55 protein-coding genes, 1 pseudogene and 1 riboswitch are annotated in these 54,371 nt (G+C 74.9%); of the genes and pseudogenes, 29 read left to right on the plus strand and 27 right to left on the minus strand.

From position 1 onward, the window contains the following. Positions 1–116 precede the first annotated feature (116 nt). Positions 117–812, minus strand: a complete 696-nt coding sequence (locus ABT093_RS19080) for an MSMEG_1061 family FMN-dependent PPOX-type flavoprotein (protein WP_350565672.1) — start codon at positions 810–812, stop codon at positions 117–119. Positions 813–908: 96 nt separating this feature from the next. Further along, positions 909–1,157: an SCO4226 family nickel-binding protein gene (locus ABT093_RS19085; RefSeq protein ID WP_350565674.1), complete on the minus strand. Its 249-nt coding sequence runs from the start codon at positions 1,155–1,157 to the stop codon at positions 909–911. Positions 1,158–1,337: 180 nt separating this feature from the next. Next, a riboswitch (FMN riboswitch) is annotated at positions 1,338–1,465 on the plus strand. A 211-nt stretch (positions 1,466–1,676) separates the two neighbouring features. On the opposite strand from ABT093_RS19085, the gene ABT093_RS19090 reads away from it, so the two are divergent. From ABT093_RS19090 to ABT093_RS19135, 10 genes are all read left to right on the plus strand, one after another. Then, complete coding sequence (locus tag ABT093_RS19090) at positions 1,677–2,357, plus strand: riboflavin synthase (RefSeq protein WP_350565676.1); 681 nt, start codon at positions 1,677–1,679, stop codon at positions 2,355–2,357. After that, positions 2,354–3,004 (plus strand): nicotinamide mononucleotide transporter family protein, encoded by a 651-nt coding sequence (locus ABT093_RS19095; RefSeq protein ID WP_502884259.1) that lies wholly within the window; start codon positions 2,354–2,356, stop codon positions 3,002–3,004. Before ABT093_RS19090 ends, ABT093_RS19095 begins: the two co-directional genes overlap by 4 nt. Beyond that, entirely contained in the window at positions 3,001–4,254 is a 1,254-nt protein-coding gene (locus ABT093_RS19100; protein WP_350565678.1) for a bifunctional 3,4-dihydroxy-2-butanone-4-phosphate synthase/GTP cyclohydrolase II, read from the plus strand. Before ABT093_RS19095 ends, ABT093_RS19100 begins: the two co-directional genes overlap by 4 nt. Positions 4,255–4,328: 74 nt before the next feature. Continuing rightward, a complete protein-coding gene (ribH, locus tag ABT093_RS19105; protein ID WP_350565680.1) occupies positions 4,329–4,799 on the plus strand; it encodes a 6,7-dimethyl-8-ribityllumazine synthase in 471 nt (156 codons plus the stop codon). A gap of 108 nt (positions 4,800–4,907) precedes the next feature. Next, entirely contained in the window at positions 4,908–5,180 is a 273-nt protein-coding gene (locus ABT093_RS19110; RefSeq protein ID WP_030306151.1) for a phosphoribosyl-ATP diphosphatase, read from the plus strand. Positions 5,181–5,234: 54 nt separating this feature from the next. Continuing rightward, a complete protein-coding gene (gene hisG, locus ABT093_RS19115; RefSeq protein WP_350565682.1) occupies positions 5,235–6,083 on the plus strand; it encodes an ATP phosphoribosyltransferase in 849 nt (282 codons plus the stop codon). Positions 6,084–6,182: 99 nt separating this feature from the next. Continuing rightward, entirely contained in the window at positions 6,183–6,617 is a 435-nt protein-coding gene (locus ABT093_RS19120) for a PH domain-containing protein (protein ID WP_350565684.1), read from the plus strand. Between the two features lie 195 nt (positions 6,618–6,812). Further along, on the plus strand, positions 6,813–8,159 hold the full coding sequence (locus tag ABT093_RS19125) for a hemolysin family protein (RefSeq protein WP_350565686.1): 1,347 nt from the start codon (positions 6,813–6,815) through the stop codon (positions 8,157–8,159). Further along, a complete protein-coding gene (locus ABT093_RS19130; protein WP_350565688.1) occupies positions 8,156–9,202 on the plus strand; it encodes a hemolysin family protein in 1,047 nt (348 codons plus the stop codon). The genes ABT093_RS19125 and ABT093_RS19130 overlap by 4 nt, the downstream gene beginning before the upstream one ends. A gap of 86 nt (positions 9,203–9,288) precedes the next feature. Further along, positions 9,289–10,272 (plus strand): NAD-dependent epimerase/dehydratase family protein, encoded by a 984-nt coding sequence (locus ABT093_RS19135; RefSeq protein WP_350565690.1) that lies wholly within the window; start codon positions 9,289–9,291, stop codon positions 10,270–10,272. 33 nt (positions 10,273–10,305) lie between these two features. Here ABT093_RS19135 and ABT093_RS19140 read toward each other — a convergent pair whose 3' ends face one another. Both ABT093_RS19140 and ABT093_RS19145 read right to left on the minus strand, forming a co-directional pair. Further along, entirely contained in the window at positions 10,306–12,360 is a 2,055-nt protein-coding gene (locus ABT093_RS19140) for an AAA family ATPase (protein WP_350565840.1), read from the minus strand. A 368-nt stretch (positions 12,361–12,728) separates the two neighbouring features. Further along, positions 12,729–13,373 carry a uridine kinase family protein gene (locus tag ABT093_RS19145; RefSeq protein WP_350565842.1) on the minus strand — a complete coding sequence of 215 codons (645 nt, stop codon included), beginning with the start codon at positions 13,371–13,373 and terminating at the stop codon, positions 12,729–12,731. Between the two features lie 243 nt (positions 13,374–13,616). Here ABT093_RS19145 and ABT093_RS19150 point away from each other — a divergent pair, with 243 nt between their 5' ends. Further along, on the plus strand, positions 13,617–14,780 hold the full coding sequence (locus ABT093_RS19150; RefSeq protein WP_350565692.1) for an acyl-CoA dehydrogenase family protein: 1,164 nt from the start codon (positions 13,617–13,619) through the stop codon (positions 14,778–14,780). A 165-nt stretch (positions 14,781–14,945) separates the two neighbouring features. Here the strand turns inward: ABT093_RS19150 and ABT093_RS19155 are convergent, their stop codons facing one another. Next, positions 14,946–15,398: a hypothetical protein gene (locus tag ABT093_RS19155; protein ID WP_350565694.1), complete on the minus strand. Its 453-nt coding sequence runs from the start codon at positions 15,396–15,398 to the stop codon at positions 14,946–14,948. 278 nt (positions 15,399–15,676) lie between these two features. Between ABT093_RS19155 and ABT093_RS19160 the strand changes: the two genes are divergently transcribed. The 5 genes from ABT093_RS19160 to fxsA all read left to right on the plus strand — a co-directional run bounded on the left by ABT093_RS19160 (position 15,677) and on the right by fxsA (position 20,708). Further along, complete coding sequence (locus ABT093_RS19160) at positions 15,677–16,117, plus strand: Lrp/AsnC family transcriptional regulator (protein ID WP_350541033.1); 441 nt, start codon at positions 15,677–15,679, stop codon at positions 16,115–16,117. A gap of 31 nt (positions 16,118–16,148) precedes the next feature. Continuing rightward, complete coding sequence (locus ABT093_RS19165) at positions 16,149–17,771, plus strand: amidohydrolase (protein ID WP_350565696.1); 1,623 nt, start codon at positions 16,149–16,151, stop codon at positions 17,769–17,771. A 55-nt stretch (positions 17,772–17,826) separates the two neighbouring features. After that, a complete protein-coding gene (locus tag ABT093_RS19170) occupies positions 17,827–18,285 on the plus strand; it encodes a GNAT family N-acetyltransferase (RefSeq protein ID WP_350565698.1) in 459 nt (152 codons plus the stop codon). A gap of 124 nt (positions 18,286–18,409) precedes the next feature. Beyond that, the gene (gene lnt / locus ABT093_RS19175) at positions 18,410–20,047 is read left to right on the plus strand and encodes an apolipoprotein N-acyltransferase (protein ID WP_350565700.1); all 1,638 of its coding nucleotides are present in this window, start codon (positions 18,410–18,412) and stop codon (positions 20,045–20,047) included. 79 nt (positions 20,048–20,126) lie between these two features. Beyond that, positions 20,127–20,708 (plus strand): FxsA family membrane protein, encoded by a 582-nt coding sequence (fxsA, locus tag ABT093_RS19180; protein ID WP_350565702.1) that lies wholly within the window; start codon positions 20,127–20,129, stop codon positions 20,706–20,708. A 136-nt stretch (positions 20,709–20,844) separates the two neighbouring features. On the opposite strand, the gene ABT093_RS19185 is transcribed toward fxsA, so the two are convergent. The 3 genes from ABT093_RS19185 to ABT093_RS19195 all read right to left on the minus strand — a co-directional run bounded on the left by ABT093_RS19185 (position 20,845) and on the right by ABT093_RS19195 (position 23,444). Further along, positions 20,845–21,219 carry an RNA polymerase-binding protein RbpA gene (locus ABT093_RS19185; protein ID WP_030243354.1) on the minus strand — a complete coding sequence of 125 codons (375 nt, stop codon included), beginning with the start codon at positions 21,217–21,219 and terminating at the stop codon, positions 20,845–20,847. A 289-nt stretch (positions 21,220–21,508) separates the two neighbouring features. Further along, complete coding sequence (locus ABT093_RS19190; RefSeq protein WP_350565704.1) at positions 21,509–23,146, minus strand: hypothetical protein; 1,638 nt, start codon at positions 23,144–23,146, stop codon at positions 21,509–21,511. Positions 23,147–23,249: 103 nt separating this feature from the next. Then, on the minus strand, positions 23,250–23,444 hold the full coding sequence (locus tag ABT093_RS19195; RefSeq protein ID WP_148646425.1) for a hypothetical protein: 195 nt from the start codon (positions 23,442–23,444) through the stop codon (positions 23,250–23,252). Positions 23,445–23,694: 250 nt separating this feature from the next. On the opposite strand from ABT093_RS19195, the gene ABT093_RS19200 reads away from it, so the two are divergent. From ABT093_RS19200 to ABT093_RS19210, 3 genes are all read left to right on the plus strand, one after another. Then, the gene (locus ABT093_RS19200) at positions 23,695–24,099 is read left to right on the plus strand and encodes an ankyrin repeat domain-containing protein (protein WP_350565706.1); all 405 of its coding nucleotides are present in this window, start codon (positions 23,695–23,697) and stop codon (positions 24,097–24,099) included. 24 nt (positions 24,100–24,123) lie between these two features. Next, the gene (locus ABT093_RS19205) at positions 24,124–24,666 is read left to right on the plus strand and encodes a GNAT family N-acetyltransferase (RefSeq protein WP_350565708.1); all 543 of its coding nucleotides are present in this window, start codon (positions 24,124–24,126) and stop codon (positions 24,664–24,666) included. An 81-nt stretch (positions 24,667–24,747) separates the two neighbouring features. Then, positions 24,748–25,824, plus strand: coding sequence for a serine hydrolase domain-containing protein (locus ABT093_RS19210; protein WP_350565709.1), 1,077 nt, complete (start codon positions 24,748–24,750; stop codon positions 25,822–25,824). Between the two features lie 70 nt (positions 25,825–25,894). Here the strand turns inward: ABT093_RS19210 and ABT093_RS19215 are convergent, their stop codons facing one another. The 4 genes from ABT093_RS19215 to ABT093_RS19230 form a co-directional block, all read right to left on the minus strand. Continuing rightward, entirely contained in the window at positions 25,895–26,566 is a 672-nt protein-coding gene (locus ABT093_RS19215; RefSeq protein ID WP_350565711.1) for a vitamin K epoxide reductase family protein, read from the minus strand. A 64-nt stretch (positions 26,567–26,630) separates the two neighbouring features. Further along, complete coding sequence (locus tag ABT093_RS19220; RefSeq protein WP_350565713.1) at positions 26,631–27,449, minus strand: DsbA family protein; 819 nt, start codon at positions 27,447–27,449, stop codon at positions 26,631–26,633. A 164-nt stretch (positions 27,450–27,613) separates the two neighbouring features. Then, the gene (locus tag ABT093_RS19225) at positions 27,614–28,291 is read right to left on the minus strand and encodes a hypothetical protein (protein ID WP_350565715.1); all 678 of its coding nucleotides are present in this window, start codon (positions 28,289–28,291) and stop codon (positions 27,614–27,616) included. Positions 28,292–28,506: 215 nt separating this feature from the next. Next, positions 28,507–28,848 carry a hypothetical protein gene (locus tag ABT093_RS19230; protein WP_350565717.1) on the minus strand — a complete coding sequence of 114 codons (342 nt, stop codon included), beginning with the start codon at positions 28,846–28,848 and terminating at the stop codon, positions 28,507–28,509. Positions 28,849–28,876: 28 nt separating this feature from the next. On the opposite strand from ABT093_RS19230, the gene ABT093_RS19235 reads away from it, so the two are divergent. Further along, complete coding sequence (locus ABT093_RS19235; protein ID WP_350565719.1) at positions 28,877–29,287, plus strand: hypothetical protein; 411 nt, start codon at positions 28,877–28,879, stop codon at positions 29,285–29,287. Continuing rightward, positions 29,284–29,670: a hypothetical protein gene (locus ABT093_RS19240; protein WP_350565721.1), complete on the plus strand. Its 387-nt coding sequence runs from the start codon at positions 29,284–29,286 to the stop codon at positions 29,668–29,670. The genes ABT093_RS19235 and ABT093_RS19240 overlap by 4 nt, the downstream gene beginning before the upstream one ends. Positions 29,671–29,692: 22 nt before the next feature. On the opposite strand, the gene ABT093_RS19245 is transcribed toward ABT093_RS19240, so the two are convergent. Next, positions 29,693–30,043: a sensor histidine kinase gene (locus tag ABT093_RS19245; protein WP_502884260.1), complete on the minus strand. Its 351-nt coding sequence runs from the start codon at positions 30,041–30,043 to the stop codon at positions 29,693–29,695. Positions 30,044–30,202: 159 nt separating this feature from the next. Between ABT093_RS19245 and ABT093_RS19250 the strand changes: the two genes are divergently transcribed. Further along, the gene (locus ABT093_RS19250; protein ID WP_350565722.1) at positions 30,203–31,078 is read left to right on the plus strand and encodes a CHAD domain-containing protein; all 876 of its coding nucleotides are present in this window, start codon (positions 30,203–30,205) and stop codon (positions 31,076–31,078) included. Positions 31,079–31,432: 354 nt separating this feature from the next. On the opposite strand, the gene ABT093_RS19255 is transcribed toward ABT093_RS19250, so the two are convergent. Next, positions 31,433–32,230, minus strand: a complete 798-nt coding sequence (locus ABT093_RS19255; protein ID WP_350565724.1) for a uracil-DNA glycosylase — start codon at positions 32,228–32,230, stop codon at positions 31,433–31,435. Positions 32,231–32,375: 145 nt separating this feature from the next. On the opposite strand from ABT093_RS19255, the gene ABT093_RS19260 reads away from it, so the two are divergent. After that, a complete protein-coding gene (locus ABT093_RS19260) occupies positions 32,376–33,341 on the plus strand; it encodes a slipin family protein (protein WP_350565726.1) in 966 nt (321 codons plus the stop codon). 98 nt (positions 33,342–33,439) lie between these two features. Beyond that, on the plus strand, positions 33,440–33,907 hold the full coding sequence (locus ABT093_RS19265; protein ID WP_350565728.1) for a CBS domain-containing protein: 468 nt from the start codon (positions 33,440–33,442) through the stop codon (positions 33,905–33,907). Between the two features lie 34 nt (positions 33,908–33,941). On the opposite strand, the gene ABT093_RS19270 is transcribed toward ABT093_RS19265, so the two are convergent. Together ABT093_RS19270 and ABT093_RS19275 are read right to left on the minus strand one after the other, a co-directional pair. Continuing rightward, entirely contained in the window at positions 33,942–34,295 is a 354-nt protein-coding gene (locus tag ABT093_RS19270) for a PaaI family thioesterase (protein WP_350565730.1), read from the minus strand. A 129-nt stretch (positions 34,296–34,424) separates the two neighbouring features. Then, the gene (locus tag ABT093_RS19275) at positions 34,425–37,406 is read right to left on the minus strand and encodes an FAD-binding and (Fe-S)-binding domain-containing protein (RefSeq protein WP_502884261.1); all 2,982 of its coding nucleotides are present in this window, start codon (positions 37,404–37,406) and stop codon (positions 34,425–34,427) included. 74 nt (positions 37,407–37,480) lie between these two features. Here ABT093_RS19275 and ABT093_RS19280 point away from each other — a divergent pair, with 74 nt between their 5' ends. Then, entirely contained in the window at positions 37,481–38,107 is a 627-nt protein-coding gene (locus ABT093_RS19280) for an HIT family protein (protein WP_350565734.1), read from the plus strand. Positions 38,108–38,124: 17 nt separating this feature from the next. Here ABT093_RS19280 and ABT093_RS19285 read toward each other — a convergent pair whose 3' ends face one another. After that, entirely contained in the window at positions 38,125–39,138 is a 1,014-nt protein-coding gene (locus ABT093_RS19285) for a glycosyltransferase family 2 protein (RefSeq protein ID WP_350565736.1), read from the minus strand. A 395-nt stretch (positions 39,139–39,533) separates the two neighbouring features. On the opposite strand from ABT093_RS19285, the pseudogene ABT093_RS19290 reads away from it, so the two are divergent. Further along, positions 39,534–39,821, plus strand: a pseudogene (locus tag ABT093_RS19290) (threonine/serine ThrE exporter family protein); the annotation flags it as partial. 212 nt (positions 39,822–40,033) lie between these two features. Here ABT093_RS19290 and ABT093_RS19295 read toward each other — a convergent pair. The 5 genes from ABT093_RS19295 to ABT093_RS19315 form a co-directional block, all read right to left on the minus strand. Next, entirely contained in the window at positions 40,034–40,219 is a 186-nt protein-coding gene (locus ABT093_RS19295) for a hypothetical protein (protein WP_350565849.1), read from the minus strand. A 158-nt stretch (positions 40,220–40,377) separates the two neighbouring features. Then, positions 40,378–40,935: a GNAT family N-acetyltransferase gene (locus tag ABT093_RS19300; RefSeq protein WP_350565738.1), complete on the minus strand. Its 558-nt coding sequence runs from the start codon at positions 40,933–40,935 to the stop codon at positions 40,378–40,380. Between the two features lie 522 nt (positions 40,936–41,457). Beyond that, positions 41,458–42,162 carry an aggregation-promoting factor C-terminal-like domain-containing protein gene (locus tag ABT093_RS19305; RefSeq protein ID WP_350565739.1) on the minus strand — a complete coding sequence of 235 codons (705 nt, stop codon included), beginning with the start codon at positions 42,160–42,162 and terminating at the stop codon, positions 41,458–41,460. A gap of 554 nt (positions 42,163–42,716) precedes the next feature. Then, the gene (locus ABT093_RS19310; protein ID WP_350565741.1) at positions 42,717–43,667 is read right to left on the minus strand and encodes an EI24 domain-containing protein; all 951 of its coding nucleotides are present in this window, start codon (positions 43,665–43,667) and stop codon (positions 42,717–42,719) included. Between the two features lie 156 nt (positions 43,668–43,823). Further along, positions 43,824–45,263, minus strand: a complete 1,440-nt coding sequence (locus ABT093_RS19315; RefSeq protein ID WP_350565743.1) for an amino acid permease — start codon at positions 45,261–45,263, stop codon at positions 43,824–43,826. Positions 45,264–45,530: 267 nt separating this feature from the next. Here ABT093_RS19315 and ABT093_RS19320 point away from each other — a divergent pair, with 267 nt between their 5' ends. Next, positions 45,531–46,781, plus strand: a complete 1,251-nt coding sequence (locus tag ABT093_RS19320) for a metallophosphoesterase (protein ID WP_350565844.1) — start codon at positions 45,531–45,533, stop codon at positions 46,779–46,781. Positions 46,782–46,827: 46 nt separating this feature from the next. Here ABT093_RS19320 and ABT093_RS19325 read toward each other — a convergent pair whose 3' ends face one another. After that, positions 46,828–47,043 (minus strand): hypothetical protein, encoded by a 216-nt coding sequence (locus ABT093_RS19325; protein WP_350565745.1) that lies wholly within the window; start codon positions 47,041–47,043, stop codon positions 46,828–46,830. Positions 47,044–47,241: 198 nt separating this feature from the next. On the opposite strand from ABT093_RS19325, the gene ku reads away from it, so the two are divergent. Both ku and ABT093_RS19335 read left to right on the plus strand, forming a co-directional pair. Continuing rightward, positions 47,242–48,228 (plus strand): non-homologous end joining protein Ku, encoded by a 987-nt coding sequence (ku, locus tag ABT093_RS19330; protein ID WP_350565747.1) that lies wholly within the window; start codon positions 47,242–47,244, stop codon positions 48,226–48,228. A 32-nt stretch (positions 48,229–48,260) separates the two neighbouring features. Beyond that, on the plus strand, positions 48,261–48,542 hold the full coding sequence (locus tag ABT093_RS19335; protein ID WP_350565749.1) for a hypothetical protein: 282 nt from the start codon (positions 48,261–48,263) through the stop codon (positions 48,540–48,542). A 69-nt stretch (positions 48,543–48,611) separates the two neighbouring features. Here ABT093_RS19335 and ABT093_RS19340 read toward each other — a convergent pair whose 3' ends face one another. The 4 genes from ABT093_RS19340 to ABT093_RS19355 all read right to left on the minus strand — a co-directional run bounded on the left by ABT093_RS19340 (position 48,612) and on the right by ABT093_RS19355 (position 54,340). Beyond that, a complete protein-coding gene (locus tag ABT093_RS19340) occupies positions 48,612–50,300 on the minus strand; it encodes a DUF2079 domain-containing protein (protein WP_350565751.1) in 1,689 nt (562 codons plus the stop codon). 97 nt (positions 50,301–50,397) lie between these two features. Next, positions 50,398–51,816 (minus strand): DUF2079 domain-containing protein, encoded by a 1,419-nt coding sequence (locus ABT093_RS19345; protein WP_350565753.1) that lies wholly within the window; start codon positions 51,814–51,816, stop codon positions 50,398–50,400. Between the two features lie 322 nt (positions 51,817–52,138). Beyond that, positions 52,139–52,594, minus strand: a complete 456-nt coding sequence (locus ABT093_RS19350; RefSeq protein WP_350565755.1) for an RICIN domain-containing protein — start codon at positions 52,592–52,594, stop codon at positions 52,139–52,141. Between the two features lie 342 nt (positions 52,595–52,936). Next, entirely contained in the window at positions 52,937–54,340 is a 1,404-nt protein-coding gene (locus tag ABT093_RS19355) for an NADP-dependent succinic semialdehyde dehydrogenase (protein ID WP_350565757.1), read from the minus strand. Positions 54,341–54,371: the final 31 nt, after the last annotated feature.

A 54,371-nucleotide genomic window follows, 5' to 3' on the forward strand; every position in this document is an offset into this window, starting at 1 on the left:
CTCCAGGCCGCGGCCGACGTCGGCGAGCGCGCGCGAGTTGACCACCGCGGCGCGCAGCTTGGCGAGCGTTCCCCGGCCCCGCCGCCGCACCCACCGCCCGCCGGTACCCGGTGGAGCTACTCGTAGCGGTGGAGCAGCGCCTCCCGCTCGTTCCGCTCGATCGCCTCGATGGTCAGCGCCGGGTCCGCCAGGTGCGAGAGGGTGACCTCGGCGGAACTCGGCTGGGCGTCCGCGGCGAGCCAGTTCTCCGGCTTCCACGCCGAGCCGCGCAGGAACGCCTTCGGGCAGTGCGCGTAGACCTCCTCGACCGCCACCACGATGGCGCTGCGCGGCGGCTTGCCGACCGCCGTCAGCTGCTCCAGCAGCCGCGGGTCGGTGGACACGCAGGCCCGCCCGTTGACCCGCAGCGTGGTGTCCCGGCCCGGCACCACGAAGAGCAGCCCGACCCGGCCGGTCTCGACGACGTTGTGCAGGGTGTCCAGCCGCTTGTTCCCGGTCGCGTCCGGGATCGCCAGGGTGAACTCGTCGAGCACCGACACCAGTCCGGGCGGCCCGCCGCGCGGCGACACGTCGCAGCGCCCGGCGGCGTCCGCGCTGGCCACCAGGACCAGCGAGGAGCAGCCGATCAACTGCCGGGCGACGTCGTGGACGCGGTCCACCTGCTTGCGGCGCGCGTGCTCGCCCGGCTGCTCGTAGACGTCCCGCAGCCGCGCGGTGTCGCGCACGGCGTCCGCGCTGAGGGCGGCGAAGAGGCCGGACGGGCCCTGCGGCCCGGGAGTTGACGGAACGGCGGTCCCCGGTGTGCTGGTCATACCGGTAAACGTAACGGAGGCCTCCGCGGCCGGACCGGGCAGGGGCGCCGGGCCCCGGGCGCCGGGCCCCGGACGCCGGCCGGACGGCCCGGGCCGTCAGACCGTGAGCGGAACGGGGTGCACCTCGTCCGCGGGGTGCCCGCTGCGCTCGTGGACCCGCTGCACGGCCTCCTTCGAGGGCGCCTCGGAGAGGCAGTAGACGACGCCCGCCTCCGGATCGGCCCACGCCTGCTCGAACCGCACGCCCTCGTCGGCCTGGATGTCCAGGTCGGCCTGGTGCGCCATGCGCAGCTGCTCCTCGGTGATGCCGGCCATCCCGTGGTGGACGTCCATGAACTTGGCCATCGCCCTCGCACCTCCTGGGGCCGGGGCCCGCGCCCGGCCCGAACCCGCCCCTCCCACCAGCTTGCGCCCCCGCGCACCGGCGCGCATTCCCGCCGCCGCCGTGAAACAGCCCACAGCCGGGGCCTCTCCCGGCGCCCGCCCGGCCGTGGCAGAATGACCGCAGCAGTAGCAGTGACGTTCAGCGCACTCCGGGGTCGGTGAAAATCCGAACCGGCGGTTACAGTCCGCGACCCGTCCGCAGCCAGCGGCCGGTTGACCAGGTGAAATTCCTGGACCGACGGTTAAAGTCCGGATGGGAGGCGTGCGCGGCGGACGAGTGAGCAAGGCCCGTGGTCCCCCGGTGGACCGCGGAGGTGTGGACGGCGACGGTCGAGGGATCCCCTTCTCCGGCGTCCGGTGCGGCAGCGGCCCGGCGACGGGCCCCGGTGCCGTCCGGCGAGCCGTGCAGCCCTGCGCCCGTCCGTGTCATCTCCCGTGCCACACCCCGGAGTCCGCGCCCCAAGCGCGAGGAGAACCCGGGTGTTCACCGGCATCATCGAAGAGCTCGGCGAGGTCGTGTCGATCGAGGAGATCGGCGACTCCTCGCGGATCCGCCTGCGCGGCCCGGTCGTCTGTGAGGGCGCGCGCCACGGCGATTCCATCGCGGTCAACGGCGTCTGCCTGACCGTCGTCGACACCCCCGACCAACTGGCGGCCGGCACCGGCGAGTTCAGCGCCGACGTGATGGCCGAGACGCTGCACCGTTCCAGCCTGGGCGAGCTGAAGCCCGGCTCGCCGGTCAACCTGGAGCGCGCCATGGCGCTCGGCGCCCGGCTCGGCGGACACCTGGTGCAGGGTCATGTCGACGCCACCGGGCGGCTGTTGAGCCGCGAGCCGGGGGAGCGCGACGCCGCTGGCGAACTCCGCTGGGAGGTGCTGCGCTTCTCGCTGCCGGAGTCCATCACCCGCTACCTGGTGGAGAAGGGCTCGATCACCGTCGACGGCGTCAGCCTCACCGTGGTCGAGGCCGCCCGCGACAGCTTCACCGTCAGCCTCATCCCGGCCACCCTCGCGCTGACCACGCTCGGCACCAGGGCCGTCGGCGAGAGCGTCAACCTGGAGGTGGACGTCCTCGCCAAGTACGTGGAGCGGCTGCTGGAGTCCCGCACCCTGCCCCAGGCGGCCCCGACCGACCCGGCGACCGGCGGGGAGGAGCGGTGAACTGGCTCAACGGTGACGCCTTCACGGTGTTCGGCCAGCACGTGAAGTGGGCCGACATGATCGGCAACCTGTTCGGCATGGCCGGACTCGCCCTCGGCTGGCGCCGGTCGGTCTGGAGCTGGCCGGTCCAACTGGCCTCCGGCGCCGTCCTGATCACCGCCTACCTGGCCGGCGACGTGCCCGGCATGGTCGGCAAGCAGCTGATCGTCATCGCCGCCGCCGCCTGGGGCTGGACGCAGTGGCGGCGCGGCCGGCAGAGCGCCGGCGAGGTCGCCGTCCGGTTCGCCACCTGGCGCGAACGCGCCGCGCTCGCCGCCGGCACGGCCGCCTGCACCGCCCTGGTGGCCTGGGCCTTCCTGACGATCCCCGCGCTCGGCTCGTGGAGCCCGTGGGCGGACGCCTACATCTTCGTCGGCACCCTCGCCGCCATGGTCGCCCAGGCCCGCGGCTGGGTGGAGTTCTGGTTCGCCTGGATCGCCGTCGACCTGGTCGGCGTGCCGCTCGCCTTCAACTCCGGCTACACCTTCTCCGGCCTCACCTACTCCGTCTACTTCGTCCTGGTCCTGCTCGGGCTGCGCTCGTGGTGGCTCAGCAGCCGAGCGCCGCGCCCCGTGTCCACCACCGTCCCGCAGGGAGCAACGGCATGACCGACAACCCGTCCGGCGAACTCGTCCTCGACCCGGTCGAGCGGGCGATCGCCGACATCGCGCTCGGCCGCGCGGTGATCGTCGTCGACGACGAGGACCGCGAGAACGAGGGCGACATCGTCTTCGCGGCCTCCGCCGCCACCGCCGAGCTGATGGCCTTCACCATCCGCTACAGCTCCGGCGTGATCTGCGCCCCGATGACCGGCGCCGAACTGGACCGGCTCAGGCTCCCCCCGATGACCCAGGTCAACGAGGACCGCAAGGGCACCGCCTACACCGTCTCGGTGGACGCCCGCGAAGGGGTCGACACCGGCATCTCGGCCGCCGACCGGGCCCGCACGGTGCGCCTGCTCGCCTCGCCCGGCACCGGGCCCGGCGACCTCGCCCGCCCCGGCCACGTCTTCCCGCTGCGCGCCGTCGAGGGCGGCGTGCTGGTGCGCCCCGGCCACACCGAGGCCGCCGTCGACCTGGCCCGGCTGGCCGGACTGCCGCCGGCCGGCGCGATCGCCGAGGTGGTCAACGACGACGGCACCATGGCCCGGCTGCCCGAGCTGGTCGCCTTCGCCCGCGCGCACAACCTGGCGATCATCTCCATCGAGGACCTCATCGCCTACCGCCGCCGCACCGAGCTGCACGTCGACCGGGCCGCCGTCACCGCGCTGCCCACCGCCTTCGGCGAGTTCACCGCCGTCGGCTACCGGGGCACCCTCGACGGCGTCGAGCACATCGCCCTGGTCGCCGGCGGCCTGGACGCCGAGGGCCGGCTGCCGGACGGCGAGGACGTCCTGGTCCGGGTCCACTCCGAGTGCCTGACCGGCGACGTGCTCGGCTCGCTGCGCTGCGACTGCGGCCCGCAGCTCCAGGCCTCGCTGCGCCGGGTCGCCGAGGCCGGCCGGGGCGTGGTGCTCTACCTGCGCGGCCACGAGGGCCGGGGCATCGGCCTGGCGCACAAGCTGCGCGCCTACGAGCTGCAGGAGCAGGGCCGCGACACCGTCGACGCCAACCTCGACCTGGGCCTGCCCGCCGACGCCCGCGACTACAGCATCGGCGCCCAGATGCTCTGCGACCTCGGGGTCCGCTCGCTGACCCTGCTGACCAACAACCCGCAGAAGCTCACCGCGCTCACCGAGCACGGCCTCAAGGTCAAGGGCCGCGAGGCGGTCGAGATCCCGGCCGGTGAGCACAACGCGCGCTACCTGCGGACCAAGCGCGACCGGATGGGCCACGACCTGCCCGGCCTCGACGCCTGAGCCCCCCCTTCCCGCGTCCCGAACCTCCCGCATTCGAACCTCCCGCAGCCCGAACCACCGAAAGGCACCCGCACATGAGCGGCCACGGAGCCCCCGAGCTCACCATCGACAACGCCGCCGGCCTCAAGGTCGCCGTGATCGCCGCCCAGTGGCACGAGCAGGTGATGAACGGCCTCCTCGACGGCGCCCACCGCGCCCTCAAGGAGCTGGGCGTCGCCGAGCCGACCGTCCTGCGCGTCCCCGGCACCTTCGAGCTGCCGGTCGCCGCCAAGCGCCTCGCCGAGCGCGGCTTCGACGCCGTGATCGCCCTCGGCGTGGTGATCCGCGGCGGCACCCCGCACTTCGACTACGTCTGCCAGGCCGCCACCGCCGGCCTCACCCAGGTCGCCGTGGACACCGGCGTCCCGGTCGGCTTCGGCGTGCTGACCTGCGACGACGAGCAGCAGGCGCTGGACCGCGCGGGCCTGCCGGGCTCCGCCGAGGACAAGGGCCACGAGGCGGTCACCGCGGCCGTCGCCACCGCCGTCGCGCTGCGCGCGCTCTGAAACCCCGGCCGACGGGCCGCCCTCCGGACCGTGGACGTCCACCGGACCGTCCACGGTCCGGAACCGTTTACCGCCTGTCAGCCCGCACGCCGTAAGGTGAGAGCCATCATGGCTTCGAAGACATTCGAGGAGCTCTTCACCGAGCTCCAGCAGAAGGCCGCCACCGGCGACCCCTCGTCCTCCCGTACCGCGCAGCTCGTCCAGCAGGGCGTCCATGCGATCGGCAAGAAGGTCGTCGAGGAGGCCGCCGAGGTCTGGATGGCCGCCGAGTTCCAGTCGGACGAGCAGACCGCCGAGGAGATCTCCCAGCTCCTCTACCACCTTCAGGTGATGATGGTCGCCCGCGGGCTGACGCTCGACGACGTCTACAAGTACCTCTAGGCCCAGGCCCGGAAACCCCCACACCCACACCGAACAGGTAAGGAACTGACCTCCATGCTGCGCATCGCCGTCCCCAACAAGGGTTCGCTCTCGGGTCCTGCGGCGGAGATGCTCCATGAGGCCGGCTACCGGCAGCGCAAGGACGCCAAGGAGCTGGTCCTGGTCGACCCGGACAACCAGGTCGAGTTCTTCTTCCTGCGCCCGCGCGACATCGCCGTGTACGTCGGCTCCGGCCGCCTCGACGTCGGCATCACCGGCCGCGACCTGCTGCTGGACTCGCACTCCAACGCCGAGGAGGTGCTCGCGCTCGGCTTCGCCGGCTCGACCTTCCGCTTCGCCCGCCCGGTCGGCGTGGACGTCGAGGACGTCAAGGGCCTGGAGGGCCTGCGGATCGCCACCTCCTACACCGGCCTGGTCGAGCAGCACCTGGCCGACCACGGCGTGAAGGCCACCGTCACCAAGCTGGACGGCGCGGTGGAGACCGCGGTGCAGCTGGGCGTCGCCGACGTGATCGCCGACGTCGTGGAGACCGGCACCAGCCTGCGCAACGCCGGCCTGGAGGTGTTCGGCGAGCCGATCCTCATCTCCGACGCCGTGGTGATCCGCCCCAAGGGCGCCGGCGAGGACGCGGGCGTCGACCAGTTCCTGCGCCGTCTGCAAGGCGTGCTGGTGGCCCGCCGCTACGTGCTGATGGACTACGACATCCGCGCCGAGAGCGTCGGCGCCGCCGTCGCGCTGACCCCCGGCCTGGAGTCGCCGACCGTCTCCCCGCTGCACACCGCGGGCTGGGTGGCGGTCCGCTCCATGGTGCTCCGCAAGGAGGCCCAGCGGATCATGGACGACCTGTGGAGCATCGGCGCCCGGGCCATCCTGGTGACCAACATCCACGCCTGCCGCCTCTGACCGGCTCGCGGGCATAAGGACCGGTTGAATGGGGTGGGCCGCCGTCCGGCGCCCCACCCCTTCCCGTACCACTCGAACCAGCACCCCCGGAGCCCCCTCGTGTCCACCCCCGCCGAGTTCCCCGTCACCTGGGCCCCGCGCCGCACCCGCGCCGTGCTGCTGCCGGTCTGCGTGCTGCTGGTGGTGCTGTTCGCCGTCATGGCGGTCGCCCTCCCGGCGAACTGGCAGCTCAACGACCGGATCATGATGGCGGCCAGCGGCGTGCTGTTCGCCGCCGTCGGCCTGATGCTGGCCCGGCCCCGGGTCAGCGCCGACGCCGAGGGCGTGACCGTGGTCAACTTCGTCCGCAGCCGCCGGCTGGCCTGGGCGGAGATCATCGGCGTGAACTTCCGCCAGGGCGACCCGTGGGCCACCCTCGACCTGGCCGACGGCACCTCGCTGGCCGCCGTCGGCATCCAGTCCGGGGTGGGAAAGGCCCAGGCCATCGCCGACGCCCGCGCCCTGCGCGACCTGGTCGTGCACCACGGCGGCTGACCCGCCGGGCGCGTCCGAACGGGGATCCTACATCCGCACGGGTATGGTCTACGCTGGTAAAAGCGGGGCAAAGGCATTGCCCTGCCCGGAATCTGGCCGAAAACGACCTGAGGAGTGACACTCCCCGTCCATGGACGATCCGTCCGGTAGTACCTGCGCCGCCCACCTTTCGACCACCGGAAGGCAGGCGGCACTGTGATCACCGCCTGGCTGCTGCTCCTCGCGGCCCTGCTGCTCATCCTCGCCAACGGCCTCTTCGTGGCCGCCGAGTTCGCCTTCGTGACCGTGGAGCGCGGCGCCGTCGAGCGCGCCGCCGAAGCCGGGGACGCCAAGTCCGGCCGGGTCTCCCGGGCCCTGCGACACCTCTCCTTCGAGCTCTCCGGCGCCCAGCTCGGCATCACCGTCACCTCGCTGGTGGTCGGCATGCTCGCCGAGCCCGCCCTGTCGACCCTGCTGCAGCCGGTGTTCACCGGCCTCGGCCTGCCGGCCGGCGCCTCGCGCGGCGCCGCCGTGGTCATCGGCATGCTGCTCGCCACCGTCGTCCAGATGGTGATCGGCGAGCTCGTCCCGAAGAACTGGGCGATCTCCCGCCCGCTCCAGGTGGCCCGCGCGGTCGCCGCCCCGCACATGGCGTTCTCCCGGGCCTGCCGCCCGCTGATCCGGGTCCTGAACGGCTCGGCCGACCGCACTGTGCGCGCCTTCGGCATCGAGCCGCAGGAGGAGCTGGGCCACGCCCGCACCCCCGCCGAGCTGGTCTCGCTCGCCCGGCACTCCGCCAAGGCGGGTGCCATAGACGAGGAGTCGGCCACCCTGTTCGTGCGGACCCTCGGCCTCGGCGACCTCACCGCCGAGTCCGTGATGACCCCGCGCGTGGACGTCTCCGCCCTCCAGCGCGACGCCAGCGCCGCCGACGTGCTCAACCTCACCCGGGCCACCGGCCTGTCCCGCTTCCCGGTCTACGCCGACAGCCTGGACGAGGTCACCGGCACCGTCACGCTCAAGGACGCGCTGGCCGTCCCCGCCGAGCGGCGCGCCGCCGTCCGGGTCGGCGACCTCGCCGTCCCGCCGCTGCTGGTGCCCGAGACGCTGCCCGCCGAGCGGCTGCTCGACCAGCTGCGCCGCCTCCAGCCGATGGCCATCGTGGTCGACGAGTACGGCGGCACCGCCGGCGTGGTCACCGTCGAGGACATCGTCGAGGAGATCGTCGGCGAGGTGCAGGACGAGCACGACCCCGCCGACACGCCCGAGCTGCTGCCGCTGCCGCCGGCCGACGGCCTGCCCGTCTGGGCGGCCGACGGCCGCGCCCGGCTCGACCAGCTGGAGGCCATCGGCCTGCACGCCCCGGAGGGCCCGTACGAGACGCTGGCCGGCCTGGTCGCCGACCTGCTCGGCAAGCTCCCGGACCCCGGTGAGCAGGCCGAGCTGCCCGGCTGGCGGTTCACCGTCGAGGCCGTGGACCGGCACCGGACCAGCCGGGTCCGGGTGGAACGGACCGCCGAACACCACCACTTCTTCGGCACCGACGAGGACGGCACCCGATGACCGCGCTCCAACTGGCCGTCGCCCTCCTGCTGCTGCTCGGCAACGCCTTCTTCGTCGGCGCCGAGTTCGCCGTCGTGTCGGTGCGCCGCAGCCAGATCGAACCGCTCGCCGAGGCCGGCAACAAGCGCGCCCGCACCGTGCTGCACGCGCTGTCCAACGTCTCCGCGATGCTCGCCGCCGCCCAGCTCGGCATCACCGTCTGCTCGCTGGGCCTGGGCGCGCTCGCCGAGCCGACCATCGCCCACCTGCTGGAGGGCCCGTTCCACGCGCTGGGCATCCCCGCCGGCCTCCAGCACCCGCTGGCGTACGGCATCTCGCTGGCCGTCGTGGTCTACCTGCACATGGTGATGGGCGAGATGGTGCCGAAGAACATGGCGCTGGCCGGTCCCGAGAAGGCCGCGCTCTGGCTCGGCCCGCCGCTGGACCGCCTGGCCCGCTGGCTGGCCCCGGTGATCTCCTTCCTCAACACCTTCGCCAACGGCGTGCTCAAGCTGTTCAAGGTGGAGGCGAAGGACGAAGTGGAGTCGGTGTTCACCACCGAGCAGCTGATCTACCTGCTCGCCGACTCCGGGGACGCCGGTCTGCTGGAGAAGGACCGCCAGGAGCGCCTGGAGGACGCCCTGGAGCTGGGCCGCCGCCCGCTCACCGACGTCCTGCTCACCCCCGAGCAGCTGGTCACCGTGGACACCAAGGTGACCGCCGCCCAGATCGAGCAGCTGGCGCTGCGCACCGGCTTCTCGCGCTTCCCGGTCACCGACGGCGACCCGGCCGGCCACGGCTACCTCGGGTACCTGCACCTCAAGGACATCCTGGACGTCGAGGACCCGACGGTCCCCGTCCCGGCCCGCCTGTGGCGGCCGATCACCGTGCTGCGCGGCACCCTGCCGCTGGACGACGCGCTGGGCGCGATGCGCCGGGCCGCCTGCCACCTCGCGGCCGTCCTCGACCAGGACGGGCGCACGCTCGGCGTGGTGATGCTGGAGGACGTGCTGGAGGAGCTGGTCGGCGAGGTGCACGACCCGGACCACCGTTCGGCCGCCTGAGTTCCCGAGGCCGCTTCGCTCTGGGCGATTCCGCTCTGAGCGTGCTGCCGTTCCCATGCCGGCCACCCGCGTGCAGGGTGGTCGGCATGAGACTTCTCCTGCTGGGTGGTACGGAGTTCGTGGGGCGGGCCGTCGCGGAGGCGGCGCTGGAGCGGGGCTGGGAGGTGACGGTCTTCCACCGGGGGACGCACGCCGCGCCGCCCGGGACGCGGGTCCTGCACGGGGACCGCACGGCCGGGAGCGGGCTCGCCGCCCTCGCCGAGGGGGAGTGGGACGCGGTGGTGGACACCTGGTCGGCCGCCCCGTCGGTGGTGCGCGAAAGCGCCCGCCTGCTGGCCGGCCGGGTGGGCCGCTACGCGTACGTCTCCAGCCGCTCGGTGTACGCCTACCCGACGCCGGCCGGGGCCGACGAGAGCGCCCCGGTGGTGGAGGGCTCGCCGGACGCCGGCGAGGTGCCCTACCCCGAGGCCAAGCGCGGCGGCGAGCTGGCGGTGCTGGACGCCTTCGGCGACCGGGCGCTGCTGGTCCGCGCCGGCCTGATCGTCGGACCGTACGAGAACATCGGCCGGCTGCCCTGGTGGCTGAACCGGATCGCCCGCGGCGGCCCGGTGCTCGCCCCCGGTCCGCGCGACCTCGGCCTGCAGTTCATCGACGTCCGCGACCTCGCCGAGTGGACCCTGGACGCCCTCGCGGCCGGCCTCGGTGGCCCCTACGACCTGGTAGGCCCGCGCGGGCACAGCACCATGGGCGAGCTGCTGGAGGCCTGCGTGGCGGCCACCGGCGCCGATGCCGAACTGCGCTGGACGCCCCCGGAGGCGATCGCCGCCGCCGGGATCGAGGCGTGGAGCCAGCTGCCGTTCTGGATCCCGCCGGGCGAGCTCTACGACACCATGCACGGCGCGGACCCGGGCAAGGCGCTGGCCGCCGGGCTGCGCTGCCGGCCGGCGGCGCGGACGGTCGCCGACACCTGGGCGTGGCTGCGGTCGATCGGCGGCGTCGCCCCGCAGCGCCCGGACCGGCCGACCGTCGGGCTGGACCCGGAGCTGGAGGCCAAGGCGCTGGCCGGCTGAGGGCCCGGAGCCCGGGGCGTTCCGTCCCCGGGCTCAGCCCCGGCCGTCGATCAGCTCGCCGTAGGCCTGCAGCAGGTCCGGCAGCCGCAGCGTGGCGAGGTCCTCCCGGCCGGGCGGCTCGCGCAGCAGGGTCAGCCGCAGGTCCCGGTAGGCGCAGGACTTCTCGTACAGGGTGCGGATGAACCGGCCGTTGCCGAGGTCGTCGATCCAGCCCTCGCGGACCACGTGGGTGCAGATCGAGGCCAGCTCCTCGGCGGCGTCCTCGTCCCAGCCGTCGCCGTCCTGGCCGGCGAGCGCGGCGCCGATCGCGGTGAGCTCGCCGGGGCGGTAGCTGGGGAAGTCGACCCGGGTGGTGAAGCGGGAGTTGAGGCCGGGGTTGGCGGCCAGCAGCCGGTTCATGCCCTCGGGGTAGCCGGCCAGGATCACCACCAGCCGGTCCCGGTTGTCCTCGGCACGCTTGAGCAGCACCTGGAGCGCCTCGTCGCCGTACGCGTCGCCCTTGCTGTAGCCGGAGTTGGAGAGGCTGTAGGCCTCGTCGATGAACAGCACGCCGTCCAGCGCGGAGTCGATCAGCTCGTTCGCCTTGACCGCCGTCTGGCCGAGGAACTCGCCGACCAGGTCGGCCCGTTGGGCCTCCACCAGATGGTCGCCGGAGAGCAGGCCGAGGGCGTGGAAGACCCGGCCGAGGATCCGGGCGACGGTGGTCTTGCCGGTGCCGGAGGGGCCGGAGAAGACGAAGTGACGCTTGGGCGGCTGGACCGGCAGGCCCTGTTCGGCGCGCAGCCGGGCCATCCGCAGCTGCGCGGAGAGCGCCCGGACCTGGCGCTTCACCGGCTCCAGGCCGACCATCCGGGAGAGTTCGGCCAGCGCCGCGTCCAACTGGGCCTGGTCGCCCTCACGTTCGAGCGTCGGCGAGGCGTTGGCGAGGCGGGGGAGGGTGGCCTCGCCGCGGGCCGGCGCGGGCGCGACCGGGGAGGCGGCGGCGGGCTGCGGCGCGGTGGAGCCGGAGCGTCCGCCGGCGGCCAGCGGGGGCGGTGCGCCGCCGCCGGACCGGGTGTCGGTGCCCGCGCCCGGTCCGGCGGCGGTCGGCACGACGGGGGAGCCCTCGTCGTCCGGCTCGGCTTCCAGGACCTCCGGCAGGTCCGGTATGTCGAGGACGTCCGGCGCCTCCGGCCCGTCCACGAGGGGTGTGTCCACGAAGGGTCCGCCGAACGGATCCGGCCCGCCGAACGGACCGGCCGGGTCCGGCCCGGCCGGATCGGCGCCGAGCATCTCGAAGTCCGGCTGTTCCAGCACCGCGGCGTCCAGCGCGTCCTCCTCCGGACCGCCCGTGCGCCCCGCCTCCCGGCCGCCGGCGGCGTCCAGCAGGGTGTCACCGACGGCGTCCTCGGCCGAGATCGCGGCGAGCCGGGCCGCGGTGTCCATGAACGCGGGATCCGCCCGGTGCACCGCCCGGTAGAGCGGTAACGCGGCCGCGCTGCGCCCGGCGCCCTCGTAGGCGCGGCCCAGCCAGTAGCGCAGTTCCTTGCGCTGCGGCTGCTCGGAGCGGCAGCGGGCGAGCGAGGCGGCCAGCGGGGCCTGCGCCTGGGCGCACATGTCCAGCCGGACCCGCGCCATGCCGGCGAAGAGCCCGGCCTCGATGCCGAGCAGCGGGTCGTCGAGCAGCCGGTCGGTGTCCCGGATCAGCTGCTCCCAGTCCTTCAGCAGATAGGAGCGGCAGGCGTGCAGGAAGCGCGCCGACGGGTCCTCGGCCGGGGTCGGGCACTGCGCCAACGCCTGGTCCAGCTCGGCGAGATGGCGGCCGTCCAGCCAGTGCGAGGCGTGCGCGAGGGCGAGGTCGCGGGGGGTCTCCAGCACCGGCTGCACCCACCAGCCGAGCCAGTACCAGGAGCTGAGCGGCCGGGCGTGCCGGCGGCGCTGCTCCCCGAACCGCTGCTGGTGGCGGTACATCGCGAGCAGCGCGCCGGAGGTGTCGCTGCGCAGCGCGTGCAGGCCGAGCCAGGCGTCGGCCATGCCGGGGTCGAGCCGCACGGCGGCGCGGAACTCCTCCTCGGCGCGGCTGTACGCGCCGGCCGTGTAGGCGTCCATGGCACGCAGCCAGGCGCGGTCGGCGAGCCGGTTCGGTGCCGGGCCGCCCGCGTTGTTCTGGGAACTCTCCGTCGTCACTCAACGCCCCCCGCGGTGTGGCTCGGGGCCCGACCGGTGCGGTGGTGTTGCGGACCCCGCCGGTGGTCGTCTGCCCCCGGGGCGCATATGCGCCTGCCAGGAATCGTACCGGCGCCGCGCTGATCCGGAAGGGTGCCGCACGAGTTCAAAAGCGATCGGGCGGGCGGTCGTTGACGCCCGGCCCGGTCCGGGGCGGGGCGCTCGGACGGCATCCCCGGCTCACGGGGGAACAAGCCGGGAATGCCGGGTCCGAAGGTGCGGAATCGTCGACTCCGCCAACGAGTGAGAACTTATTTCCCGGCGATGCCGCAGGTCAAGGGGGTTGTTGAAGGTTCACCGACGGTGCCCGGCGCGATCCGTCCGGTCACCCCGTCGACCACCGTGCCGGCGTACGGGCGGCTCGGATCGGCGGCGAAATGCGCCGATTCGGCGGCGGCCCAGCCGGCCCAGAACTCCGCCAGCCGCGGACCGTCGCGCTCCTCGCCGCGCCGCCGGGCCGCCGCCGCGTCCAGCTCCATCCACACCAGCCGGCTCAGCCACGGCCGCACCGCGCGCCGCCCCGCGCCCACCCCCTCGACCAGGACCACCGGCGCGAGCGGCACCTCGGCCGTCCCCGCGAAGCGGCGCAGCGTCCAGTCGTACACCCGGTGCGCCGCGTCCCGCCCCGCCGCCAGCGGCTCCAGCACCTGGGTGCGCAGCCGGCCGGTCCAGCCGAACGGCTCGGCGTGCGTCGCCAGGTCGTCCAGGTGCACCACCGGCGCGCCGCCCAGCGCGGCGGACAGCCGGCCGGCGAAGGTCGTCTTGCCCGAGCCCGCGTGCCCGTCCACCGCGACCAGCCGCACCGGGCCGCACGACGGCGGCAGCGCCCGCAGCTCGGCGGCGAGCGCGGCGAGCGCGTCGCGCGCGGCGGGCGTTTCGGCGGCGGGGGTCCCCATTACCGGGGCGGCGGAAGTCTCGGAAGAAGCCACAACGTCAACCCTACGGGCGCCGGTGCGCCGATACGGACAGTGATGCGGTGCTGGTCGTGACGGCAGGGCCGCGATCGGGCATACTCGCATCGCCGAGCATGTGAACGGCCGTTCACCGCGATCCGGTGCCGGCCGGGCCGAGCTGCCAGACCCCGCGCGGGCCCGACGAACCCCGGGGCCGGCGCACGACCGAGGAGGCGACCAGCCACCATGACCACCTCCCCCGTGAAGGCCGTCGACCGCCAGCTGCCCAGCGAGGAGGCCCGCGAGCTGCTGAACCTCACACGGGACCTCGTCCAGCGCGAGCTGCAGCCGCGCGCCGCGGAGGACGAGGCCGCCGGCCGGTTCCCGCGCGAGGTCTTCCGCACGCTCGGCGAGGCGGGCCTGCTCTCGCTCCCCTACGAGGAGCGGTACGGCGGTGGCGACCAGCCCTACGAGGTCTACCTGCAGGTCCTGGAGGAGCTGGCGGCCGGCTGGCTGGCCGTCGGCCTCGGCGTCAGCGTGCACACCCTGTCCTGCCACGCCCTCGCCACCTTCGGCACCGAGGAGCAGCGCGACCGCTGGCTGCCCGGCATGCTCTCCGGCGGGCAGCTCGGCGCCTACTGCCTCTCCGAGCCGCAGTCCGGCTCCGACGCCGCCGCCCTGCGCACCCGCGCCGACCTGGACGGCGAGGAGTACGTGGTGAGCGGCACCAAGGCCTGGATCACCCACGGGGGCCAGGCCGACTTCTACAGCGCGCTGGTGCGCACCGGCGAGGAGGGCGCGCGCGGCATCAGCTGCCTGCTGGTGCCCGGCACCCAGCCCGGCCTCTCGGCCGCCCCGCCGGAGCAGAAGATGGGCATGAAGTCCTCGCCGACCGCCCAGCTGCACTTCGACGGCGTCCGGGTCTCCCGCGACCGGCTGATCGGCACCGAGGGCCAGGGCTTCCAGATCGCGCTCGCCGCGCTGGACTCCGGCCGGCTCGGCATCGCCGCCTGCGCGATCGGCGTCGCCCAGGCCGCGCTCGACCTCGCCGTCGACTACGCCCGCACCCGCCGCCAGTTCGGCCGCCCGATCGCCGACTTCCAGGGCCTGTCGTTCATGCTCGCCGACATGGCCACCCAGATCGAGGCCGGCCGCTCGCTCTACCTCTCCGCCGCCCGCCGCCGCGACGCCGGCCAGGCGTTCTCCAAGGAGGCGGCGATGGCCAAGCTGTTCTGCACCGACGCCGCGATGCGGGTGGCCACCGACGCCGTCCAGGTGCTCGGCGGCTACGGCTACACCCAGGACTTCCCGGCCGAGCGCTTCATGCGCGAGGCCAAGGTGCTGCAGATCGTCGAGGGCACCAACCAGATCCAGCGGCTGGTGATCGGCCGCCACCTCACCAAGTCCTGACCCCCCGGACCGGCCGCCCGCGCTCCGCACGGAGCCGCCGGGCGGCCCGGAACGGCCCCCGGGCGTCACTCCAGGGTGCGGAGCGACGCCCGGGGGCCGTTCTGTCGTACCTGTCTCACCGGTCGTACCTGTCGTGCCGTCAGCAGCCTTTCGGCGGGCGGGTGTTCAGCGCCGCGAGAATCGGCCGCGCTGCTCCGGGACGGCCGGGGCGGCGGCCGAGCGGACCGGGCGGTGGACCATCGCGTGCGAGAACGGCTGGGTGCGCCAGTCGAGTTCGCCCGGGTGCGTCAGCAGCTTCTCCAGGCCGGCCGACCCGGCGTCCTCCGCGCTCTCCACCTCGGCCAGATCGTCCGTCGGCGCGCCCGAACCCGGGCACAGCGCGGGGGAGAAGGGGTGCCAGGGCCGGGGCAGGACGGCGTGCTGCGGCAGCCGCTCCTCGTCGCCGACCAGGGCGATCGGACGCCGGCACGACGGGCAGTGCACCCGGACGATGTCCCAGGTGTCCGCCTCGCCCGGATCCACCCCCGGAGCGGTCTCGTAGGGGACCGCGAGGTCCTCGCGGTCGGTCGTATCGTGGGCGTCGTCCGCGCCCGTCGGGCGCTGGTCCGTAACGCGCATGGTGATCCCCCTCGGATCGGGCCCGGCGTGGTCGCCCGGGGCCACAACCAGCACTTCCCGCCGAAACGGACTCATAACCCTGCGGTCCGGCGCACTGTGATGCACCGGGTGTGTCCTTCGCCACATTCGTCCGGCATGTGCCCGTACGGCACCCCGGGGCGCACCCGGCGATGCTCCGCGCCCCCTCCTCGGCCTCCCGTGCGCCCCTCTGGGGCAGGCCCCCCGTACGACCCCCGCGCCGCGATCCGCGTGCCCCCGAGGGGGTAGGTTTGCGCCTTGTGGAGGATCTCGACCAACGCATCGTCCAGCTGCTCCTCCAGGACGGCCGGATGAGCTACACGGACCTGGGCAAGGCCACCGGCCTGTCCACCTCGGCGGTGCACCAGCGGGTGCGCCGGCTCGAGCAGCGCGGAGTGATCCGCGGCTACACCGCGATCGTCGACCCGGACGCCGTCGACCTGGCGCTGACCGCCTTCATCTCGGTCAAACCCTTCGACCCCAGCGCCCCGGACGACACACCCGAGCGCCTGGCCGACCTGCCCGAGATCGAGGCCTGTCACAGCGTCGCCGGCGACGAGAACTACATCCTCAAGGTCCGCGTCGGCGCCCCCGGCGACCTGGAGGACCTGCTGGCCCGCATCCGCAGCGCCGCCGGCGTGTCCACCCGCACCACCGTCGTCCTGTCCACCCCCTACGAGGCACGACCCCCGAAGCTCTGACCGGGCCCCGCGGGGGTGCAGACTAGGCCGCATGACCGAACGCAACCCCCGGACCGTCCTGCTGCGCGGCGGCGCCGTCTACAGCCCCGCCGACCCCTTCGCCACCGCCATGCTCGTCGAGGGCGAGCACGTCGCCTGGGTCGGCAGCGACGGTGCCGCCGAGGCGTACGCGCAGACCGCCGACGAGATCGTCGAGCTGGACGGCGCCCTGGTCACCCCCGCCTTCGTCGACGCCCACGTGCACGCCACCTCCACCGGGCTGGCGCTCACCGGCCTCGACCTCACCGGCGCCCCCTCGCTGGCCGCCGCGCTGGCCGAGCTCACCGCCTTCGCCGCCGCCCAGCAGCCCGGCGGCGTGCTGATCGGCCACGGCTGGGACGAGACCGGCTGGCCGGAGGGCCGCCCGCCCACCCTCGCCGAGCTGGACGCCGCCGCCGGGGGCGCCGCCGTCTACCTCTCCCGCACCGACGTGCACTCCGCGCTCGCCACCACCGCGCTGCGCGCGCTGACCGACGGCCTCGCCGGGCAGCCCGGCTTCGACGCCGACGGCCCGCTCACCCGCGACGCCCACCACGCGGTGCGGCGCACCGCGCTCGCCCGGCTCACCCCCGAGCAGCGCCGCGCCGCCCAGCGCGCCACCCTGGCCCGCGCCGCCGAGCTCGGCATCGGCGCCCTGCACGAGTGCGCCGGCCCGGAGATCTCCTCCGAGCAGGACCTCGCCGGCCTGCTGGAGCTGGCCGCCGAGGGCGATGGCCCCGAGGTGTTCGGTTACTGGGGCGAACCGAGCGAGCGCGGCGGCGTCGAGACCGCCCGCCGGCTCGGCGCCGTCGGCGCCGGCGGCGACCTCTTCGTGGACGGCGCGCTCGGCTCGCACACCGCCTGCCTGCACCACGACTACGCCGACGCCCCGCACACCGGCACCGCCTACCTGACCGCCGCCCAGGTCGCCGACCACGTCGCCGCCTGCACCGAGGCGGGCCTGCAGGCCGGCTTCCACGCGATCGGCGACGCCGCGGTCGCCGCCGTCGTCGAGGGCGTGCGCGCCGCCGGCGACCGGGTCGGTGCCGACCGGGTCCGGGCGCTGCGCCACCGGGTCGAGCACGCCGAGGCGCTGGACGACAAGACCGTCGCCGCCTTCGCCGACCTGGGCCTGACCGCCTCGGTGCAGCCCGCCTTCGACGCCGCCTGGGGCGGACCGGACGGCATGTACGTGCGGCGCCTGGGCGCCGAGCGGGCCGCCGCGCTCAACCCCTTCGCCGCGCTGCTGCGCTCCGGCGTCCCGCTGGCCTTCGGCTCGGACGCCCCGGTCACCCCGCTCGACCCCTGGGGAACCGTCCGGGCCGCCGCCTTCCACCGGACCCCCGAGCACCGGATCTCGGTGCGGGCCGCGTTCAACGCCCACACCCGCGGCGGCTGGCGCGCGATCGGCCGCGACCAGGACGGCGTGCTGGTCCCCGGCGCGGTCGCCAGCTTCGCCGTCTGGGCCGCGGGCGAGCTGGTCGTCCAGGCCCCGGACGACCGGGTGGCCGGCTGGTCCACCGACCCGCGCTCCGGTACCCCGGGCCTGCCCGACCTCACCCCCGGCGAGCCGCTGCCCACCTGCCTGCGCACCGTGGTCCGCGGCCGCACCGTCCACCTGGCCGCCGCGGAGTAGCGCCGCGGGGAAAAGCGGTCGGCCACGGCGGCGGGCCTGCCGTAGGTTGACCCCCATGACCGATCAGCCCTTCGTACCCGCCGAGTTCACCGTGCCCCGCACGCTCGCCGCCGAGGGGTTCCGCCTGGAGCCCCTCGGCGAGCAGCACAACGAGGCCGACCACGCCGCCTGGAGCGGCAGCATCGACCACATCCGCGCCACCCCCGGCTTCGAGCACGGCCACTGGCCGCCGGTCGAGGGCATGAGCCCGGAGCGCAACCGCGACGACCTGCGCCGCCACGCCGCCGACTTCGAGGCCCGCCGGGGCTTCACCTACACGGTGCGCGAGGTGCCCGGCGACGCCGTCGTCGGCTGCGTCTACCTCTACCCCGACCGCGCGGAGCCCGCCGTCCCCCGGGTGCGCTCCTGGGTCCGCGCCGACCGGGCCGCGCTGGACGCCCCGCTGCACCGGGCCGTCCGCGACTGGCTGGCCGCCGACTGGCCGTTCGGCGAGGTCCGCGACAGCCCGCGCTGAGCACCGCTACGGCCCTCAGCTCACAGCCGGGTGACGTTCCGGGGTACCTTCTTCGGACAGCGTCCGAACAGCCGTCCCCGTACCCCCGCGGGGCGGCGTCGAGAGAGATGGTGCGACGGTGGCCATGCCCGTCACCCAGGAGCGGTCCGGTACCGCACCCGAGACCCCCGACGAGGCACCAGGCCCGGGCCGCGGCGCCCGCGCCCTCGCCAGGATCCGGGCCGGCCTGCCCCGCACCGGGCTGGCCGCGCTCGCCGGACTGCTGCTCGCGCTGGCCTTCCCGCCCTTCGACCTGTGGCCGCTGTCGGTCCTCGGCGTCGCGGCGCTCTCCCTGCTCACCCGGGGCCGCACCGGCCGGCAGGCCGCCTGGACCGGCTTCGCCTTCGGCCTGCCGTTCTTCCTGATGCTGCTCAGCTGGCTGCGGGTGATCGGCTGGGACGCCACCATCGGCCTGTCGGTCGTCGAGGCGCTCTTCCTGGCCGCCCTCGGCTCCGGACTCGCCGTCACCTCCCGGCTGCCCGGCTGGCCGCTCTGGGGCGCCTGCCTGTGGATCACCCAGGAGTGGGCCCGCGACCGGCTGCCGCTCGGCGGCTTCCCCTGGGGCCGGCTCGCCTTCGCCAACACCGCCACCCCGTACACCCCGCTGGCCGCGCTCGGCGGCGCGCCGCTGGTGACCTTCGCGGTCGCCCTCTCCGGCACCCTGCTGGCCTGGGCCGCCCTGCGGGTGGCCGGCCGCGGCACCGCCCGCCGCCCGGCGCAGGCCGCGGCCGCCGGGCTCGGCGCCGTCGCCGCGCTGCTCGCCGGCTACCTGGTGCCGGTGCCCACCGCGCCCGCCGACACCGTCAAGGTCGCCGTCATCCAGGGCAACGTGCCCAACCCCGGCATGGACTTCCTCGGCCGCCCGATGATGGTGCTCAACAACCACGCCGCCGCCACCGAGAAGCTCGCCGAGGACATCAAGGCGGGCCGGGCCGAGAAGCCGGACATCGTGATCTGGCCGGAGAACTCCTCCGACCTCGACCCGTTCAGCGACCCGCTGGCCTACGCGCGGATCGACGAGGCGGTCCGGGCGGTCGGGGTGCCCACCCTGGTCGGCACCCTGGTCGACGGCCCGGACGAGCAGCACGTGCAGAACCAGGGCATCGTCTGGGACCCGACGGCCGGCCCCGGCGCCTCCTACACCAAGCAGCACCCGGTGCCGTTCGGCGAGTACGTGCCCTTCCGCGACCAGCTGTCCAAGGTCGTCACCCGGCTCCAGCGGGTCGCCCGGGACTTCTACCCCGGTGACCACAACGGCGTCATGCAGCTCGGCCCGGCGCGGATCGGCGACGTCATCTGCTTCGAGGTCGCCTACGACGAGATCGTCCGCGACACCGTCGACCAGGGCGCCCGGGTCCTCGTCGTGCAGACCAACAACGCCACCTACGCCAAGACCGGCCAGCCGGAGCAGCAGCTCGCGATGAGCCGGCTGCGCGCCGTCGAGCACGGCCGCGCGGTGCTGATCGCCGCGACGAGCGGCATCAGCGCGGTGATCGCCCCGGACGGCACCGTCGTCCAGCGCACCGAGGAGCTGACCGCCGCCGAGCTGTCCGCGACCGTCCCGCTGCGCGACGGCACCACCGTCGCCGACCGGGTCGGCGCCGCCCCCGAGTGGACCCTCGCGGTGGCCGGCCTGCTCGCCTGCGCCGGCGGCGTGCTGCTCGCCCGCCGGGGCCGCAGGGGCACGGCGGACACCCCGGACGGAACACCGGCCGCCGGCTGATCGTTGGACCAGGTGGTGCCGTAGCCGGCCCGGACCTCCCGTGCGGCGCGCAGAGCACCGCTTGGAGTGGATTCGTACCGTGACCCAGCAAGCTACCCCCGCCCGTCCGGCGCCGCGCTCGAAGCTGCGGCGGGTGCTGCCGCTGCTGCTGACCGCCTGGCTGGTGCTGGAGATCTGGCTGCTGGTCCAGGTCGGCTCCTGGCTCGGCGGCCTGACCGTGGTGCTGCTGCTGATCGCCGGCGCGGTGATCGGCGGCTCGCTGATCAAGCGGGCCGGCGCGCGGGCGCTGTCGGCGGCCTTCGAGCAGACCCGTGACCCGAAGTCGAAGCAGCCGCAGACCGGCACCAGCCTGACCGTGCTGGCCGGCCTGCTGCTGATCCTGCCGGGCTTCCTGTCGGACGTCCTGGCGCTGACCCTGCTCCTCCCGCCGACCCGCGCGCTGTGGCGGGCGGTCGGCCGCCGGATGGCCGACAAGGCGCTGCGCTCCACCGCGGGCGTCGGCACCGACGCGTTCGCGGACGCGATGCGGCTGCAGGAGCAGCTGCGCATCCACCGCCCGGACGGCAAGGTGATCCAGGGCGAGGTGGTCGAGCCGGGCAGCGGTCCGGCCGCCGGCCCGCAGGGCCCGGACACCGCCTACCGGCCACCGCTGAACGGCTGACCGGCCGCGGCCGCCGGCCGCCCGCAGGGGCGGCCGGCTCCGGCCACCCCTGGCAGACGGACCCCGGCCAACGCGAAAGGGACCCTGGTGACCAGGGTCCCTTTTCGCGTGCTCCCACCCCTCGGCGGGAGCGGGGTCAGGCGCTCTTGCGGGTGTCCCGCGGGTGCACCGCGAGGTTCATCCCACCGGAGCGGAGCACGGCCAGCCGCTCGGCCAGCACCTCCTCCAGCTCCTCGCGCGTCCGGCGCTCCATCAGCATGTCCCAATGGGTGCGCGTCGGCTTCACCTTCTTCTCCTCCGGCTCGTCGCCGTCGAGAAGAGCCGCCTCCTGACCACAGAATCGGCATTCCCAGGCCGGAGGGATCTCCGCCTCGACCGAGAAGGGAACCTCGAATCGGTGTCCGTTCTGACATGCGTACTCGACGGTCTGGCGGGGAGCCAGATCGATACCACGGTCGGTCTCGTAGCTAGTGGCCCCGAGTCGCGTGCCGCGGAGAGCTCGCTCGCTCATGAATCGTGCCTCCCGGGCTTATGGCCCACAGGACTAGTGGTCGCTGTTCTTCGTCGTTCGGTCAACGCTCGGCTTCCGACGAAGATTCCCGTCCCGGGACATGCGTCGTCTGTCGTGCCGCCCCTGTTTGTACCCACCAGCGCCCGATTTGTCACATCTGGCCGGTGATATCACCCCAGGTGTCACCTATTTCACATCTGGTGATCGGGCAGCCGTTCCCGGACGAGCCTACCGGGGCGGTGACCGGCGGTCCGCGCCGCCCCTCCCGTTCGGGTGCCGGCCCGCCGGTTCAGGCGAGCGGGCGGAAGCGTAGCGCGGCCGGGCCCTTGGCGAGGTCCACCCCGGCGTGCGCGGCGGGGTCGAGCTCCACCTGGACGGTCGGCGGACCCTCCGGGAGCGGCTGCACGGGCTGCGCGGGCGCGGCCGGGGCGGGCGCCTCGGTGCGGGTGTCGCGGTGCGGCAGCAGGGCGATCACCGCGTCCCGCAGCGCGGCCGGGGCGTCCTCGTCCAGTGGGTCGACGGTGGCCGGCACCTGGAGGCGGACCGGGGCGCCGGCGCCGATCCGGGCGTAGCCGCGCCCGGCCGGGGCCTGGGCGGCGGGCACGATGTCCAGCGGCACGCCGAGCGCCGCGTGGCCCTCCTCGGGGCCGGTCGGGCCGAGCACCACCCGGGCCCGGGTGGTGGCCCGCACGCTCGGCGAGATCCGCTCCCGGGCCTCGACGTCGTCGGCGACCACCACGGTGACCCGGGCGGCCCGGCCGTGCCGCAGCGGCAGCTCCAGCAGGTCCTGCGGGTCCGGCCGCCCCTCGGCGTGAGCCAGCTCGCTCAGCTCGGTCGGGTGGTCGAGCAGCAGCCACAGCGGCCGGGTGGCGTCCTCCGGCGGGGCGGTGCCGGCGTGCCGGGCGGCGTTCAGCGCGGTGAGCCGGCGCTCGGTCTCCTGGGCCGCCCAGTGCAGCGCGGCCAGCGCGCCGTGCAGGCTGGTCTCCACGGTGTGCACGCCCGGCCGGTTGACCAGGCAGGCGTGCTCGCCGGTCCCCGCGCCGTCGATCACCACCAGGTCGGCGAACGGCAGGGCCTGCAGCGCCACCGAGCGGATCAGGCTGGAGGTGCCGTAACCGCTGACGCCGAGCGCCAGCAGGTGCGGCTCGCCCGAGCGCGGGCCGGTGCGCCAGACCACCGGAGGCTGCTGGGCGAGCGCCCCGCCCTGGTGCACCGGGATGGTGCGGGCGCTGCCGTCCCCGTCGGTGAAGCCGAGCACGATCTCGCCCGGGGCCGCCACGAACCGCTGGGCGGCGATGTCGGTGGGCAGCGGCGCCAGGGCGGCGATCCGCAGCTTGTTGGACTCCTCGTCCCAGTCGAAGCGGTACTCCCGGGCCCGCCCGGCCTTGCCCTGGACGACCTGCTCGATCCGGGCCCGGGCGGCCGGCTCGGTGTCGGTGAAGTACGCCGGGTAGGCGATCTCCAGCCGGGCGAGCCGGCCCTCGGCGTCGAACTCCCACCCGGAGAAGACCTCCCGGTAGCTGCCCTCGTGGTGGTAAAGCGGGCTGAGCCCGTCCGGTCCGGCCAGGTACGGGGTCAGCGCGGCGTAGAGCGCGCCGAGCTTGACGTCGGCGAGGTCCGGCTCGGGGGCGGCGGGCGGGGCCTTGGGCGCGCGGCCCGCCCAGGCGGCGCTGGCCATCAGCGCGATCAGCGCGAACAGCAGGCCGTGCGGCAGCAGGTAGATCCCCGTCAGCATCGCGGCGGTCAGGAAGAGCGTCGGGCCGCGCCGGTCCTTCGGGGTGGACTGCCAGCGCTCCCTGACCCAGGCGGTGTGGTGGCGCAGGCCGCGGCCGATGACGGTGAGCGGGGCGAACATGTCGGAGGCGTGGTCGCCGGCCGTGCGGACGAGGTCGCGGCCCCTGGCGAGGTGGTGGCGGTTGAGCGGCATTCCTGGCTCCCCGGGCGAGTGGGACGGTCGGTGGGAAGGGCTTGCTGCAACGACCCGGCCCGGGGCGGTGGGATCCGCGCCCGGGCCGGTACGGGGAGAGGGGTCAGAACTTGATGCCGCCGAGCAGGCTGGCGAGGCTGGCGCCACCCGCCGTGATGCTCGGGGCGATCGAGGAGCCGGCGATGTAGAAGCCGAGCAGGGCGCAGACGATGGCATGGGAGACCTTGAGTCCGTCCCTGCGGAAGAAGAGGAAGGCGATGGTGCCGAACAGGACGATGCCGGAAATCGAGAGGATCACGATCTGCTCCTCGGGGGGAGGGGGCGGGGACAGTGCCACGGAAAGTGCCACAATCGTGACAAAAGGTAATAGCGGATGGAACGGGGCAAATGGGTGGATTCCCGGACTTGCCGCTCCGCGCCGGAAAGTTCGTCCCAACGGCCGCGCGGCCTTCGCGTCCGTGCTCCGTGCGCTACCGTGCCTGCGGCGCGACCGCCGACAACGCCGGACGGCCCCCGCGCGGGGTGCGTCCCCGGAGAAAGGCCGAGAGATGACCGACACCCCCGACGCCGATGTGATCGCCCTGGCCGGCCGGCTCTTCGACGCCGCCCGGGCCGGCGACGCCGCCACCCTCGCCGCGTACGTCGACGCCGGTGCCCCGGCCGACCTCACCAACGACCGCGGCGACACCCTGCTGATGCTCGCCGCCTACCACGGCCACGCCCCCGCCGTCGCCGCCCTGCTGGAGCGCGGCGCCGACGCGAACCGGGCCAACGACCGGGGCCAGACCCCGCTCGCCGGAGCCGTCTTCAAGGGCAACGACGACGTCGTCGACGCGCTGCTGACCGGCGGCGCCGACCCGTCCGCCGGCACCCCGTCCGCCGTCGACACCGCCCGGATGTTCGGCAAGGAGGCGCTGGTCGCCCGATTCGAGGGCCGCCCCGAGGCGCTGTGAGCGCGGGCCGTACCCTTGACGACCATGGAGAGCAGCACCACCGGCGGAGCCTTCGTGCACGACACGAAGGGTGACGGCATAGAGATCCGGATCACCGGCTACGGACACCCCGACGCCCAGCTCCTGGCGGCCGAGGTCCAACAGGAGTACGTCCGGCGCTACGGCGAGGCCGACCTCACCGAGCTGCACCCCGAGCACTTCGAGCCACCGGCCGGGCTCTTCCTGGTCGCCTACCTGGACGGCGCGCCGGTCGCCTGCGGCGGCTGGCGGGCCAAGCGGGCCGCGTCGTTCGGCATCCGCGCCACCGACGCGGAGCTCAAGCGGATGTTCGTCCGCCCGCAGGCGCGCGGACGGGGCCTGGCCCGGGTGGTGCTGCGCCACCTGGAGCAGACCGCCGCCGGGGCCGGCCGCACCCGGTTCATCCTGGAGACCGGCACCGAGCAGCCCGAGGCCGTCGCCCTGTACACCTCCGAGGGCTACACGGCGATCGAGAAGTTCGGCCTCTACCGCGAGCACGAGCAGAGCATCTGCCTCGGCAAGGAGTTCGGCGGCGCGCCCGCCGTCTGACCCGCACCCGGGGCGGGTAGCCTCCCGAGGGGTCCGACGGGGCCCGCTCGGGAGGGCTCGCGGGAGACGGGGAGCAGCATCGTGACCGGAGCACCGCCACCCGCCCCGCTCGACGAACTCGCCGCGCCCGGCGGGCCGTTGGAGCGCCTGGTGGCCGACGGGCTGCGCGCCGCCGGGACCGGCGGCGTCTGGTCGGTCGGCGACGCGGGCGGCGCCCGGGGCCGGGGCCGCGCCGGCGTGCTCGGCCGGGGCCCGTACGGCGAGCGGCCGATGGGCCACGACACCGTCTTCGACCTCGCCAGCGTCACCAAGATCATCGCGCTCTGGCCGTGCGCCGGAGCCCTCCGGCAGGCCGGGCTCCTCCCGCTCGACCGGCCGCTGGGCGACTACTGGCGGCCCGCCGCCGGTCGCCCGGTCGGCTCGGTGACGGCCCGTCAACTGCTCACCCACACCGCCGGATTGCCGCTGCGCACCCGGTTCGCCGAGCTGTACGGGAGCGATCCGGCGGCGATCCGGGCCGGAGTGCTCACCGCCCCGCTGCACCGCCCGCCCGGCGCCGCCGTCGAGTACACCGACCGGGCCGCCGTCCTGCTGGGCCATCTGGTGGAGTCCCTGGCGGGCGCCCCGCTCGACGAACTCGCCGCCCGGCAGACCTGGCGCCCGCTCGGCATGGCCGACACCCGCTACGGCCCGCTCGGCCCGCGGGACGCGGACCGCACCGCCCCCACCGAGTACGAGCGGACGGTGGGCGGGGTGCTGTGCGGCCTCGTGCACGACCCCTCCGCCCGGCTGCTCGGCGGCGTCTCCGGCAATGCCGGCGCCTTCTCCACCGCCCGGGACCTGGAGCGCTTCCTCACCGCACTGCTCGACCCGCCCGCCGGGGCCGAACTGCCCTGGGGCGAGCCGTGGATCACCGAGTCGCTGCGGGTGCACACCGGCGGACTGGCGCCCGCCCGCGGCCTGTCCTGGCTCTGCGCCGCCGGCACCGATCCGGCCGAGGGCACCTTCGTGCACTACGGCTTCACCGGCACCGGCATCTGGGTCTCCCGCCGACGCGGCCGCTGGGCCCTGCTGCTCACCAACAAGGTCCACTACGGCCGGGACTTCCAGCCGCTCACCGACCTGCGCAACGCCTTCCGCCGGGCGGTCTTCGGCTGACCGGGCCGACGGAACGGACCCCGGTCGCCGCAGGGGCGGCCGGGGTCCGTCGTTCGATCGCGACGGAGCGTCAGATCAGGGTGGACCAGTAGTACCAGAAGCGGTTGAGCACCAGGAGCGCGATCACCGCGGCCCACAGCACCGGCAGCGCCCAGTGGTAGCGCGCCGCCTCCCGGACCACCGGCTGCCAGCGCGGCCCGACCGGGATCACCCCGGAGCGCAGGTTGTGCAGCGTCGTGTACCAGAACAGCGTGACCACCGTCGCCCAGACCACCATGCAGTACGGGCAGAGCGCGCCGATGTCGTACAGCGCCTGGTCGATCAGCCAGTGCACGAAGCCCAGCCCGAACACCGTCCCCGCCTGCAGGCCGAGCCAGAACCACCGGCGGTACGCGGCCCCCGCCAGCAGCCCGGCGCCGACCGCCGCCAGCGCGCCGAACGCGGCCAGCCCCAGCAGCGGGTTGGGGAAGCCGAGCACCTCGGCCTGGTCGGTGCGCATCACCGAACCGCAGCTGATCACCGGGTTGAGGTTGCAGCTCGGGATGTAGGAGGGGTCCTCCAGGATGCGGAGCTTGTCGAAGGTCAGCACGGCCGAGGCGGCCAGCCCGATCAGGCCGGCGATCAGCACGAACAGCGAGAACACGCGGCCCGCGCCGATCGGCGCCCCACCGGGCGGCGCCGGAGCGGGGGAGGCGGGGCGGGAGGACGGGGAGGAGGGTGGCAGAGCGGTCGATGCGGTCATGGCAGAGCACTCCGTGGGTGAGGAAGGGGCCGGCCCGGCCGGGAGTCGGCCGGGCCGGTGGTGCTCACTGCAAGCCCGCGGCCTGCTTCACCTGGGCGGTGAACTGCTCCGGGGTGAGGGCGCGGTTGCCGCTGAACAGCGGCAGCGGCTTGCCGTCCACCTTCACCGTCGGGGTCCCCGTCACCCCGCTGTCGTTGAACGCGTCCGCGACCTTCTTCGCCCACGGCGCGTACGTCCGGTCGGTGACCGCCTTGACGAAGGCGTCCGTCTTCAGGCCCGGCACCTGGTCGGCCAGGCTCAGCAGGTGGTTGACGTCGCCGAAGCCGTCCTCGCGCTCGTCCGGCTGGTTGGCGTACAGCACGTCGTGGTACGCCTTGAACTTGTCCACGCCCTCGTTCACCGCGGCGCCGACCGCGGCCAGCGCGGTGCGCGAGCCCTTCCCGCCGAGGTTCTTGTCCAGGAACGCGGCCAGGTGGTACTCGACCTTGACGGAGCCCTCGTCCGCCAGCTTCTTGAGGGAGTCGCCGTTGGCGGCCTCGAAGGTCTTGCAGACCGGGCAGCGGAAGTCCTCGAACACCTGGACGGTGTGCGCGGCGTCCGGCTTGCCGTAGGTGATCACGGTGCCGTCCGTGCCGGAGGTGTTCGCCGGGACGACCAGCTCGGTCGGCTCGGCCGCCGAGGAGGACTTGTTGTCGCCGGCCGCGCTGATCGCGAGGGCGGTGCCGCCGACCAGGGCGAGCGCGACGGCGGCCGAGACGGCGACGACGATCCGCCGGCGGCGGGTGGCGGCCAGCTTCTCCTGGCGCTGCGCCTCCTGGATGCGCTCACGGGCGCTGATCTTCTGGGCCTGCTTGCGGGAGGGCTTCTGGTTGGGGTGAGCCATGCTCGGTCAACTCCGTGGTGGGGCGCGACTCGGGGCGCGCGGGGGTGTCCCGCTCCGGCGCGCGGCACGGGGCGCGCGTCGGCCGGAGAGGGGACCGGACGAGAGGTCGGAGTTGTGCGCCGCCCGCCACGGGTCCTTCGGAGGACCGGCCTTCGAAAGGCTCGTCAGCGGGCAGGCGCGAGCAGCGGCGGACCGCGGCGCGGTGCCGGGCTCAGCACCACGTCCTCGCGGCGCGGGCGGCGCCGGTCGGGGACCGGCAGCGGGATCCGCAGCACCGGCCGGGCCGGCGCCGGGACCAGCAGCAGGACCAGCGCCCGCAGCGGCGCCGCGACGGCCTGGCGCAGCGCGCGCAGCGCCCGCCCGAGGCCGGACAGGGCGGCGTCGCCGAGCCGCAGCCAGGCGGCGGCGGCCAACGCGATCACCAGGTGCACCAGCAGGAGCAGCAGCTGGGTGGCGGCGGGCGCCAGCCGCCCGGAGTGCCCCAGCTGGCCGTAGAACAGCGACGATCCGTCCACCGAGCCGCCGCCACAGACCAGCAGGTTCATGCCGCGGGCCGGGAGGTCACCGCCGAGGGCCGGACCACAGGTGGTCTGGCCCAGGTTGAAGGTCGTGTTGAGCAGCAGTTCGACCGGGACCATCACGGCCGCGATCTGCGACAGCCGCCGTTCCCCGCCGGCCAGCGTGGCCGTGACCAGGAAGACGACGACGCCGGCCAGCACCACCAGGGTGAGCGGCAGCGGCCGGCCGGTGATGAGGACCTGGCCCAGCGCGGACAGCGGCACGGCGAGCGCGGTGAACACCGCGGCCCGCAGGGCCCTCGTCGCGTGGGTGGAGGTCGTCATGTTCGGGAGTATGTCACGACGTTTACATCGGGCACGAGGCTGCGTCCCGGTTCCCGGCCGGATCGGTGCACAGGTTGTCCCGCATCGATCGCCCGTTCGGGAGTCGGGGGCGGAGAGTTCACCGGAGCGATGGGTTTGGCGGGGCGCGGGGCGGGTGAGGGGCCGTCAGGCGCGGAGACGGGAGTGGTGGGGCGGTCCGACAATCGGCCGATGGACTACGCGCTCGGCGCGGGACCGGTGGGGCCTCCGGAGCCGTCGCCGCCTCCGCCGCCCTCTCCGCCGTCCCGGCCGACGGCGCCGTGGCCCTCGCCCTGGTCGTGGCCCTGTCCGTCGCCGTCGCCGCCTCCGCCGCCCTCTCCGCCGTCCCGGCCGACGGCGCCGTGGCCCTCGCCCTGGTCGTGGCCCTGTCCGTCGCCGTCGCCGTCGCCGTCGCCGTCGGCGTCGGCCTCGCCGTCACCGTCGGCCGCCTCGCCGTCGCCCTCGCTCTCGCCCTCGCCGTCCGCTCCGGCCTCGCCCACGGCCGCGCCGACCCCCGTCGTGCCGTCCCCGGCCGTCACGCCGTCGCCGTCGCCGACCGTCGTGCCCGTGCCCGTGCCCGCTGCTCCCGCGCCCGGGCTCGTGCCGTCGGCGGTGGCGGTGGTGCCGACGTCCCCGCTCGCCTCTCCGCACGCGGTGAAACCGGCTCCGCTCCCGCCCCGGGCCCCGATCACCGTGGAGGCGGCGCCACCCCTGTGGCCACCCGCACCCGGCCCGGTGCTGGCCTCGCCGAGCCGCCCGGCCCCGCCCCAGCCCCCGCCCCTGGCCCCGCCGCCCGCCCCGAGCCCGGCGGCCGGCGTCGCGGTCGTCGCCGCCGCGCCCCCGCCGCCCGCCGAGCCGCCCGCCGCCGGGCTCGACCCGGCCACCTGGTCGGCCGTGCTCGTCCTCACCGTCCTGGTGCCGGCCGCGCTCGCCGCCGCCCTGGGCCACCACCACGCGACCTCCCGGAGCCGCCGATGAACCCCGCCCCGCTGCTGAGCGCCGCCGGCTGCGTGATCCTCGCCGTCGGCGCCCTCGCCGTCGCGCACCGGGTGCGCCCGGCCGTTCCCGAGGGCGAACAACCGCCCGAACCCCATCCCGTGCTCTCCAGCATCGGCTCCGGCCTGCTGTCCGGCTTCATCCTGCTCACCGGCTTCCTGGTCGCCACCGGCTGGGCCGCGCGCACCACCGGCGTCGTCCCGCCCCGGGGCCTCTATCTCGCCGACATCGCCGCCGGCACCGCCGTCCTGCTCTACCCCGCCCTCGCCGGCCTGCCCTTCACCGCCCGCTACACCACCGCCGTCGTCTTCTTCGCCTCGCTCGTCGGCTACACCATGTCCCTGGCCGTCCAGCTCCGCCCCTGACGCCCCGCCCGGGAGGACCCGGTCAGGTCGGCGGCAGGGGGAGGAGGACGCGGAAGGTGCAGCCGCCGCCCGGGGTGGTGTCGAGGGTGATCCGGCCGCCGTGGGCGGTGACCAGGGCCTCGGCGATGGCGAGGCCGAGGCCGGAGCCGCCGGTGGCCCGGTTGCGGGAGCCGTCGGCGCGGTAGACGCGGTCGAAGACGCGCCGGCGCTGGGTTTCGGTGAGGCCGGGGCCGTGGTCGGCGACCTCCAGGACGGCCTGCCCGTCGAGGGTGCCGACGCCGATCCTGTTCGGGGTGCCGGCCGGGGCCCGACAGCCGACCGGGTGGGTCCTCTCTTCCGGATCACGCCGGGCGGTCGCCGCCGGAGCACGCACTCCCCCGGGCCTTCGGCCGGGCGGTGCCCCCGCGCCGGCTTGTCGCCGGTCGCCGAAGGCCGGGGAGACGCCCGCTGGTCCGACCTGATCCGAAAGAGAGGGCCTAGCCTGGAGGAGACCCGGAGGTGTTCCGGAGTCCCCGGGAGGGGGTGCGGGCGGATGGCGGGTGACGTGGTCACCGTCGGTGAGGTCGTGCTCGGGCGGATCCGGGCGCAGGCCGAGGTGCTGGCCGGGCTGGACGAGGCCGTCCGGGCCGACCAGCCGGACGCGGTGCACCGGATGCGGGTCGCCTGCCGGCGGCTGCGCAGCGCGCTCCGCACCTACGGGCGGTTGCTCACGCCGGGCGCCGCGGACACGTTGGTGGCCGAGCTGCGCTGGCTGGCGGCGGCGCTGGGACGGGCCCGGGATCGCGAGGTGCTCGCCGAACGGCTGGCCGCGCGGGCGCGCGAGCTGCCCGCGGAGTGCGGGCCCGAACGGGTCGCGGCGGAGCTGGAGCGCTGGGGGAGCGGCGAGTACCGGCGGGTCTGGCCGGAGGTGGTGGCCGCACTGGACAGCCCGCGCCGGCGCGCCCTGGCGGACGGCCTGGCGGAGCTGCTGGCCGACCCGCCGCTGCGCCGCCGGGCGGGCCGGGCGGCCGGGCCGGAGCTGGCCCGGGTGGCCGAGCGGGAGCAGCGGCGCACGGCCGGGCGGGTGCGGGCGGCGCTCGCGGGCGGCGCGGAGCGGGACGCCGCGCTGCACGAGGCGCGGAAGGCGGCCAAGCGCGCCCGGTACGCGGGCGAGACCGCGGTGCCGGTGGCGGGCCGTGCGGCGGAGCGGTACGTGGCGCGGATGCGGGCCGTCCAGGAGGTGCTGGGCGAGCACCAGGACGCGGTGGTGGCGTCGGCCGCCCTGCGGGAGCAGGCGGGCGCCTCGGCGGAGCCGTTCGGCTTCGGTGTGCTGTACGGGCAGCAGTTGGCGGAGGCGGAGCGGGCGAGGCTCGCGTTGCCGGGGGTGTGGGCGCGGGCGGCGCGGCCGAAGCTGGCGCGCTTCGCCTGAGCGGTGCCTGGGCCGGGTCGGGTCCGGCGGAGAAGGATGCGGCGTCGCACGAGGCGCGGTAGGCGGCCAGGCGTGCCCGGTGCGCGAGTGAGGCCGCGGCGCCGGTGGCGGGCCGTTCAGGAGGTGCTGGGCGAGTACCGGGACGTCGGCCGCTCTGCTGGAGCGGGCGGGCGCCTCGGCGGAGCCGTTGGTTTTCGGGGCGCTGTACGGGCGGCCCGGCCGAGGCCGGCGCGCTTGGCCGAGGGGCGTCGGCGGGGTCGGGTGCGGGCGGGTGTCTCGGCGGGGCTGTTCGGTTTCGGTGTGCTGTGCGGGCGGCGGGGGAGCAGGTGGGCGCCTCGGTGGAGGCGGAGCCGGTCAGTCGTCGGCCGGGGCGAGTCCGGCGGTGCGGGCGGCGGTGCGTAGCAGGTCGCGCAGCATGGGGGTGCTGAGGCGGCCGGTGTTGGTGTTGCGCGGGCTGACGTGGTAGCAGCCGAACAGCTCCAGGGGCGGGCCGCCGTCGCGGGCCGGCAGGGTGACGTGGGCGCCGTGGCCGAACAGCGGGCGGGGCCGGGGGACCGTCCAGCCGGCCGTGTCGAGTGCGGGGAGCAGCGCCTGCCAGGCGAAGCCGCCGAGGGCGACGACGCTGCGCACGGTGGGGCGCAGGAGTTCGAGTTCGCGGGCGATCCAGGGGCGGCAGGTGTCGCGTTCGGCGGTGCTGGGCTTGTTGTCGGGCGGGGCGCAGCGCACCGGGTCGGTGATCCGCACGCCGTGCAGGGCCAGGCCGTCGCCGTGCCGGACGGACTCGGCGCGGTTGGCGAGGCCCAGCCGGTGGAGGGCGGCGTAGAGCAGGTCGCCGGAAGGGTCGCCGGTGAAGATCCGGCCGGTGCGGTTGGCGCCGTGCGCGGCGGGGGCGAGGCCGACCAGCACCAGCGGGGCGTCGGGCGGGCCGAAGCCGGGGATCGGGCGGGCCCAGTAGTCCCAGTCCTGGTAGGCGCGGCGTTTGGTGCGGGCGGTCTCCTCGCGCCACTCGACCAGCCGGGGGCAGGCGCGGCAGCCGGTGACGACGCGGTCGAGGACGGTGAGGTCCACGGCGCGGGCGGCCGCCTCGGCGGGGTGGCGCGGGTGCTCCGGGTCGTCGGCGGGGTCCGGCGGGCCGGCGGGGGGCTGCGGCATGGGGCGATCCTAGGGCGGAAATCGGGTTGGGTCCGCAGCCGTCGGGCAGGCGTAGCGTGGAAGCGGTGGTTCCGGCGGCCGCCGGCCGGGCAGCGGTGGCGACGGCTGGGGCCCGCTGCTGCGCGAGGAGCGCGAGGAGGCCGTCATGGTCGTCGATGTGGTGATCGGGGTCATTGTCGCGGTGCTGATGCTGACGGCCGTGGTGGGCGGCCTGAGCCTGCGGGTGGTGCAGCAGTTCCAGCGGGGCGTGGTGTTCCGGTTCGGGCGGGTGCGGGACGAGGTGCGCGATCCGGGGCTGGTCGCGCTGGTGCCGGTCGCGGACCGGCTGCGCCGGGTGAACGTGCAGATCGTGACGCTGCCGATCCCGGCGCAGGAGGGCATCACCCGGGACAACGTGACCGTCCGGGTGGACGCCGTCGTGTACTTCCGGGTGGAGGACCCGGTGAAGGCGATCGTCAACGTCCAGGACTACAACTTCGCGATCTCCCAGGTGGCGCAGACCTCGCTGCGGTCGATCATCGGCAAGAGCGAGCTGGACGACCTGCTGGCCAACCGCGAACCGATCAACCAGGGCCTGGAGTTGATGATCGACAGTCCGGCGCTGGGCTGGGGGATCGAGATCGACCGGGTGGAGATCAAGGACGTCGCCCTGCCGGAGTCGATGAAGCGCTCGATGTCCCGGCAGGCGGAGGCCGAGCGGGAGCGGCGGGCGCGGATCATCACGGCGGACGGCGAGTTCCAGGCGTCCGCGCGGCTGTCGGAGGCGGCCGCGGTGATGAGCACGACCCCGGCGGCACTCCAACTGCGGCTGTTGCAGACGGTGGTGGAGGTCGCGGCGGAGAAGAACTCGACGCTGGTGCTGCCCTTCCCGGTGGAGCTGCTGCGGTTCCTGGACAGCGCGGCCGAGACCCACCGGCGTGCGGCGGTGCGGGACGGGCCCGGCGCGGACGCGGACGCGGTGGAGCCGGCGGAGCCGCTGCCGGCGCAGACCCCGCTGCCCGGCATGGAGCAGCTCGAACTGCCGCCGCTGGAGGAGGTGCTGGACCGCTCGCCGCTGGACCCGCAGCGGCGGCGCGAGGGCGGCGGCGGGGAGGACGGCGGCCCGGCGTGACGGGCCGGGCACGGGCCCGCGCCCGGCCCGGTGGCGAGGCTCACGGCGCCGGACCACGATGGAGACGTGGGAGTGGCAGGCAGGTCAGGAGGCCGATCATGACCAATGCGGGCGACATCATGCACCGGGGCGCCGAATGCGTGCGCGAGCACGAGACGCTCGCCGCCGCGGCCCGGATCATGAAGGAACGCGGAGTCGGGGCACTGCCGATCTGCGGGGAGCGGCAGAAGCTGCTGGGCATCCTCACCGACCGGGACATCGTGCTCAAGTGCGTGGCCGAGGGCCTCGATCCGGAGCAGGTGACGGCCGGCGACGTGGCCCAGGGGCGGCCGATGACGGTGGAGGCGGACGAGGACGTCGACCAGGTGCTGCGGGTGATGGAGCAGTACCGGGTGCGCCGGCTTCCGGTGATCAACCACCCGGAGCACGAGCTGGTCGGCATGATCAGCGAGGCGGACATCGCGCGCGGCATGCCGCAGGCGCGCGTGGCGGAGTTCGTGACGGCGGTCTGCGCCGAGGACCCGCCGCGCTCCAAGGAGGTGCTGGAGACGCCGCAGGGCGTCTGAGGACGGACAGAACGGACAGGCGGGGCCGGGCGGCTCAGGCCAGCGCGTAGACCGCGGTGGTGTGGGCCGCCGGCTCCTGCTCGCCCTCGGCGGTGAGGGTGACGTCCAGGAAGGCGATCCGCCGGCCCAGCTTGGTGATCCGGGCGTGCACCAGGACGTCCCGCCCGGTGACCGCGCGCTGGAAGGACGTCGACTGCTGGACGGTGGTCAGCGGACCGAAGCCGCCCCGGGCGGCCGAGACCGCGATCACCCCGGCGGTGTCGGCGGCGGCCATCAGGGCCTGCCCGGAGAGCGCGCCGCCCTCCCGGGCCACCTGGTCGGACCAGGGCAGGCGGAGCACGGCGTGGCGCTCGCCGGTGTCGGTCACCGACAGGCCGAGCGCCTGCACCCAGGGGGCGAAGTCGTCGGCCAGGATCTTGTCCGCCTCGGCGGTGGTGAGGGTCCTCCCGTCATGGTGACCGCCGGGGCGCGCGGTGTCAGGGCCTCGGCCGCCGTGCTGTCACGGCTGTCACGGCTCTCACGGCTTGGTCTCGTGGGCGTGCAGCGCCCGCTGCATCAGCTCCGCCAGGTGCAGCGCCCGCCGGCCGTCGGCCAGCTGGGCGATCTGGGTGCGGCAGCTGAAGCCGTCCGCGAGGACCACGGTGTCCGGTCCGGCGGCGCGGACCTCCGGCAGCAGGACGCGCTCGGCGATCGCCACCGACACCTCGTAGTGGCCGAGCTCGAAGCCGAAGTTGCCGGCCAGCCCGCAGCACCCCGAGTCCAGCACCCGGTTGGTGACGCCCATCCGCCGCTCCACCCGGCGGTCCGCCGCGCTGCCGAGCACGGCGTGCTGGTGGCAGTGGGTCTGGGTGACCGCCTCCACCGGCAGCTGCGGCAGCGGTGCGTCGGGCGCGTACTCGTCGACGAACTCCGCGAAGGTGCGGGTCCGTTCGGCCAGCGGGCGGCCCTCGGCGCCGAGCAGCCGCGGCACCTCCTCGCGCAGCGTCGCGGTGCAGCTCGGGTCGAGCCCGACCACCGGCGTGCCGGCCGGCAGACCGGTGGCGGCGAGCGCGGCCAGGCTGCGCCGCATCACCCGCCGGGCGCCGGGGAGTTGGCCGGTGGAGTACCAGGTCAGGCCGCAGCAGACCGGTCCGGCCGGCAGCCGGACGTCGAAGCCCAGGTGCTCCAGTACCTCGACGGCCGCGCGCAGCACCTCCGGCTGCAGGTGGTTGGCGAAGGTGTCCGGCCAGAGCAGGACGGGCGGCGCGCCCGCCGGGGCCGGACGGGCGGCGCGGTGGCGCCGGTACCACCGGGTGAAGGTCTCCGGCGGCAGGACCGGCAGCACCCGGCGCGGGTCGATCCCGGCGAGCCGCTTGAGCGCGCCCGCCGCCGGGGACCGGGCGACGGTGTTGGCCAGGGCCGGCGCCAGGCCGGGGGCCAGGTCAGCGCCGCGCAGCCAGAGCGGCAGCCGGCCCAGCGCGTAGTGCGCGACGGGCCGCGGCCGGTGCCGGTAGTGCTGGTACAGGAACTCGGTCCGGTAGGTGGCCATGTCGACGTGCACCGGGCAGTCGCTCGCGCAGCCCTTGCAGCCGAGGCAGAGGTCCAGGGCCTCGCGGACCTCGGCCGAGCGCCAGCCGTCCGGGATCGCGCCCCCGCTGCGGCCGCCGCCGCGCAGCATCTCGGCGAGCAGCCGGGCGCGGCCGCGGGTGGAGTGCCGTTCCTCGCCGGTGGCCATGTAACTGGGGCACATCACCCCGGTGTCGGGGTCGACGCACTTGGCGACGCCCACGCAGCGGCGCACCGCCTTGGCGAGGCTGCCGTCGTCCTGCTCGTACGGCAGGGCGAGCGGCAGCGCGGGCTCCGGGCCGGTGAACCGCAGGTCGGCGTCGAGCGGGCGCGGATCGACCAGGGTGCCCGGGTTGAGCAGCTGCTCCGGGTCCCAGATCCGCTTGAACTCCCCGAACAGGCCGATGATTTCGGGCGGGTACATGCGCGGCAGCAGTTCGCCGCGGGCCTGCCCGTCGCCGTGCTCCCCGGAGAGCGAACCCCCGTGCGCGACCACCAGATCGGCGGCCTGCTCCAGGAACTCCCGGAACACCAGAACCCCGTGGGGCCGGGCGAGCGGGAAGTCGATCCGCAGGTGGACGCAGCCCTCGCCGAAGTGCCCGTACGGCACGCCGCGCAGGCTGTGCCGGCGCAGCAGTGCGCGCAGGTCGCGCAGGTAGTCGCCGAGCCGTTCCGGCGGGACGGCGGAGTCCTCCCAGCCGGGCCACGCCTCGCCGCCTCCGGGCAGCCGGGTGACGATGCCGGCGCCCGCCTCGCGCACGCTCCACAGCCGGCGCTGCTCGGCGGGGTCGGTGACCACGGCGACGCCGGCGGTGCGTTCGCGCCGGACGGCGTCGGCGAGCCGGCGGGCCGCGTCCAGCGCCTCGGCCGCCGTCGCGCCGCCGGTCTCCAGGAACAGCCAGCAGGCGCCGTCGGGCAGCCGGTCCAGGGCGGGCGGGCGCGGCGCGGCCGCGAGCAGAGCGGCGAGCAGGTCGGCGGCCATGCCCTCGACGGTCAGCGGGCCGAGCGGCAGCAGCGCGGGGACGGCGTCGGCGGCCGCCGTCTCGTCCGGGTAGCCGGCCAGCACCAGGGCCCGGGCGGGCGGGTCCTCGACCAGCCTGACGGTGGCGCCGAGCAGCAGCGCGCAGGTGCCCTCGGTGCCGGTGAGCGCGCGGGCCAGGTGGTGGCCGCGCTCGGGCAGCAGCGCGTCCAGCGGGTAGCCGGAGACCCGGCGCGGCAGCGCGGGCATGCCGCGGCGGATGACGGCGAGGTTGCGGTCGGTGAACTCCTGGAGCCGGTGGTGGAGTTGACCGGCCCGCCCGGGCAGGGCGGCGAGCGCGGCGCGCTCCCCGGGGCCGAGCGGGCCACCGACGGTCAGCTCGGTGCCGTCGGCGAGCAGCAGGTCCAGCGACTCGACGTTGTCGGCCGTCCGGCCCCAGGCCACCGAGTGCGCCCCGCAGGAGTCGTTGCCGATCATGCCGCCGAGGGTGCAGCGGCTGTGCGTGGACGGGTCCGGCCCGAACCGCAGCCCGTGCGGGGCGGCGGCGCGCTGCAGGTCGTCCAGCACGGTGCCCGGCTCGACCCGCGCGGTGCGGCGCTCCGGGTCGACGTCGAGGACGGCGCCCAGGTGGCGGCGGAAGTCGAACACCACCGCGCCGGGGCCGATCGCCTGCCCGCCGATGCTCGTCCCGGCGCCGCGCGCCACCACCGGCACCCGGTAGCGGCGGCAGAGTGCCAGCGCGGTGCGCACGTCGTCGAGGTCGGCGGGCTTGACGACGCCGAGCGGCAGTTGGCGGTAGTTGGAGGCGTCGTGGCTGTAGACGGTGCGTTCGGCCGCGCCGAAGCGGACCTCGCCGCGCAGCACGGCGGACAGCTCGCGGGCCAGGTCGGTGCCGGGCGCGGTGTCGGGTCGGCTCACGGGCTGTCCTCCCGGGCGGTGGTGCCTGCCGGCGTCGAGTACGGCTGAGCCGATCATCGCAGCCGCGACCGGCGGGTGGTACCGGGAAAGGGCTGGCCGGGCACCCGGGGGCTCTGGCAGGGTCGGTGTCCGTGATCAACGACCCTCACGACGACGCCCGCCCGTTCCTCGCCCACCTGCCGGTCGGCGAGCGCCTCCCGATCCCCGAGGACGCCGCACCGGCCTGGGACATCTTCCCGTACGAGCCCTCCGAGGGCGGCGAGCTGCGGGTGCGGCCGCTGGCCGCCCCCGAGCTGCCCGAGCCGCCCCGGCACGGCGAGGCCGGCCCGGCGGAGTGCGGCGAGTGCGGCCGACCGGACGAGGATTTCGTCTGGACCGACGAGCACTGGCGCCTGCGGGCCTACGGCCAGCCGCACGGCCTGCCCGCCGTCCTGCTGCTCAACCCGCGCGGCCACCACGACCTGCTCGACCTCCCGCCGGCCCGGGCCGCCGAACTCGGCCCGGTGCTCCAGCGCGTCGAGCGGGCGATCCACGCCCTCGGCGGCGTCGGCCGGGTCCACGTGAGCCGCTGGGGCGACGGCGCGGCCCACCTGCACCTGTGGCTGATCGCCCGGCCCGCCGGACAGCGCCAGCTGCTCGGCTCCACCCTCCCGCTGTGGATGGACGTCCTGCCGCCCCTCCCGGACGACGTCCGCGCCGACACCCTGCGCCGCATCGCCACCACCCTCGCCACCGACGGCGGCACCGCCCACGCCTGACCACCGGCCCGCCGGCGCTAGCGGCGGCGGGCCGCTCCGGTGAGGGTGCCGGCGGCGATGTGGGAGAGCTTGGCGACCTCGAAGGCCGGGTAGGCGCCGCCGGCCAGCAGGGAGAACTTGACGCCCTCGCGGCCGGCCGGGCGGCGGTGGCCGGCCGGCTGGAAACGGCGGTGGTGCTCGGCCGCGCGGTGGAAGAACTGCGGGCGCTCGGCGCGGGCCACGCAGCCCGCGAGGTCGAAGACGAACAGGTAGTGCCGGATCATCCGGGTGAACAGCGCCTCCCGCACGGCGTCCGGGGCGTCCAGCACGTCCAGCAGCGCGAAGGTCCGCTCGTACTGGTCGAAGATGTCGAAGCTGCCGCTGCCGGGTGAGCCGGTCGGGTGGACGGTCTCCCGGCGGCGCAGCTGCACGCAGGCGCGCGGAAGGACGGCGATCCGGCCGGCCGTCAGCATCGCCCGGTGCACCGGCGGGATCTCCTCGTAGGTGCCGTCCGGGAAGGCCAGCCCCTGCTGCAGCCAGTGCGCGCGGGAGACCAGGCGGTCCCAGATCAGCGCGGGCGCGCCCAGCAGCTCCGGGCGCTCCATCGGGCCGAACACCTCGCCGCCGGCCCCGGCGAGCAGCGCCTCGGCGCCGCCGGGCCAGTCCCGTCCGCCGTGCTGCCGGGTGTGGCCGAAGAGCAGCACGTCGACCGGTCCGGTCCGGGCCAGCCGGTCGGCGAAGGCGCCCAGGGCGTCGCGGGCGAGCAGGTGGTCGGCGTCGAGGAAGAGCAGGTACTCGCCCCGGGCGTGGGCCGCGCCCGCGTTGCGGCTGACGCCGACGCCGACCGCCGCGTCCAGGCGCAGCACGGAGACCTGCGGGTGACGGGCCGCGTAGCGCTCGGCGAGCTGCGCGGGGCACTCGGGGGAGCGGTCGGCGACCACCAGCACCTCGAAGTCGCGGACGGACTGGGCGAGCAGCGAGTCCAGGCAGTCCGCCAGCTGTTTCCGCTGGTCGTAGGCGGGGACGACGACGCTGATCAGGGGTGAGGGCATGACGCCGGAGCGTAGGAGCGCCCGCGGACGGTGGCAAAGCCCTGACGGTCCGTAGGTGGGGCAATCCAGGGCAAAACGTCCGGACGTCCGCCAGATCTTCACCGGCTGCTCCGGGCGCGTCCACGTCAGGACCGGGGTCCCCCCGCCGGGGCCGTCCCGACACGCGCCCTCACCCGGCGGCGGGCGGGCTGGAGGCGTCACGACGGCCGGACGCGCACGGAGGCGTGCCTTGGAACAGCTGACGCGGCCACCCCGGGCCGGCGAACTGACCGCCTTCCTGGCCCGGCTGACCACCGTGCGGCTGCGCAACAGCGGCGAGGGCGTCGAGCAGCCGGAGCCGGCGGTCGAGGGCGCCGCCCGGGATCGTCCTGTTCTCCCTCGGCTTCGCCCCGCTGATGCAGCCCACCTGGTGGGAGATCGGTTCCACCGCGGTGCCGGCCTCGGCGAGCGCCGCCCTCGTGCTGGTGGCGGGCCGCCTCCCCCGGCTGGGCCCGGTGCTGCCGCTGGCGGCGGCCGTGCTGGTCCCGGTGGTCACGCTGCTGGTCTTCGCCCGCACCCCGGCGCACGGCGGACCGGTGCTGATCATGCTGCCCGCGCTGTTCTTCTTCGTCCCCGGCGACTACCTGAGCGCGGGCACCGCCGAACTCGCCGCCGGACACCTCACACCGGGCGCGGTACGGCTGGTCAACGCGGCGTTCCCGCTGCTCCAGCTGTACGTCGGGGTGCTGATCGGACTCGCCGTCACCGGCCGCGACCGGCAGGCGCTGTTCGACCCGACGGCCGCCCAGGACCTGCCGCGCCGGGCGCTGTTCACCGCGTGGACCGTCTTCACCGCGGGCACCGTGCTCGCCTTCGCGATCCCCGCCCGGTTCGGACCGGTGCTGCTGCTCCTGGTCTACCTGACGGTGGCGGCGCAGAGCCTGGCCACCTGGCTGGCCGGCGAGGTGGCCGGGACGTTCGCGGCCGCGGTGGTCCCCGGCGCCGTCGCGACCCGGATCGCCGCCACCCGGCCGGGCGCGCCGCCGCGGCTGATCCTGCTGCTGCCCGGCTTCTTCACGCTGACCGTCGGCTCGCTCGGCATGCGCGGCCTCACCGACCTGGCCGGCGGCCACCCCATCGCGGGGTTCCGCGACCTGACGGAGCTGGTCACCCTGGTGACGGCGATCGCGGTCGGCCTGGTGGCGGGCGGCGTGGTGGCCGGCGCGCGGCCCGGCGACCGAGGGCGGCGGCGCGGGCGGTTCAGACGGCGTGGGCCGCCCGCGTCCGGGCCTCGGCGGGGGCGGCGGCCAGCTCGCGGACGTACCAGTCGAGGCGGCTGCCGGTCGGCTCCGTCACCCGTCCGGTGTACCGGAAGCCGGCCCGCCGGGCGACGGCCGCCGAGGCGAGGTTCTCCGGGTCGACCCGGATCACGCCCTCGCTCGCGCCCTCCCGCGCCGCGTACCGGCACACCAGGTGCACCGCCCGGGTCACCAGGCCGCGCCCGCGCCAGGCCGGGTAGAGGCCGTAGGCGATGTTGACCTGCCCGGGGGCGAGGCACGGCATCGCGAACCGCAGGTCGATCGTGCCGGCCAGGACCGGCTCCGGTCCGGTCCGGATCCCGAACACCCGGGCCGGCCCCCGGTACGCCCACTGCGCGGTGCAGCGCCGCACGTACTCCTCGGTGCCCGCCCGGGTGCTCGGCCCGCCGTTCAGCCAGCGCACCAGCAACTCGTCCTCACCGGCCAGGTGCGCGTCGATGTCCGCCGCCCGGAACGGCGTGAGCGTGACGACCCCGTCGGAGAGCCTCACTTGATCCATGGATCCCACTCTGGCGTTTCGCACACGCACCCGGCCACCACGATTTCGGCCAGCTCGCGGCCCCCTCCGGGCGCTGCGGGGGCGCGGTTCAGGACCTGCCGCGGTCAGGAACCGAGCTGGATGCCGTCCGCACCGCCGTCATGACGGCGACGACCTTCCGCGGCCTCGCGACCATCCGCTGCCACGCCGAGGACCTCGCGGCCGCCCGTGCCTGGTACACGGGGGTGCCGGGCATCGAGCAGTGCTTCGAGCGGCCCGACCACGTGGAGTTCCGGCTCGGCGACCACAGCCGGGAACTGGGTATCTCCCGTACTCCCTCCGCCCCCGCCGGCGTGGTGGCCTACTGGCACGTGGCCGACGTGGCCGACGTGGACGCGGTGCCGGCCCGGCTGCTGGAGCTGGGCGAGGCGCCGCACGAGCCGCTGTGCGACTACGGGGCGTTCCGGGCGGGCGCGGCTGAGCGGCGCGCCGAGCCCGCGGGCCGGGTGGCCTGCGGGCTCGGGAGGGGGACCGGGGGTCGGCTCAGTACCAGTGGTGGGACTGCCAGAACGCCCAGGCGCCGCACGGGCTGCCGTAGCGGGAGTTCATGTAGTTCAGGCCCCACTTGATCTGGGTGACCGGGTTGGTGCGCCAGTCGGCGCCGGCCGAGGCCATCTTGGAGCCGGGCAGCGCCTGGACCAGGCCGTAGGCACCCGAGGAGGGGTTGGTGGCGGTGACGTTCCAGCTGCTCTCGCGGGACACGATGTTGTTGAAGCACTGGAGCTGGCCGGCCGGGACGATCTGGGCGGCGATCTCGCGCGGGCTGCCGGAGTAGGCCGGCTTGCTGTTCAGGGCGGAGCGCTCCTGCGAGCGGGAGGCGGCGGCCTGGGCGTCGGCCTTGGCCTTCGCCTCGGCCTGGGCGGCGGCCTCGGCCTGGGCCTGCGCGGCGGCCTGCGCCTGGGCGGCGGCGTCCGCCTCGGCCTGCGCGGCGGCAGCGGCGGCGGCCTGGGCCTCGGCCTGCGCCTGGGCGTCCGCCTGGGCCTGGGCATCCGCCTGGGCCTGGGCATCCGCCTGCGCCTGGGCCTGCGCCTGGGCGTCGCCGGTGGCGCCGACCACCGCGGCGGCGGGGGCCTCGGCGACGGCGGTCCCGCTGTCCGGGATGGCGAGGGCGGCGGTGGCCGCGCTCGCCACCACCAGGGTGGTGAGGCCGGTGATCAGCGAGTTGCGGCGGGCATGGCTGAGCTGCATGGAGCGGACGATCCTTTTCCGTCGGGGTGCCGTCGGGGCGTCGCCGGCCGTGCGGGCGCGCCGTGCCCCGGGCGGGGCGGCGGCGTGCGGGACGGCCGTGCTGCGTGCCCCGGTGCGGACGGCGGCGGGGGCGGACGGGGTGCGCGGCGGGGGGGACCGGCCCGCGCTGCCCGGCGACGGGCCATTCTTGGCAGAGCCCGCCACGGGCGGCAAAGCCGTCCACTACGACGGGCGGTAGTGGAGCGAGTGGCCGGGAACGGCGAAGCGCCCGCTCGATGGCGGGCGCTTCGTACGGTTTTGTCCGTTTTGATGAATCAATGGGTGGATCGCCGGGACCGTCGGCGAACGATCGGCCCGAACCGGGCCGCCGCCTGCGTTGTTCCGGCCCTCCGCCGCCCGGCCGTCCGCGCGGCCGCTCACCGGACGGCGCGCCGCGGGCCCCCGGCGGCGCGCCATCGCGCGGCCGTCCACTATCGACGGCAGTAGACCGCCGGGCTCCTGTGGGGGGCCTCACACGCGGGCGGCGGCGAGCCGGACGCAGGGTGACGGAGTGCTCACGCCCGCCGGTGCGGGTTCGGCCCCACCGGCGGCGGTGCGGCGGTGTACGGGTTGCCTTCGACGGGGACGTCGGCGTACGGGTTGCCCGTGACGGGCCGCTGCGCGCCGTACTCCGGCAGTCGCGGGACGGCCGCCGCGCCGGGCGCCGGCGCGTCCGGCTCCCCGTCGCCCTCCCCGTCGTCCTCCTCCGGCGCGCGCGCCGGCTCCTCCCCGACCGGCACCAGGTCCCGGGCCAGCAGGGTGGCCCCGGCCACCGCGCCCGGCATGGCGACCACCGTCACCAGCGGGACCAGGAACCCCAGCACCAGCGGCACGCCGAAGCCGAGGGCAAGACCGGGCCGTCCGCGCAGCAGCCGCAGCCGCTCGCGCTGCGGCACCCCGCGCCGCTGCAGTCCGACCGAGGTCAGCTCCAGGGTGAGGAAGAAGCCGGAGACCAGGAAGCCCAGCACCGGCACCACGGTCTGCCCGATCACCGGGATGAACCCGGCCGCGAACAGCAGCACGCCGAAGCCGCCGGCCCGCACCAGGACGAAGAGGCTGTCCCGGGCCGCCACCACCAGCTCGCGCCAGAGCGGAACCTCCGGCGGGGTCGGCGCGCCGCCCTCGGTCTCGTCGACCTTCTCGCACAGCTGCTCGTAGAACGGCTGGCCGACCAGCAGGGTGACCGCGGTGAAGGTGAGCACGGACAGCAGCAGCCCGCCGACGAAGACCAGCGCGGCGAGCGTGGTGCGCAGCAGGTCCTGCCAGAACGAGGACCAGGAGTCGGCGAACGGGGTGGCCCACTCGGCGAGGTCCCCGGCCCAGCCGCCGAGGAAGAACAGCGCCACCGCGTAACCCGCCAGGGTGATCAGCGCCGGGATCATCCCGAACGCCCACCAGCGGCCGTGCCGCCCCACCCACTTCTGGCCCTTGGCCAGGTATCCCATCCCCGCCACAAGATCTCGCATGAGGGGAAAGGGTAGGGGGCGGCGGGTCGCCGGGTCATGTCCGCCGCGTCACGGATCGGCACCGGAAACCGGGCCGGGCCCGGAAACGGGGCCGGGCCCGGGAGCCTCCGCAACGGCTCCCGGGCCCGGTGTCCACGGACGGTGCTGCGCGCCGGCTCAGGATGCCGGCGCCACCGCCGCGGCCCGCCGCCGGCGGCCCACCACGGCCGACGCCGCCAGCACGATGGCCGCGGCGACCAGCGACAGGTACATCTGCTTCCGACCGTCGGCGTCGGTGAACATGTACACCACCACGAACCCGATCATGCCGATCGCGGCCCAGGTGAGGTACGGGTACAGCCACATCCGCACGGTCAGCCGCTCCGGGCACTCGCGCTCGAGGATCCGGCGCATCCGGAGCTGGGAGAAGCAGATCACGAGCCACACGAAGAGCGCCACCGCGCCGGACGAGTTCAGCAGGAAGGCGAAGACGGTGTCGGGCGAGGTGTAGTTGAAGAACACCGCCACGAAGCCGAACACCACCGAGGAGAGGATCGCCACCCGCGGCACGCCGCGCTTGGTCACCGTGGCGAAGGCCTTCGGCGCGTCGCCGCGCCGGCCGAGCGAGAAGGCCATCCGGGAGGCGGTGTACATGCCCGAGTTGAGGCAGGACAGCACGGCCGTCAGCACGATCACGTCCATCACCCGGCCGGCGCCCGGGATGCCCACGTGCTCCAGCACCGCGACGTACGGGCTGCCCTTGACGGCGGCGGAGTCCCACGGCAGCAGGGTCACCACGAGCAGGATGGAGCCGAGGTAGAAGATGCCGATCCGCCAGATGACGCTGTTGGTCGCCTTGCTGACCGCCTTCTCCGGGTCCTCGGACTCGCCGGCGGCCAGGGTGACGATCTCGCTGCCCATGAAGGCGAAGACGACCGTCAGCATGCCGGTGAACACCGCGCCCACGCCGTGCGGCAGGAAGCCGCCGTGACCGGTCAGGTTGGAGGTGCCGACCGCGTGGGTGCCCGGCAGCAGGCCGAACACCGCCAGCGTGCCGACCACCAGGAAGGCGGCGATCGCCACCACCTTGATCCCGGCGAACCAGAACTCGAACTCGCCGTAGGAGGCGACCGAGCCCAGGTTGGTCGCGGTCAGCACGGCCATCACGATCAGCGCGAACGCCCACTGCGGAACGCCCGGCATCCAGTTGTTGAGGATCTTGGCGCCGGCGGTGGCCTCGACGGCCAGCACCACGACCCAGAAGAACCAGTACAGCCAGCCGATGGTGAACCCGGCCCAGCGGCCCAGCGCCCGGTCCGCGTAGGCCGAGAAGGAGCCGCTCTGCGGGTCGGCCGCGGCCATCTCGCCGAGCATCCGCATGACCAGGACGACCAGCACACCGGCCAGCGCGTAGGAGAGCAGGATGCCGGGACCGGTGGCGGCGATGCCCGCGCCGGACCCGACGAACAGGCCCGCGCCGATCACACCGCCGATGGCGATCATCGACAGATGGCGGTTCTTGAGTCCAGCCTTCAGGTGGCCGTCGCCGCCGGAGTGGTCGTTCGAGGAGCGGCCGGCCGGCGAGGAACCGGCTCGGGTGGTGGTGTCCGCACGCATCGTGAGGGTGCCCTGTGCCTTTCCAGCGCGGCCTGACCCTCGGCTCGAACGCCGGAGGGTGGGGGACGGATCCGCGCATTGCGGTGCAACCTAGTCGCTACCTCCGGCTATCGGAACAAGGCGCCCGGAACTGTTCGTTCAGCGGACGCAAAAGGCCAGCTCAGGGTGGGTGCGCGGAGGTCGCGGAAAGCTCAAATCTGACGCAGCGGCAGCAAGTTGGGGCCCTCCGGCGGAGTTTGTCAGGCGGCCGTCCATACTTTTCGGGTGATGATCGTCCTTGTGGTGCTCGGCGCCCTCCTCGTCCTCGCCCTGCTGGCCGTCGTCCACTGGTACCTCTGGCGCCGCCTGGTGCGCGACGTCTCGGTGCCCGGTGGCCGCTGGCGGCGGGCCGGCACGGTGCTCGCCGTCGTCCTGCCGCTGCTCTCGGTCGGCGCGCTGGTGGGCGGACGGCTGTTCCCGATGGCCGTCGAACGCTGGTTCGCCTGGCCGGGCTTCCTGTGGCTGCCGGTGCTGCTCTACCTGCTGATCGCGCTCGGCGTGGGCGAGCTGCTGCGGCCGGTGCTGCTGCGGCTGCCGGCCCGGCGCGCCGAACCGGCGGCGGTCGCCGTGGCCACGGTCGCCCGGGCGCCCCAGGCCGCCGAAGCCGTGCCCGCACCGGAGGCTGACGGTCCGTCGGCGCCCGCGGCCCCGTCGCCGGAGCGGCGGCTGTTCGTCGCCCGGGCGATCGCCCTCGGCGCCTCCGGCGCGGCGGCGGCGGTGGTCGGCACCGGCACCTACGGGGTGCTGCGCGGCCCCCGGCTCAAGCACGTCACCGTCCCGCTCGCCAAGCTGCCGGCCCGCGCCCACGGCTACCGGATAGCCGTGGTCAGCGACATCCACCTCGGCCCGATCCTCGGCCGCGCCCACACCCAGCGGATCGTGGACACCATCAACGCCGCGCAGCCCGACCTGATCACCATCGTCGGGGACCTGGTCGACGGCACGGTGCCCGAGCTGGGCCGCGACGCCGAGCCGCTGGCCCGGCTGCGGGCCCGCGACGGGGCGTTCTTCGTCACCGGCAACCACGAGTACTTCTCCGGCGCGGCGCCCTGGGTGGACTTCGTCCGCGAACTGGGCGTGCACCCCCTGCAGAACGCCCGGGTGGAGCTGGGCGGCTTCGACCTGGCCGGGATCAACGACATCGCCGGTGAGCGGGAGGGCGACGGCCCTGACTTCGGCAAGGCGCTCGGCGACCGCGACCGGGACCGCACCGCCGTGCTGCTCTCGCACCAGCCGGTCACCATCCACGACGCGGTCCGGCACGGCGTCGACCTCCAGCTCTCCGGGCACACCCACGGCGGGCAGCTCTGGCCGGGCAACTACCTGGCGGAGCTGGCCAATCCGACGGTCGCCGGGCTGGAGCGCTACGGCGACACCCAGCTCTACGTGACCCGCGGCGCCGGGGCCTGGGGCCCGCCGGTCCGGGTCGGCGCGCCGTCCGACATCACCATCGTCACGCTGGCCTCGCTCCGGGCCTGAGCCGCGGGGCCGGGGAGCCGTCGGGGCCGATCGGCCGACGCGGGCGTCAGACCTCGGTCACGTCCAGCAGGACGATCCGCACCGCGTCCGCCGGCCGCCCGGTGAGCCGGGCGGCCAGGATCGCCGGGATGTCGCTCTCCTGCGAGTACCCGGGCACCACGGTGACCTCGGCCCGCCGCACCCCCGCCGCGCCGGCCAGCGCGTACCGCACCCGGTACGTCGTCGCGGCCGGCGGCGGGGCCGGCCCGGTGCTCCGCGCCATGCGCCCACCTCCCGTCCCGCCGTCCATTGTCCGCCGGGCCCCTCCCGGGCCGCTCCCGGGCCGCTCCCGACCGCTTCGGGACGGGCCCCGGCGGCATCCTGTGGCCGAACGGGGCAAACCCGGGCAGAGTGGAATCCTCCGGGGCCGGGCGCCCGGCCGGCGCGACCCGCCGGGGCGGCTCCGGGAAGGAGCGACCCCATGCAGACCACCTGGAAGGGGACGATCAGCTTCGGCCTGGTCTCCATCCCCGTCCACCTGTACTCCGCCACCAAGGAGCACGACGTCCCGCTGCACCAGGTGCACGCCCGGGACGGCGGGCGGGTGCGCATGAAGCGGTACTGCGAACAGGAGGAGAAGGAGGTCCCGTACGCGGAGATCGCCAAGGGCTACGAGTCGCCGGACGGCCGGACCGTCACCCTCACGGACGAGGACCTCGCCGACCTCCCGCTGCCCAGCAAGAAGATCATCGACGTGCTGGCCTTCGTGGACGAGGGCGAGATCGACCCGCTGATGTTCTCCAAGGCCTACTACGTCGGCGTCGCCGACAAGGCCGCCGCCAAGCCCTACGCGCTGCTGCGCGACGCGCTGGTGGAGTCCGGGCAGATCGCCGTCACCAAGATCGCGCTGCGCACCCGGGAGTCCCCGGCGGTGCTGCGGGTGCACGACGGCACCCTGGTGCTGCAGACCTGCATCTGGCCCGACGAGGTCCGCCCGGCGGCCGGCATCGCGCCCGAGGAGAAGGTCACCGTGCGGCCGCAGGAGCTCAAGATGGCCCGCTCGCTGATGGAGACCCTCTCCGAGGACTTCGACCTCGACCAGTTGCACGACGACTACCAGCAGGCGCTCCAGCAGGTGATCGAGGCGCGGCTGCAGGGCGTCGAGGTGCCGCACGAGGAGGAGGCGGGGGCGGCGCCGGACAACGTCATCGACCTCATGGAGGCGCTGCGCAGCAGCCTGCGGCAGGCCAAGGACGCCCACCCGGGCCGGTCCCGGGGCGAGGAGGCGGGGGAGTCGGAGGACGCCGAGGAGGAGCCGGCCCCGCGCAAGCGCGCCGCCGCGAAGAAGAGCGCGGCGGCCAAGACGACCACGAAGACCATGAAGACCACGAAGACCACGAAGACCGCGAAGTCCGCCGCGAAGAAGACCACGACCCGGAAGTCCGCCACACCCCGGAAGGCCTCGTGACCTCCCCCTGATCCCCCCGGAGGCGATTCCCGATGGACCTCATCACCTACAAGGCCCTGGACACCGGCCCCGACGCACCGGAGCACCCGAGCTGGGCGCACCGGGCCCTGCACTGGCTCTGCAGCCTCACCCCGACGGCCGTCGTCTTCATGGTCGGCCTCTCGCTCGGCCTCGGCGCCGTCGCCTCCCAGGTGACCTGGCTGCCGATGCTGATCGTCTTCAGTGTCGTCTGGGGCGCCACCCTGCTCGCCCTGGTCGGCGTGTTCGTCCGCTGGCGGACGTCCCTGCCGGCCCGCCACCGGATGGCCACCTGACCGCGTCCGGACGGTGGCCCCGGCCCCGGCCCCGGCCCCGTGCGGGGCCGGGGCCGCCCGTGCGTCCCCTCAGCCCTTGAACAGGTTGTGGCCGACGTCCGAGGGGACGATCTCCTTCACCGGGGTGCTGTCGTCGCCGGGGACGCGCGCGCCGGGCACCGGTTCGTCGCTCTCGCGGCGCAGCAGCACCACCCCGTGCTCGGCCCAGACCTGCCGGTAGCCGTGGGCGAGCAGCAGGTCGATCCGCTCGGCCTGCTCGGCCACCGTCTGGAACGGGAAGGTCCGGGTGTCGGAGCGGATCAGGACGTAGTCACGCCCGCGCGGGGTGGCGTCCACCAGGACGACGTCGGTACGGCCGACCAGCCGGGGCACCACCTGGTTGTCGGCCTCCACCAGCGCGCCGTCCGGGATCTGCTCGGCGCCCCGGACCAGCGCGGCGTTGCTCGCCGAGGGGCGCCAGAAGGCCGGGGTGAGCACGCTGATCCCGCCGAGCACCAGGCTGCACACCAGCGAGCCCGCCACCACCGCCGCGCCCAGGCCGAGGGCGGCGTGCCGGCGGGTCCCGCCCCGGGCGTACAGGCCGCCGAGCACCTCCAGGGCGGCGGTGAGCAGCACCGGCCAGAGGAAGGCGTCGTAGTGGTGGGCGATCGACCAGTGGTTGGGGTTGTCGGACAGCACCCGCTCGGCGAGCAGCGGCAGCAGGCAGAGCGTGGTCGCGGAGCGCAGCGGCAGCAGCAGGAAGGTGCCGAACAGCCAGAGCACCAGCAGCGGCTTGACGGTGGCGTTGGTGGCGACCCGGACGAGCAGCAGCGGGTCGCTCAGCAGGTTGCCCAGCGCCGTCCCGGCGTCCGGGCCGATCGGGCCGTAGACCCAGTAGTAGTCCGGCTGCCCGCCCATCGCGGGGATCAGCCAGACGATGGCGAGCGCGGCGGCCAGCGGGCCGCCGATCAGCAGGCCGGCGCCGTAGGCGAGGCCGCGCCGGTCCCCGGCCCGCTCGCCCTGCCGGTCGCCGCGCGGGCGGCTGCGCCAGAGCAGGACGAGGCCGTAGACGCCGACCAGCAGGCCGAGGTCCTCCTTGGTGGCGCAGAGCAGGGCGGCGGCCAGGGCGGCGGCGCCGTAGCGGCGGGCGAGGCCGCGTTCGAGCATCAGCAGGGTGAGCGGGACGGCGAAGGCGACCTCGTGGAAGCCGCCTCGCCCGGCGGCCAGCAGCGGCCAGCCGAGGCCGTAGACCAGACCGGCCAGGTCGGCGACCCGGCGCACCGTGGTGGTGCCGTCCGCCGGGGCGTCGCCCGCGGCGCCGGCGGCCGGACGGGTGAAGCAGTGCACGGCGATCCGGCGGATCAGCGGGACGCCGGCCGCGAGCAGCAGCGCCTGGCCGAGGATCAGCGTGCGCGGGTCCTCCCAGATCCAGTACAGCGGGGCGAGCGCGGCCAGGACCGGCGAGAAGTGGTCGCCCAGCAGTGAGAAGCCGGGCGGGAACTCGTGGTGGTAGCTCTTGACCGGCGAGATCGGCAGGCCCAGATGGGCGTACCCGGCCACGCCCTGGTGGAAGATGCCGAGGTCGAAGCCGCCGAGCAGGACCGCCGACCACTGCTGCAGTCCGCAGGCCGCGGTCGCCGCGAAGCAGAGCAGGGTCAGGAGGGCGGTCCGGCGTCCGGTGAGCGGGCCGGTGCTGCCGGGCGTGGACGTGCGGTTGGCGCGCGGCAGCAGCGGACGGTTCGGACGGGTGGCGGGGCTGAGCCCGGTTTCGACTGGCACGGGATCCCTGAACTGGTCGGAGACGGGGGCTGGTTCGGAGGCGGGCGGACGGCCCGGGGCGACGGCCCGGGAGATCCGTCCGGCCCGGGCCGGCGGGTCAGCCGGCCCCGGGCGTGCCGGGCGCGGGCGCCTCGGCCGCCGTGGCCGCGGCGCCGGGCCCGCGCCGCAGCAGCGTGATGCCGTGGTCGCTGCGGACCACCAGGTAGCCGCTGCGCTTGGCGACGGCGACCTCCTGCCGCTCCTTGTCGGGAGACAGCGGCCAGCCCATCGGCTGGTCCTCGTCGACCACGATCCACTCGGCGCTGGACCACTGCTGCGGCCAGCCGAAGACGATGACCTCGCAGCGGTTGGTCAGCTGCGGCACCAGCCGGTTGGAGGCGGCGATCCGGGCGTCGTCCGGGACGGTGGCCAGCACCGACCGGGCGGCCTCGACCCGGGCCGGGGTGCGCCACAGGTCGAGGGTGAACAACTGGCTGAACGCGAAGCCGGGCAGCAGCGCGAGGGTGACCACCGCGCTGGCCGGCAGCGCCGCCCGGGCGAGCCACCGGGGCAGCACGCCGTCGCGCTCCCGGGACTTCACCAGGACGTGCACGAAGGCGGCGAAGACGATCGGCATCAGCACGGCGCTGTAGTGGTAGTTGGTGCCCCAGTAGGCCGGGTTGTTGGAGAGCAGCCGCCAGCCGAGGGTGGGCAGTGCGACGATCATCAGCGGCGAGCGGGCGGCCAGCAGCAGGGTGGGTGCGAGCAGCAGCAGGACGGTGGTGACCTTCTCGCCGGGGGTGACCAGGTCGAGCGGCAGGCTGAGCAGGCTCCGGCCGCCCGAGCCGCCGCTCAGGTTGTCCCAGTACGCGAAGCTGCCCCCGGGGCTCATCGCCGGGAGCAGCACCAGGAGTTCGAGCAGCGAGGCGCCGATGCCGAACAGCACGGTGGCCGCGCCGATCCGGCGGTCGCCGCGCCACAGGACGTAGGCCCCGACGGCGGCCACCGTGATGCCGAGGTCCTCCTTGACCAGCACCAGCGGCGCGGCCCAGAGGGCGGCGGCGGTCCAGCGGCGTTCGCCGAGCGCGGTGACCGAGAAGGCGATCAGCGGCACCGCGAAGGTGATCTCGTGGAAGTCGAAGCCGAGGGCCGAGGCGAGCCCCCAGGAGAGCCCGTAGCCGAGGCCGGCGACCAGCGCGGTGGCTGTCCCGGCGCCGCGCAGCGCCCAGCGGCAGATCGGTACGGCGGCGAGGGCCACCAGGGCGGACTGGGCCAGCAGCAGGGTCTTCGCCGAGGGCCAGAGCCAGTAGAACGGGGCGAGGGCGGCGAGCACGGGCGAGAAGTGGTCGCCCAGCAGGTTGAAGCCGGGGCCCTTGAGTTCGACGATCGGGCCGCGGCCCTCGGCGTAGCCGCGGACGCCCTGTTCGAAGATTCCGAGGTCGTACCCGCTGGTGAGCAGGAGATCGTGGCGGCGGACGGTGAAGAACGCGTAAACCAGGAACAGCGTGAGGGCGATCGCCCAGGGAATGAACCGCACCCGCCGGTCGGCGGGGGATAACGTGGCCGACTGTTCGTCACCCTCCGTCCTGCGATGGAGTGCTGATGTGAGTGTACTAATTGTCACTGAACATCCCCGTCGTTCCGGGTGCGAGTGGTCGTGCGGCCGATTCTGGTCGGCTGTTCGATGGGGCGGGCGAGTTCGGCCAGGGGCGAACGCCGCCGAGGTGCGTCGACCCCAGGTCGGGCACCGTAGCATGGGGATGCCCTCCCCGGCGATCGAGGCGCCGGGAAGGGCATCCGTTTTCTGTCTGACCGTCACATCGGCGCCGGTCAGGGCGATTTGCGGAACTGAGTGGCAGTCACTTCCACTGCTGGTACGAGCCGCCGTTGCCGCCCAGCGTGTAGACGTTCCCGTTGGCGTTGCTGTCCAGGTACAGGCCGGTGGCCAGGTTCTGGTAGGTGTAGCCGTAGGTGGCGCGCCGCTTGACCCACTTCTGGTAGCTGCCGCCGTTGCAGCTCAGGGCGTAGACGTTGCCGTTGCCGTTGGAGTCGAGGCAGAAGCCGGTGGCCTTGTTCTGCAGCGTGAAGGTGGAGCCGCCCAGGTCGTTGGCGTACCAGCGCTGGTAGGAGCCGCCGTTGCCGGGGAGGGTGTAGACGTTGCCGTTGCCGTTGCTGTCGAGGTAGCGGCTGGTGGCGACGTTCTGGAGGGTGATCTCGGTGGCGGCGCTCGCCGGGCCGGCGGCCAGGACGGTCATGCCGCCGGCCAGCACGGCCGACGAGGCGACGAGGGCGGCGGCGCGCTTCAGGGGCTTCATCGCGATTCCTTCCCGTGGGTGACCGGCCCGTCGGCCGGTCGTCCCAGAACGTATCCGGAAATGCGCCGCCGCAAGGGTTTTCCCGGTTCGGGACCTGCCTCGTTCGGCCATGCGCAATGAAGCGTTTCAGATTTTATTCATATGAGCGGAATAATTCACGCCAGTTTGTCAACGAAGGGATTTTTGTGGAGGGCGTGTCCGCGCGTTGTGAAAGGCGGGGCTTTCCGCCGGCCGCGCCGCCGCCGGGGGAATCGGGCAAAGCGGAACAATCGTCTGTCCGGAAACTTGGCCGGATCCGGCCGGGGCGCACGGCCCCCGGCCGGGGCGCGCAGGGGGCGCCCGCTAGGCGACCCAGACGGTGGTGATGTTGCAGAACTCCCGGATGCCGTGGCCGGACAGCTCGCGGCCGAAACCGGAGCGCTTGACGCCGCCGAACGGCAGGGCCGGGTGCGAGGCCGTCATGCCGTTGAAGAACACCCCGCCCGCCTGGATGTCCCGCACGAAGCGCTCCTGTTCGGCCGGGTCCTCCGTCCAGACGTTGGAGCTGAGTCCGAACGGGGTGTCGTTGGCCAGGGCGACCGCCTCGTCCAGGTCGGCCGCCCGGTAGACGGTGGCGACCGGGCCGAAGGTCTCCTCGTGGTGGATCCGCATCTGCGGGGTGATGCCGCTCAGCACCGTCGGCTCGTAGAACCACCCGCCGTCCAGGCCCGGCCCGTCCAGGCCCTGCGGCCGGCGGCCGCCGCACTCCACCCGGGCCCCGCGCGCCCGCGCGTCGTCGACCAGCTCGGCCAGGTCGTCCCGCCCCTGCCGGCTGGCCAGCGGGCCGACCTGGGTGGCCTCGTCCATCGGATCGCCGACCTTGAGCGCCCGCATCGCCCCGGTGAACGCCTCGGTGAACCGGTCGTAGACGTCGGTGTGCACGATGAACCGCTTGGCGGCGATGCAGGACTGCCCGTTGTTCTGCGCCCGGGCCGTGACGGCGGTGGCGACGGCGGCGTCCAGGTCCGCGCTCGGCAGGACGACGAACGGGTCGCTGCCGCCCAGCTCCAGCACCGCCTTCTTCACCTCGTCGGCCGCCGTGGCCGCGACCGCCCGCCCGGCCGGCTCGCTGCCGGTGAGCGTCACGGCGGCCACCCGGGGGTCGCGGATCACCTTCTCCACCGCCTCCGAGCCGATCAGCAGGGTCTGGAAGCAGCCCTCCGGGAAGCCGGCCCGGTGGAACAGCTCCTCCAGCGCCACCGCCGTGCGCGGCACGTTGGACGCGTGCTTGAGCAGGCCGACGTTGCCGGCCATCAGCGCCGGCGCGGCGAACCGCACCACCTGCCAGAACGGGAAGTTCCACGGCATCACCGCCAGGACCACGCCCAGCGGCCGGTAGCGCACGTACGCGCGGGCCGCGCCGGAGTCGGCCACGTCGGCGGGCTCGGGGTGCTCGTCGGCCAGCAGCGCCTCGGCGTTCTCGGCGTACCAGCGCATCGCCTTGGCGCACTTGGCGGCCTCGGCGCGGGCGGCGGTGAGCGGCTTGCCCATCTCCTCGGTCATCGTCCGGGCGACGGTCTCGCGCTCCTGGTCGAGCAGGTCGGCGGCGCGGCGCAGCAGGCCGGCGCGCTGGGCGAAGGAGGTGGTGCGGTACGTCCGGAAGGCCGCCTCGGCGCGGGCCAGCCGCTGTTCGAGGCCGGCCGGGTCCAGCGGTTCGAAGGTCTCCAGGGTCTCGCCGGTCGCGGGGTTCACGCTTGCGATGGGCATCGGCGCCCTCCCAGGGGGTGCGCGGAGTGGA

The sequence above is a fragment of the Kitasatospora sp. NPDC002551 genome (assembly GCF_040296005.1).
Taxonomy (GTDB): domain Bacteria; phylum Actinomycetota; class Actinomycetes; order Streptomycetales; family Streptomycetaceae; genus Kitasatospora.

Excerpts from the sequence above, each read along its gene's own strand:
- ABT093_RS19080 (WP_350565672.1), bottom strand. The coding sequence starts at position 812 with ATGACCAGCACACCGGGGACCGCCGTTCCGTCAACTCCCGGGCCGCAG.
- ABT093_RS19085 (WP_350565674.1), bottom strand. The coding sequence starts at position 1,157 with ATGGCCAAGTTCATGGACGTCCACCACGGGATGGCCGGCATCACCGAG.
- ABT093_RS19100 (WP_350565678.1), top strand. The coding sequence starts at position 3,001 with ATGACCGACAACCCGTCCGGCGAACTCGTCCTCGACCCGGTCGAGCGG.
- ribH (WP_350565680.1), top strand. The coding sequence starts at position 4,329 with ATGAGCGGCCACGGAGCCCCCGAGCTCACCATCGACAACGCCGCCGGC.
- ABT093_RS19110 (WP_030306151.1), top strand. The coding sequence starts at position 4,908 with ATGGCTTCGAAGACATTCGAGGAGCTCTTCACCGAGCTCCAGCAGAAG.
- hisG (WP_350565682.1), top strand. The coding sequence starts at position 5,235 with ATGCTGCGCATCGCCGTCCCCAACAAGGGTTCGCTCTCGGGTCCTGCG.
- ABT093_RS19130 (WP_350565688.1), top strand. The coding sequence starts at position 8,156 with ATGACCGCGCTCCAACTGGCCGTCGCCCTCCTGCTGCTGCTCGGCAAC.
- ABT093_RS19135 (WP_350565690.1), top strand. The coding sequence starts at position 9,289 with ATGAGACTTCTCCTGCTGGGTGGTACGGAGTTCGTGGGGCGGGCCGTC.
- ABT093_RS19140 (WP_350565840.1), bottom strand. The coding sequence starts at position 12,360 with ATGGACGCCTACACGGCCGGCGCGTACAGCCGCGCCGAGGAGGAGTTC.
- ABT093_RS19145 (WP_350565842.1), bottom strand. The coding sequence starts at position 13,373 with ATGGGGACCCCCGCCGCCGAAACGCCCGCCGCGCGCGACGCGCTCGCC.
- ABT093_RS19150 (WP_350565692.1), top strand. The coding sequence starts at position 13,617 with ATGACCACCTCCCCCGTGAAGGCCGTCGACCGCCAGCTGCCCAGCGAG.
- ABT093_RS19155 (WP_350565694.1), bottom strand. The coding sequence starts at position 15,398 with ATGCGCGTTACGGACCAGCGCCCGACGGGCGCGGACGACGCCCACGAT.
- ABT093_RS19165 (WP_350565696.1), top strand. The coding sequence starts at position 16,149 with ATGACCGAACGCAACCCCCGGACCGTCCTGCTGCGCGGCGGCGCCGTC.
- ABT093_RS19170 (WP_350565698.1), top strand. The coding sequence starts at position 17,827 with ATGACCGATCAGCCCTTCGTACCCGCCGAGTTCACCGTGCCCCGCACG.
- lnt (WP_350565700.1), top strand. The coding sequence starts at position 18,410 with ATGCCCGTCACCCAGGAGCGGTCCGGTACCGCACCCGAGACCCCCGAC.
- ABT093_RS19185 (WP_030243354.1), bottom strand. The coding sequence starts at position 21,219 with ATGAGCGAGCGAGCTCTCCGCGGCACGCGACTCGGGGCCACTAGCTAC.
- ABT093_RS19190 (WP_350565704.1), bottom strand. The coding sequence starts at position 23,146 with ATGCCGCTCAACCGCCACCACCTCGCCAGGGGCCGCGACCTCGTCCGC.
- ABT093_RS19200 (WP_350565706.1), top strand. The coding sequence starts at position 23,695 with ATGACCGACACCCCCGACGCCGATGTGATCGCCCTGGCCGGCCGGCTC.
- ABT093_RS19205 (WP_350565708.1), top strand. The coding sequence starts at position 24,124 with ATGGAGAGCAGCACCACCGGCGGAGCCTTCGTGCACGACACGAAGGGT.
- ABT093_RS19215 (WP_350565711.1), bottom strand. The coding sequence starts at position 26,566 with ATGACCGCATCGACCGCTCTGCCACCCTCCTCCCCGTCCTCCCGCCCC.
- ABT093_RS19220 (WP_350565713.1), bottom strand. The coding sequence starts at position 27,449 with ATGGCTCACCCCAACCAGAAGCCCTCCCGCAAGCAGGCCCAGAAGATC.
- ABT093_RS19225 (WP_350565715.1), bottom strand. The coding sequence starts at position 28,291 with ATGACGACCTCCACCCACGCGACGAGGGCCCTGCGGGCCGCGGTGTTC.
- ABT093_RS19240 (WP_350565721.1), top strand. The coding sequence starts at position 29,284 with ATGAACCCCGCCCCGCTGCTGAGCGCCGCCGGCTGCGTGATCCTCGCC.
- ABT093_RS19250 (WP_350565722.1), top strand. The coding sequence starts at position 30,203 with ATGGCGGGTGACGTGGTCACCGTCGGTGAGGTCGTGCTCGGGCGGATC.
- ABT093_RS19255 (WP_350565724.1), bottom strand. The coding sequence starts at position 32,230 with ATGCCGCAGCCCCCCGCCGGCCCGCCGGACCCCGCCGACGACCCGGAG.
- ABT093_RS19260 (WP_350565726.1), top strand. The coding sequence starts at position 32,376 with ATGGTCGTCGATGTGGTGATCGGGGTCATTGTCGCGGTGCTGATGCTG.
- ABT093_RS19265 (WP_350565728.1), top strand. The coding sequence starts at position 33,440 with ATGACCAATGCGGGCGACATCATGCACCGGGGCGCCGAATGCGTGCGC.
- ABT093_RS19275 (WP_502884261.1), bottom strand. The coding sequence starts at position 37,406 with ATGATCGGCTCAGCCGTACTCGACGCCGGCAGGCACCACCGCCCGGGA.
- ABT093_RS19285 (WP_350565736.1), bottom strand. The coding sequence starts at position 39,138 with ATGCCCTCACCCCTGATCAGCGTCGTCGTCCCCGCCTACGACCAGCGG.
- ABT093_RS19295 (WP_350565849.1), bottom strand. The coding sequence starts at position 40,219 with ATGCCGAGCGAGCCGACGGTCAGCGTGAAGAAGCCGGGCAGCAGCAGG.
- ABT093_RS19300 (WP_350565738.1), bottom strand. The coding sequence starts at position 40,935 with ATGGATCAAGTGAGGCTCTCCGACGGGGTCGTCACGCTCACGCCGTTC.
- ABT093_RS19305 (WP_350565739.1), bottom strand. The coding sequence starts at position 42,162 with ATGCAGCTCAGCCATGCCCGCCGCAACTCGCTGATCACCGGCCTCACC.
- ABT093_RS19310 (WP_350565741.1), bottom strand. The coding sequence starts at position 43,667 with ATGCGAGATCTTGTGGCGGGGATGGGATACCTGGCCAAGGGCCAGAAG.
- ABT093_RS19315 (WP_350565743.1), bottom strand. The coding sequence starts at position 45,263 with ATGCGTGCGGACACCACCACCCGAGCCGGTTCCTCGCCGGCCGGCCGC.
- ABT093_RS19320 (WP_350565844.1), top strand. The coding sequence starts at position 45,531 with ATGATCGTCCTTGTGGTGCTCGGCGCCCTCCTCGTCCTCGCCCTGCTG.
- ABT093_RS19325 (WP_350565745.1), bottom strand. The coding sequence starts at position 47,043 with ATGGCGCGGAGCACCGGGCCGGCCCCGCCGCCGGCCGCGACGACGTAC.
- ku (WP_350565747.1), top strand. The coding sequence starts at position 47,242 with ATGCAGACCACCTGGAAGGGGACGATCAGCTTCGGCCTGGTCTCCATC.
- ABT093_RS19335 (WP_350565749.1), top strand. The coding sequence starts at position 48,261 with ATGGACCTCATCACCTACAAGGCCCTGGACACCGGCCCCGACGCACCG.
- ABT093_RS19350 (WP_350565755.1), bottom strand. The coding sequence starts at position 52,594 with ATGAAGCCCCTGAAGCGCGCCGCCGCCCTCGTCGCCTCGTCGGCCGTG.
- ABT093_RS19355 (WP_350565757.1), bottom strand. The coding sequence starts at position 54,340 with ATGCCCATCGCAAGCGTGAACCCCGCGACCGGCGAGACCCTGGAGACC.